At 69.4% G+C, this 55346-nt stretch carries 53 protein-coding genes (1 of these 53 only partly in view); 36 read left to right on the forward strand and 17 right to left on the reverse strand.

Annotation, left to right across the window (positions count from 1 at the left end):
• The first annotated feature begins 177 nt into the window (after positions 1-177).
• The 9 genes from ABMA10_RS10365 (at position 178) to ABMA10_RS10405 (ending at position 10771) form a co-directional block, all read left to right on the forward strand.
• Positions 178-1461: a CaiB/BaiF CoA transferase family protein gene (locus tag ABMA10_RS10365; protein WP_347866721.1), complete on the forward strand. Its 1284-nt coding sequence runs from the start codon at positions 178-180 to the stop codon at positions 1459-1461.
• Positions 1461-2240 (forward strand): enoyl-CoA hydratase/isomerase family protein, encoded by a 780-nt coding sequence (locus tag ABMA10_RS10370; RefSeq protein WP_347866720.1) that lies wholly within the window; start codon positions 1461-1463, stop codon positions 2238-2240. The genes ABMA10_RS10365 and ABMA10_RS10370 overlap by 1 nt, the downstream gene beginning before the upstream one ends.
• A 57-nt stretch (positions 2241-2297) precedes the next feature.
• The gene (locus ABMA10_RS10375) at positions 2298-4172 is read left to right on the forward strand and encodes a helix-turn-helix domain-containing protein (protein ID WP_347866719.1); all 1875 of its coding nucleotides are present in this window, start codon (positions 2298-2300) and stop codon (positions 4170-4172) included.
• A 145-nt stretch (positions 4173-4317) separates the two neighbouring features.
• Positions 4318-5478: an N-methyl-L-tryptophan oxidase gene (gene solA / locus ABMA10_RS10380; protein ID WP_347866718.1), complete on the forward strand. Its 1161-nt coding sequence runs from the start codon at positions 4318-4320 to the stop codon at positions 5476-5478.
• Between the two features lie 6 nt (positions 5479-5484).
• The gene (locus ABMA10_RS10385) at positions 5485-6435 is read left to right on the forward strand and encodes an ABC transporter permease (RefSeq protein WP_347866717.1); all 951 of its coding nucleotides are present in this window, start codon (positions 5485-5487) and stop codon (positions 6433-6435) included.
• On the forward strand, positions 6432-7409 hold the full coding sequence (locus ABMA10_RS10390; protein ID WP_347866716.1) for an ABC transporter permease: 978 nt from the start codon (positions 6432-6434) through the stop codon (positions 7407-7409). The genes ABMA10_RS10385 and ABMA10_RS10390 overlap by 4 nt, the downstream gene beginning before the upstream one ends.
• Positions 7409-8980 carry an ABC transporter substrate-binding protein gene (locus ABMA10_RS10395; RefSeq protein WP_347866715.1) on the forward strand — a complete coding sequence of 524 codons (1572 nt, stop codon included), beginning with the start codon at positions 7409-7411 and terminating at the stop codon, positions 8978-8980. The genes ABMA10_RS10390 and ABMA10_RS10395 overlap by 1 nt, the downstream gene beginning before the upstream one ends.
• A 100-nt stretch (positions 8981-9080) precedes the next feature.
• On the forward strand, positions 9081-9950 hold the full coding sequence (locus tag ABMA10_RS10400) for an ABC transporter ATP-binding protein (protein WP_347866714.1): 870 nt from the start codon (positions 9081-9083) through the stop codon (positions 9948-9950).
• Positions 9947-10771 carry an ATP-binding cassette domain-containing protein gene (locus ABMA10_RS10405; RefSeq protein WP_347866713.1) on the forward strand — a complete coding sequence of 275 codons (825 nt, stop codon included), beginning with the start codon at positions 9947-9949 and terminating at the stop codon, positions 10769-10771. Before ABMA10_RS10400 ends, ABMA10_RS10405 begins: the two co-directional genes overlap by 4 nt.
• A 206-nt stretch (positions 10772-10977) precedes the next feature.
• Here ABMA10_RS10405 and ABMA10_RS10410 read toward each other — a convergent pair whose 3' ends face one another.
• Positions 10978-12903, reverse strand: a complete 1926-nt coding sequence (locus ABMA10_RS10410) for a helix-turn-helix domain-containing protein (RefSeq protein WP_347866712.1) — start codon at positions 12901-12903, stop codon at positions 10978-10980.
• A gap of 185 nt (positions 12904-13088) precedes the next feature.
• Here ABMA10_RS10410 and ABMA10_RS10415 point away from each other — a divergent pair, with 185 nt between their 5' ends.
• From ABMA10_RS10415 to ABMA10_RS10445, 7 genes are all read left to right on the forward strand, one after another.
• On the forward strand, positions 13089-14363 hold the full coding sequence (locus ABMA10_RS10415; protein WP_347866711.1) for a hydroxymethylglutaryl-CoA reductase, degradative: 1275 nt from the start codon (positions 13089-13091) through the stop codon (positions 14361-14363).
• Positions 14360-15346 (forward strand): hydroxymethylglutaryl-CoA lyase, encoded by a 987-nt coding sequence (locus tag ABMA10_RS10420; RefSeq protein WP_431031477.1) that lies wholly within the window; start codon positions 14360-14362, stop codon positions 15344-15346. Before ABMA10_RS10415 ends, ABMA10_RS10420 begins: the two co-directional genes overlap by 4 nt.
• A complete protein-coding gene (locus tag ABMA10_RS10425) occupies positions 15343-15981 on the forward strand; it encodes an FMN-binding negative transcriptional regulator (RefSeq protein ID WP_347866710.1) in 639 nt (212 codons plus the stop codon). The genes ABMA10_RS10420 and ABMA10_RS10425 overlap by 4 nt, the downstream gene beginning before the upstream one ends.
• A gap of 87 nt (positions 15982-16068) precedes the next feature.
• Positions 16069-17535, forward strand: coding sequence for an amidohydrolase (locus ABMA10_RS10430; protein WP_347866709.1), 1467 nt, complete (start codon positions 16069-16071; stop codon positions 17533-17535).
• Complete coding sequence (locus tag ABMA10_RS10435; protein WP_431031478.1) at positions 17535-19172, forward strand: amidohydrolase; 1638 nt, start codon at positions 17535-17537, stop codon at positions 19170-19172. Before ABMA10_RS10430 ends, ABMA10_RS10435 begins: the two co-directional genes overlap by 1 nt.
• Positions 19169-20350: a M20 metallopeptidase family protein gene (locus ABMA10_RS10440; RefSeq protein ID WP_347866707.1), complete on the forward strand. Its 1182-nt coding sequence runs from the start codon at positions 19169-19171 to the stop codon at positions 20348-20350. Before ABMA10_RS10435 ends, ABMA10_RS10440 begins: the two co-directional genes overlap by 4 nt.
• A 99-nt stretch (positions 20351-20449) precedes the next feature.
• Positions 20450-21634: a sensor histidine kinase gene (locus ABMA10_RS10445; RefSeq protein WP_431031479.1), complete on the forward strand. Its 1185-nt coding sequence runs from the start codon at positions 20450-20452 to the stop codon at positions 21632-21634.
• On the opposite strand, the gene ABMA10_RS10450 is transcribed toward ABMA10_RS10445, so the two are convergent.
• On the reverse strand, positions 21623-22168 hold the full coding sequence (locus tag ABMA10_RS10450) for a CGNR zinc finger domain-containing protein (protein ID WP_347866705.1): 546 nt from the start codon (positions 22166-22168) through the stop codon (positions 21623-21625). The genes ABMA10_RS10445 and ABMA10_RS10450 overlap by 12 nt on opposite strands.
• Before the next feature lie 314 nt (positions 22169-22482).
• On the opposite strand from ABMA10_RS10450, the gene ABMA10_RS10455 reads away from it, so the two are divergent.
• Positions 22483-22947 (forward strand): carboxymuconolactone decarboxylase family protein, encoded by a 465-nt coding sequence (locus ABMA10_RS10455; protein WP_347866704.1) that lies wholly within the window; start codon positions 22483-22485, stop codon positions 22945-22947.
• Positions 22948-23014: 67 nt separating this feature from the next.
• On the opposite strand, the gene ABMA10_RS10460 is transcribed toward ABMA10_RS10455, so the two are convergent.
• Positions 23015-23953: an SDR family NAD(P)-dependent oxidoreductase gene (locus ABMA10_RS10460; RefSeq protein WP_431031480.1), complete on the reverse strand. Its 939-nt coding sequence runs from the start codon at positions 23951-23953 to the stop codon at positions 23015-23017.
• Positions 23954-24034: 81 nt separating this feature from the next.
• Here ABMA10_RS10460 and ABMA10_RS10465 point away from each other — a divergent pair, with 81 nt between their 5' ends.
• Together ABMA10_RS10465 and ABMA10_RS10470 are read left to right on the forward strand one after the other, a co-directional pair.
• Complete coding sequence (locus ABMA10_RS10465) at positions 24035-24577, forward strand: TetR/AcrR family transcriptional regulator (RefSeq protein WP_347866702.1); 543 nt, start codon at positions 24035-24037, stop codon at positions 24575-24577.
• 24 nt (positions 24578-24601) lie between these two features.
• On the forward strand, positions 24602-24991 hold the full coding sequence (locus tag ABMA10_RS10470; RefSeq protein ID WP_347866701.1) for a hypothetical protein: 390 nt from the start codon (positions 24602-24604) through the stop codon (positions 24989-24991).
• On the opposite strand, the gene ABMA10_RS10475 is transcribed toward ABMA10_RS10470, so the two are convergent.
• The 6 genes from ABMA10_RS10475 to ABMA10_RS10500 all read right to left on the reverse strand — a co-directional run bounded on the left by ABMA10_RS10475 (position 24988) and on the right by ABMA10_RS10500 (position 30215).
• The gene (locus tag ABMA10_RS10475; protein WP_347866700.1) at positions 24988-25173 is read right to left on the reverse strand and encodes a hypothetical protein; all 186 of its coding nucleotides are present in this window, start codon (positions 25171-25173) and stop codon (positions 24988-24990) included. The two genes, ABMA10_RS10470 and ABMA10_RS10475, sit on opposite strands and share 4 nt — an antisense overlap.
• The gene (locus ABMA10_RS10480) at positions 25166-26011 is read right to left on the reverse strand and encodes an ABC transporter ATP-binding protein (RefSeq protein ID WP_347866699.1); all 846 of its coding nucleotides are present in this window, start codon (positions 26009-26011) and stop codon (positions 25166-25168) included. The genes ABMA10_RS10475 and ABMA10_RS10480 overlap by 8 nt, the downstream gene beginning before the upstream one ends.
• Positions 26008-27087 (reverse strand): FecCD family ABC transporter permease, encoded by a 1080-nt coding sequence (locus ABMA10_RS10485; protein ID WP_414693588.1) that lies wholly within the window; start codon positions 27085-27087, stop codon positions 26008-26010. Before ABMA10_RS10485 ends, ABMA10_RS10480 begins: the two co-directional genes overlap by 4 nt.
• Positions 27084-28130 (reverse strand): FecCD family ABC transporter permease, encoded by a 1047-nt coding sequence (locus tag ABMA10_RS10490; RefSeq protein WP_347866698.1) that lies wholly within the window; start codon positions 28128-28130, stop codon positions 27084-27086. The genes ABMA10_RS10485 and ABMA10_RS10490 overlap by 4 nt, the downstream gene beginning before the upstream one ends.
• On the reverse strand, positions 28127-29152 hold the full coding sequence (locus tag ABMA10_RS10495; RefSeq protein ID WP_347866697.1) for an iron-siderophore ABC transporter substrate-binding protein: 1026 nt from the start codon (positions 29150-29152) through the stop codon (positions 28127-28129). Before ABMA10_RS10495 ends, ABMA10_RS10490 begins: the two co-directional genes overlap by 4 nt.
• A gap of 223 nt (positions 29153-29375) precedes the next feature.
• Positions 29376-30215 carry a helix-turn-helix domain-containing protein gene (locus tag ABMA10_RS10500; protein WP_347866696.1) on the reverse strand — a complete coding sequence of 280 codons (840 nt, stop codon included), beginning with the start codon at positions 30213-30215 and terminating at the stop codon, positions 29376-29378.
• A gap of 111 nt (positions 30216-30326) precedes the next feature.
• On the opposite strand from ABMA10_RS10500, the gene ABMA10_RS10505 reads away from it, so the two are divergent.
• From ABMA10_RS10505 to ABMA10_RS10515, 3 genes are read left to right on the forward strand one after another with little or no spacing between them, the layout of a single operon-like run.
• On the forward strand, positions 30327-31004 hold the full coding sequence (locus ABMA10_RS10505) for a response regulator transcription factor (protein WP_347866695.1): 678 nt from the start codon (positions 30327-30329) through the stop codon (positions 31002-31004).
• 4 nt (positions 31005-31008) lie between these two features.
• Positions 31009-32349, forward strand: coding sequence for a sensor histidine kinase (locus ABMA10_RS10510; protein ID WP_431031481.1), 1341 nt, complete (start codon positions 31009-31011; stop codon positions 32347-32349).
• A gap of 57 nt (positions 32350-32406) precedes the next feature.
• Positions 32407-32892 carry a hypothetical protein gene (locus ABMA10_RS10515; RefSeq protein WP_347866693.1) on the forward strand — a complete coding sequence of 162 codons (486 nt, stop codon included), beginning with the start codon at positions 32407-32409 and terminating at the stop codon, positions 32890-32892.
• A 100-nt stretch (positions 32893-32992) separates the two neighbouring features.
• Here ABMA10_RS10515 and ABMA10_RS10520 read toward each other — a convergent pair whose 3' ends face one another.
• Both ABMA10_RS10520 and ABMA10_RS10525 read right to left on the reverse strand, forming a co-directional pair.
• Positions 32993-34837 (reverse strand): DEAD/DEAH box helicase, encoded by a 1845-nt coding sequence (locus ABMA10_RS10520; RefSeq protein WP_347866692.1) that lies wholly within the window; start codon positions 34835-34837, stop codon positions 32993-32995.
• A gap of 123 nt (positions 34838-34960) precedes the next feature.
• Positions 34961-36343: a 2-isopropylmalate synthase gene (locus ABMA10_RS10525; RefSeq protein ID WP_347866691.1), complete on the reverse strand. Its 1383-nt coding sequence runs from the start codon at positions 36341-36343 to the stop codon at positions 34961-34963.
• Positions 36344-36511: 168 nt separating this feature from the next.
• Here ABMA10_RS10525 and ABMA10_RS10530 point away from each other — a divergent pair, with 168 nt between their 5' ends.
• Positions 36512-37213 (forward strand): FadR/GntR family transcriptional regulator, encoded by a 702-nt coding sequence (locus ABMA10_RS10530; RefSeq protein ID WP_347866690.1) that lies wholly within the window; start codon positions 36512-36514, stop codon positions 37211-37213.
• 12 nt (positions 37214-37225) lie between these two features.
• On the opposite strand, the gene ABMA10_RS10535 is transcribed toward ABMA10_RS10530, so the two are convergent.
• Positions 37226-38068 carry a DUF1206 domain-containing protein gene (locus tag ABMA10_RS10535; protein ID WP_431031482.1) on the reverse strand — a complete coding sequence of 281 codons (843 nt, stop codon included), beginning with the start codon at positions 38066-38068 and terminating at the stop codon, positions 37226-37228.
• Between the two features lie 99 nt (positions 38069-38167).
• Here ABMA10_RS10535 and ABMA10_RS10540 point away from each other — a divergent pair, with 99 nt between their 5' ends.
• Together ABMA10_RS10540 and ABMA10_RS10545 are read left to right on the forward strand one after the other, a co-directional pair.
• Positions 38168-39103, forward strand: a complete 936-nt coding sequence (locus tag ABMA10_RS10540; protein WP_347866688.1) for an alpha/beta fold hydrolase — start codon at positions 38168-38170, stop codon at positions 39101-39103.
• A gap of 271 nt (positions 39104-39374) precedes the next feature.
• Positions 39375-40784, forward strand: coding sequence for an MFS transporter (locus ABMA10_RS10545; RefSeq protein WP_347866687.1), 1410 nt, complete (start codon positions 39375-39377; stop codon positions 40782-40784).
• A 110-nt stretch (positions 40785-40894) separates the two neighbouring features.
• On the opposite strand, the gene ABMA10_RS10550 is transcribed toward ABMA10_RS10545, so the two are convergent.
• On the reverse strand, positions 40895-41443 hold the full coding sequence (locus ABMA10_RS10550) for a dihydrofolate reductase family protein (protein WP_431031483.1): 549 nt from the start codon (positions 41441-41443) through the stop codon (positions 40895-40897).
• 122 nt (positions 41444-41565) lie between these two features.
• On the opposite strand from ABMA10_RS10550, the gene ligD reads away from it, so the two are divergent.
• Complete coding sequence (ligD, locus tag ABMA10_RS10555; RefSeq protein WP_347866685.1) at positions 41566-42591, forward strand: non-homologous end-joining DNA ligase; 1026 nt, start codon at positions 41566-41568, stop codon at positions 42589-42591.
• Between the two features lie 97 nt (positions 42592-42688).
• Here the strand turns inward: ligD and ABMA10_RS10560 are convergent, their stop codons facing one another.
• Complete coding sequence (locus tag ABMA10_RS10560; RefSeq protein ID WP_347866684.1) at positions 42689-43006, reverse strand: Fe-S cluster assembly protein HesB; 318 nt, start codon at positions 43004-43006, stop codon at positions 42689-42691.
• A 188-nt stretch (positions 43007-43194) separates the two neighbouring features.
• On the opposite strand from ABMA10_RS10560, the gene ABMA10_RS10565 reads away from it, so the two are divergent.
• The 4 genes from ABMA10_RS10565 (at position 43195) to ABMA10_RS10580 (ending at position 47165) form a co-directional block, all read left to right on the forward strand.
• Positions 43195-43851, forward strand: coding sequence for a TMEM175 family protein (locus ABMA10_RS10565; RefSeq protein WP_347866683.1), 657 nt, complete (start codon positions 43195-43197; stop codon positions 43849-43851).
• Positions 43852-43944: 93 nt separating this feature from the next.
• Positions 43945-44979 carry an iron-siderophore ABC transporter substrate-binding protein gene (locus ABMA10_RS10570; RefSeq protein ID WP_347866682.1) on the forward strand — a complete coding sequence of 345 codons (1035 nt, stop codon included), beginning with the start codon at positions 43945-43947 and terminating at the stop codon, positions 44977-44979.
• A 33-nt stretch (positions 44980-45012) separates the two neighbouring features.
• The gene (locus ABMA10_RS10575) at positions 45013-46086 is read left to right on the forward strand and encodes a FecCD family ABC transporter permease (RefSeq protein WP_347866681.1); all 1074 of its coding nucleotides are present in this window, start codon (positions 45013-45015) and stop codon (positions 46084-46086) included.
• Entirely contained in the window at positions 46083-47165 is a 1083-nt protein-coding gene (locus ABMA10_RS10580) for a FecCD family ABC transporter permease (RefSeq protein WP_347866680.1), read from the forward strand. Before ABMA10_RS10575 ends, ABMA10_RS10580 begins: the two co-directional genes overlap by 4 nt.
• 7 nt (positions 47166-47172) lie before the next feature.
• On the opposite strand, the gene ABMA10_RS10585 is transcribed toward ABMA10_RS10580, so the two are convergent.
• Positions 47173-47664 carry a GbsR/MarR family transcriptional regulator gene (locus ABMA10_RS10585; protein WP_347866679.1) on the reverse strand — a complete coding sequence of 164 codons (492 nt, stop codon included), beginning with the start codon at positions 47662-47664 and terminating at the stop codon, positions 47173-47175.
• 165 nt (positions 47665-47829) lie between these two features.
• Between ABMA10_RS10585 and ABMA10_RS10590 the strand changes: the two genes are divergently transcribed.
• Both ABMA10_RS10590 and ABMA10_RS10595 read left to right on the forward strand, forming a co-directional pair.
• A complete protein-coding gene (locus ABMA10_RS10590) occupies positions 47830-48873 on the forward strand; it encodes an NAD(P)-dependent alcohol dehydrogenase (RefSeq protein WP_347866678.1) in 1044 nt (347 codons plus the stop codon).
• Between the two features lie 23 nt (positions 48874-48896).
• Complete coding sequence (locus ABMA10_RS10595) at positions 48897-50132, forward strand: MFS transporter (protein ID WP_347866677.1); 1236 nt, start codon at positions 48897-48899, stop codon at positions 50130-50132.
• Here ABMA10_RS10595 and ABMA10_RS10600 read toward each other — a convergent pair.
• Together ABMA10_RS10600 and ABMA10_RS10605 are read right to left on the reverse strand one after the other, a co-directional pair.
• The gene (locus ABMA10_RS10600; RefSeq protein WP_347866676.1) at positions 50129-50926 is read right to left on the reverse strand and encodes a PIG-L family deacetylase; all 798 of its coding nucleotides are present in this window, start codon (positions 50924-50926) and stop codon (positions 50129-50131) included. The two genes, ABMA10_RS10595 and ABMA10_RS10600, sit on opposite strands and share 4 nt — an antisense overlap.
• Positions 50923-52167, reverse strand: coding sequence for a glycosyltransferase (locus tag ABMA10_RS10605; RefSeq protein WP_347866675.1), 1245 nt, complete (start codon positions 52165-52167; stop codon positions 50923-50925). Before ABMA10_RS10605 ends, ABMA10_RS10600 begins: the two co-directional genes overlap by 4 nt.
• An 88-nt stretch (positions 52168-52255) precedes the next feature.
• Here ABMA10_RS10605 and ABMA10_RS10610 point away from each other — a divergent pair, with 88 nt between their 5' ends.
• The 4 genes from ABMA10_RS10610 to ABMA10_RS10625 all read left to right on the forward strand — a co-directional run.
• Positions 52256-52732 (forward strand): VOC family protein, encoded by a 477-nt coding sequence (locus ABMA10_RS10610; protein ID WP_347866674.1) that lies wholly within the window; start codon positions 52256-52258, stop codon positions 52730-52732.
• 88 nt (positions 52733-52820) lie between these two features.
• The gene (locus ABMA10_RS10615) at positions 52821-53681 is read left to right on the forward strand and encodes a helix-turn-helix domain-containing protein (RefSeq protein WP_347866673.1); all 861 of its coding nucleotides are present in this window, start codon (positions 52821-52823) and stop codon (positions 53679-53681) included.
• A gap of 132 nt (positions 53682-53813) precedes the next feature.
• Entirely contained in the window at positions 53814-54782 is a 969-nt protein-coding gene (locus ABMA10_RS10620; RefSeq protein WP_347866672.1) for an ABC transporter substrate-binding protein, read from the forward strand.
• Positions 54783-54877: 95 nt separating this feature from the next.
• Positions 54878-55346 carry the 5' portion of a siderophore-interacting protein gene (locus ABMA10_RS10625; RefSeq protein WP_431031484.1) on the forward strand. It continues 422 nt past the right edge of the window, so the window shows 469 of its 891 coding nt (coding positions 1-469); the start codon lies at positions 54878-54880; the stop codon falls past the right edge of the window.

Consider the following 55346-nt stretch of genomic DNA (forward strand, 5'->3'; position numbering starts at 1 on the left):
CAGCGCGCATGTGCCTCCGCCATCCCGCACGCGCTGAATATGTCTCCAGAGGACATGTCCGGGGCGTGAATCCGCTGCGAGGATCGCTGGCGCACGGTCGGGATCCCTCCGGCCAGCGGAGTGGAGCGACATGCGCAGCAGCACGACCGGTTCGACGTCCAGGCAGGGCGGTACCCGATGATCGATGACGACTTCCGCGCGCAACTCGCCGCGCTCGGCGGCTTCGACACGACGCGGGGATCGCTCGCGGGGGTCGTGGTGATCGACGTGACGCGGGTCGTGGCCGGACCGTATTGCTCGATGGTGCTCGCCGATCTCGGGGCCACCGTCATCAAGGTCGAGCACCCCGATGATCCCGACTACACGAGGACCTTCCCGCCGATGCTGCCGAACGACGACAGCGCGAGCACCGACGCCGACGAGCAGCTCAGCGGATTCTTCGCCCAGTACAACCGCAACAAGCTCGGCCTCACCGTCAACATGCGACACCTGGGCGGTGCGGCGCTCCTCGAACGACTGGTCGAACGCGCCGACGTCCTCGTGGAGAACTTCCGGCCGGGGACGATGGAACGCCTCGGCCTGGGGCCGGACCGGCTGCGTGCGGTGAACCCGCGTCTCGTGTACGCCGCGTTGAGCGGCTACGGCCAGACGGGCCCGTACCGAAGCCGTCCGGCCTACGACAACAGTGCCCAGGCGACGGGCGGGCTCTGGTCGATGAACGGTGCGGCGGACGGCCCTCCGACGCGCGTCGGCACGATCATCGGCGACCTCGCCGCGAGCCTCTACGGGGTCATCGGCATCCTGGCGGCGCTCCGGCACGCGGAGGCGACCGGCGAGGGCCAGCTGGTCGACATCTCGCAGCAGGACTCCGTCCTCACGCTCACCGAGAACGCGGTCGTGTCCTACACGTCCGACGGCACCGTCGCCGCTCCGCTCGGGAATGCGCACCCCTTCGTGCGCCCGTACGAGGCGTTCCCCTGCGCCGACGGCTTCGTGTTCTTCGGCGGGTACACCGACAAGTTCTGGAGGATCTCCTGCGAGCTGTTCGGTCGGCCGGGGGAACACGAGGCGTACCCCGAGCTGCATGCGATGGCCGACCGCTTCGACGAGGCGGTGTACGAGCAGCGGGTGCGCCCGCTCGTCGAGGGTTGGTTCCGCGACCGCACGAAGGCCGAGCTGGAAGCGCTGGCCGGTGACCTCGTCCCGTTGAGCGCGGTGAAGGACATCGCAGAGGTCGTCGCCGACCCGCAGATCGCCGCCCGCGACATGGTCGTCGACACCGATTACCCGGGATTCGGCACGCTCCGCAGCTTCGGTTCGCCGATCAAGCTCGAAGCGACCCCGGCGCGGACCCGGGGTCGTGCGCCGGCCACGGGCGCGCACTCGACGGCGATCCTCCGCGACTTCCTGGGTTACGCCGACGAGGACATCAGCGCGCTCCGCGAGGCTGGGACCATCTGATGGGGGGGATCCGTCTGGAGCGCTCCGGGGCGACCGCCGTGATCACGATCGACCGCCCGGAGAAGTTGAACGCGTTGACCCTCACGATGTACGACGAACTCGGTGCGGCGTTCGCCGAGGTGCGAGACGACGCGCGCATCGGCGTCGCGATCCTCACCGGTGCCGGAGACCGGGCCTTCTGCGTCGGCGCCGACCTGGGGGAGTCGATCCCGGCGCTCGCCGAGGGGCGGTTCGACATCAGTGAGTGGGACCCGGCGCATCAGAAGCACTCGCGTCTCGACAAACCGGTGATCGGTGCCGTCAACGGCCTCTGTCTCGGCGGTGGATTCGAGATCCTGCTGTCCACCGACATCCGGGTCGCCGCGGACACCGCGGGATTCGCGCTGCCGGAGACAGGCGTCGGCGTCGTTCCGGCGGGCGGCACCCTCGCGCGGCTCGTGCGTCAGATCCCGTATGCCTTCGCGATGGACCTCATGCTCCGCGGCGGTCGGATCGATGCGGAGACGGCCGCGCGCTACGGCATCCTCAACCGTGTGGTCCCGGCCGCCGAGCTCCTGGAGACCGCGTACGGGATCGCCGACGAACTGCTGTCGAAGAGCTGGACGGCGCTCGCGACGGTCAAGCATGCCATCCGGGCATTGTCCGACCTGCCATTGGAGGAGGCGTTCGTCCTCGAGGCGAAGCTCGGACAACGCGCCTTCGCGAGCGACGACGCGAGAGCCGGGCTGGCCGCGTTCGCCCAGCGGAGAGCGCCGAGCTTCCCTTCGCGCGCGTCCTAGACTGAGGGGATCGTGCTCGAGGCGGATCCGATCCGCCGCCACTTCGACGGAGGTCGCATGGACCAGGCGACCGGTTCCGCAGCGCTGGCGCTCGAACTGCTGGCAGCTGCACGCGACGAACCCGGGCGCCTCGGAGCCGGTGTCGGGGAGATCCTCGACCGCGCAGGCGTCGATCGGGCCGACGCAGACGCGCTGGCCGAGTCCGTGCGCGAATCCCAGCTGCGCGGTGCACGGCTGCGCCGTCGCGCGACCGAACTGGAGGCGTTGTTCTCCACCGCCCGCGAGCTCGTCCGCCTGCAGGACGTCGACGAGGTGCTCGGACGACTCGTCGAACGCGCGCACCATCTGATGGGGACGGACGTCACCTACCTCTCCGAGGTCGAGAACGCCGAGGGCGACCTCCGTGTGCGGCACTCGTTCGGCACGGTCACCCCGGAGTTCCGGGACCTCGAGGTGCCCGCCGGAGTCGGCCTCGCCAGCAAGGTCGCCGAGACCCGAGAACCCGCGTGGGTCGCACGCTACGAGACCATGACCGAGGTCGGGCACGACGACCGCATCGACGCAGCCGTCCGGGCGGAGGGCCTCGTGTCCTTCCTGGGCGTGCCGCTCGCCGTCGGTGGCGAGGTGCTGGGTGCGCTGTTCGCCTGCAACCGGTTCGGCTACGACTACACGCCGGACGACGTCCTGCTGCTGTCCGCATTCGCCGACCACGCCGCGGCCGTCCTGCACACCGCGAGGGCTCTGGCCGACCGTGCAGCGGCGACGGTCCGTGCCGAGGAGGCCTACCGCGAGCTGCAACGGCATCTCGCGGCGACCGAGCTCGCCAGCAGGATCCACGAGGAGCTGACCTCCGCGGCGATGACCGGGGGCACCGTCGTGGACCTCGTCGCGACCCTCTCCCGCCGGCTCGGGCGTCGGGTGCTGGCGCTCGACGCACAGGGACGTCCGCTCGAGGGTGCGGGGGAGCTGCCCGCCCGGAGCGCGATCCGCGACGCGATCGCCAGGAGCCAGCTGAGCGGCCATGCCGAGCCCGTGGACACTCGCGACCGCCGATGGATCGTCGTCGCGATCATGGGCGCAGACCGCGTCCTCGGCGGAATCCTCGCGGAGGACCCGGAGGGACTCGCCGACGACGTCGGGCGGCGGACGCTGGAACGAGCGGCGCAGGTCGCCGCGCTCGTCTCGTTCAAGCGCGACGCCGTCATCGCCCTCCGCGCCGAACGCCGGTCCAGGTGGCTGCTGGCGGTCATCGACGGTGCGGGCGAGACCCTGCCCGTCGACATCGAACCGGTGGTGCTCGTGTCCGGGCTCACCGGATGCGCCGTGATCGACGTCCGGGAGCGGGACGTCGTGGACGCGGCCTTCGTCGCGCACCGCGACCATCGGCTGTTCATCGCCTGGACGGACCTGGACCTCGTCGCGGCCACGGAACGGCTGCGGCGGTTGCTCGCCGATCGGCTGCACGAACCGGGCCTCACCGCAGTGGTGTGCACCGCGGTCGGTTCGCCGGCCGGTCTGGGAGCGGCGGTCGAGCGGGCGACGGCCGACCTGCGGTTCCTGCGGCCGCTCGGCATCGAGGGGTCTACGGTGCCGTCATCGAGTCTCGAGCCGTATCACGCGCTCTCCTCGTCCGAACCGCTCGCGGTGATCCGGTTCGTCGACGAGATGCTGGGGTCCGTGCTCGACTGGGACGAGCGCCGAGGCACCGCGCTGTTCGACACCCTCGCGTCCTACTTCGCCGGCGGCGAGAGCCGTCATGCGGTCGCAAAGCATCTGCACATCCACCCGAACACCGTGCAGCAACGGCTCGATCGCATCCGCGCGCTCCTCGACGGAGCGTGGGACGACGCAGAGTTCCGGTTCCGGGTCCAAGCGGCCGCGCGACTCGAACGCCTCCGTCGAGCGCTGCAGGGCGCATCGCCCTCCGCCTGACGCCAGGTGCGCCGGGTTCGTCGTCCGATGGTTGTTCCAACACATTCCGAGGCCCGAAACATGGGTTCCCGGTCCATAGGCCGCTCCTCGGTGCTCCAGCACACTTGCCTGAATCAACCGACTCAGTCAGAGGGAGCACCACCGGATGGAATCGTTCGAAGTCGCGGTCGTCGGCATGGGAGCACTGGGCAGCGCTGCGGCCTACCACCTGGCGCGCCGCGGCGCGAAGGTCGTGGCGTTCGAGCAGTTCGAACTCGGCCACGTCCGCGGTGCCTCGCACGACACGTCTCGGATCGTGCGCACCTCGTACGGGGCGCCACAGTACGTCCGTCTCGCCCAGTCCGCGTACCGTGACTGGGCGGACCTCGAGGAGGAATCGGGCGAGCGCCTCCTGACCATCACCGGCGGTGTGATCTTCATCCCGACCGACGGTCCGTACTCGGCGTCGGACTTCACGGCGGCACTCGACGAGTGCGACGCGCCGTTCGAGCTGTTGTCGCCGGACGAGGTGCACGAGCGCTGGCCGCAGTTCACCATCCCCGAGAACGTGGAGACCGTCTACACGGCCGACACCGGTATCGCCCATGCGGCCCGGACGGTCGCGACGTTGCAGCTGCGCGCTCGTGCGCTGGGGGCCGACATCCGCGATCGGACGCATGTCGAGGCGCTGACCCCGGACGGTTCGGGGCTCGTCGTGCAGACCTCGAACGGTCCGGTCCGCGCCGACAAGGTGATCCTGGCGACCGACGCGTGGGCGAACGAGCTGCTCGAACCACTCGGTGCGGCGATCCCGCTCGACGTCATGCAGGAGCAGGTCACCTACTTCCGTCCGGCGGAGCCCGAGCAGCTCGGCCGCGAGAGCTTCCCAGTGTGGATCTGGCAGGACGAGGAGTGCTACTACGGTTTCCCGACCTTCGGTGAGCCGACGGTGAAGGCTGCCCGCGACGTCTCGGACAACCGGATGACGCCGGACGAGCGGTCCTTCATCCCTTCGGCCGAGCTCACCGCTCAGCTGGCATCGTTCGTGGGCGGGCTCATCCCGGCGGCAGGACCGGTGCTCCGCACGGTCACCTGCCAGTATGCGCTCACCCCTGACCGCAACTTCGTGCTCGGACCCTTGGAGGAGCACCCGGACGTCATCGTCGCACTCGCGGCCGGCCACGGGTTCAAGTTCACCCCCGCGTTCGGACGCATCCTCGCGGAGCTGGTGCTCGACGGCGAGACGACCGACGACATCTCGGGCTTCGCGCCGTCCCTCGCGCGTTCGGCCGAGCGCGTCGCCCCGATGCCGACGAGCGTGGGCTGATCCACCATGACGCGGTACATCATCTCGCGGGTGCTGTCCTCGCTGTTCGTCCTGTTCGTGCTGTCCGTGCTCGTCTTCTCGATGGTGCGCATCATCCCGGGCGACCCGCTGTCGGCGTTCGCCGATCCCTCGAACCCCGATCCGGCGGCGCTCGACGCGCTCCGTGCCGAACTCGGCCTCGACCAGCCCTGGCTCACGCAGTACTTCGTCTGGCTCATGGGGGTGCTCCAGGGTGACTTCGGCCGGGCGATCACGGTGCCGAGCGAGGTGTCGACCCTCATCGCTGCCCGTCTGCCGCTGAGCCTCACGCTCGCCATCATGGCGACGTTGTTCGGCACCGTCATCGGCATCCCGGCCGGCGTGCTCGCGGCGACCCGCTGGCGTCGCGCGCCGGACAACACGGTCCGCGGGATGTCGTTCGTGCTCCTCGCGACGCCGCCGTTCGTGCTCGGGACCGTGCTCATCCTCGTGAACTCGCTCACCCTGCGGCTGCCGCTGGTCGGTCTGGCCGGAGCAAGCGGAGACCCGTTCAAGATGCTCGGCGTGCTCGTCCTCCCTGCGCTGCTCATAGGCCTCGTCCTCGCGGCGATCGTCGCCAGGTACACGCGGGGCACGCTCCTGGACACGCTCGGTCAGGACTTCGTCCGCACTGCTCGGGCGAAGGGCGCATCGCCATCGCGACTCGTCGGACGGCACGCCCTCCGCAACGCGCTCATCCCGGTCACGACGGTGATCGGCATCGAGCTCGCTGCGCTCGTCGGGGGCACGGTCGTCATCGAGACGGTCTTCGCGTTGCCGGGCATGGGCTCGTTGCTGCTGACCGGGATCCGCTCCTCGGACTACCCGATCATCCAGGCGACCGTCCTGCTCATCGGCGCGGTCTACGTGCTCATCAACTTCATCGTCGATCTCGTCTACCCGCTGATCGACCCACGAGTGAGGGTTCACACGTCATGACGGTCACTCGCGCGCTGGCGCTCGCCAAAGTCGACGGTCGCCGTCGTCGCAACCACTTCGGACCCGCGTTCTGGAGCGGCTCAGGCATCCTCGTCGGCATCCTGCTGCTGGCCGCGTGGGTGACCCTCGCGCCACCCTTCGACCCCTTCGCGGCGTCTGGCCCCGCTCTCGCCGCGCCGAGCCTCGAGCACCTGCTCGGCACCGACAACCTCGGCCGGGACAACGCCACCCGACTCGTGCTGGCTGCACGGACGAGCCTCTTCATCTCCGGAGCGGCCGCGCTCCTCGGAGCCGTCATCGGAACGGTCCTCGGTCTGGTCGCGGGGTACGTGGGCGGCTGGGTCGACGCCGTCATCATGCGGTTCGTCGACGCTGCGCTCGCGTTGCCGGCGATCCTCGTCGCCCTCGTGGTCGGCGTCGTCATCGGGACCGGCCCGGTACCGCTGATCGTCGCCCTCGGCCTCGTGTTCGCTCCAGGGTTCGCCAGGGTCATGCGGGCCCCGGTCATCGCGCTGCGCGAACGCGACTTCGTGCTCGCTGCGACGCTCAGCGGTGTCCGCGGTCATCGTGTGATCGCCGAACACCTGCTGCCGAACGTGCTCACGCCGCTGTTCGTGCAGTTCGCGTCCGTGGCATCGCAGGTCGTGCTCATCGAGGCGGCGCTCAGTTACCTCGGCCAGGGCGTCCAGGCGCCGGAACCGTCGGCGGGTCGCATGATCAGTGAGTTCACGCGGTTCATGCAGGTCCAGCCCCTGCTCATCATCCTTCCTTCGCTCGTGATCATCCTGCTCTCGGCGGCCTGGAACCTCCTCGCCGACGGCCTGCAGGACTACTTCGCGCCGCGCCGGGAACCGGCCTTCTCCCTCGGTCGCCGCCACAAGCGGCGTCCGAGAGCGAAGCAGCACCTTCGCACCTCGACCAGCAACGACACCCCCTCGGCGGACCCGTCCGCCGATCCAGAGAAGAGGCAGTAATGAACAAGCGCATCATGGTGGGGACGGTGGCCTTCGTAGCCGCGTCCCTGGCCCTCAGCGGCTGTGCACCCAGCAGCAGCTCGAGCGGCGACGCCGGAGACCCGGTCGCCGGTGGCACCCTGCACTGGGGCGTCCCGGCAGAACCCTCCGCCGGCGGTCTCGACCCGATGGCCGCCAGCGCCGTCGCCGCCGAGGTCATCAACTCCGTCGCCTACGACACCCTCCTCGCCAAGGACGACGACGGAGTGGTCATCCCCGCCCTCGCCACCGAATGGTCGCAGCCCGACGACGTCACCTGGGTCTTCCAGGTGCGCGACGATGTGACGTTCGCCGACGGGAGCCCGTTCAGTGCAGACGACGTCGTCTACTCCTTCCAGCAGCAGCAGGCTGCGACGACATCGGCGGCCACCTACCTCGCGAACGTCGAGAGCGTCGAGAAGACCGGTGACAGTGAGGTCACCTTCCACTTCAGCGCTCCCGACGGCACCTTCCTCGACGCCGTCTCCGCACGCCAGACCTTCTTCATCGTGAGCGAGGAAGGCTACGGTGCGGCGACCCCTGAGGAACGCCAGCGCACCACCTTCGGCACCGGAGCCTTCCAGGTCACCGACTGGCAGGACGGCGTCAGCGTGACGATGGAGAAGAACGACGAGGCGTGGCAGGACACGAAGCCGTACATCGACGAGATCGTGTTCGACTTCATCCCCGACGAGTCGGCTCGCCTCGCAGCCCTGCAGCAGGGCAGTATCCAGGCCGCCTACTTCATCGACGGCAGCCTCGCCGACCAGGCCGTCCAGGCCGGGTTCACCCTCGGCGACGTCTCCTACCGCCAGAACCTCGCGGTCTACATCAACCCGGAGACCGGCCCGCTCGCCGACATCGACGTGCGACGTGCCGTCGCCCTGTCGCTTGACCGCCAAGCCCTCGTCGACACGGCGATGCTCGGGTACGCGGCGCTGTCCTTCGTCCCGCCCGCCGGAGACCCCGGCGCACTCGACCCCGAGGGCCTGCCGTACTACGAGCGCGACGTCGACGCTGCGAAGAAACTGCTCGCGGATGCCGGCCAGCCGAACCCGACCCTCACCCTGAGCTACATGGGCGACGTCGCGCAGGCGCACCACCCGGTCTACGAGATGATGCAGCAGCAGCTCGCCGAGGCGGGCATCACGCTGAACCTCCAGGCGAAGCCGCTCTCCGAGATCGCGCCCATCTTCACCACCGGTGAGACCTGGACGGACCTCGTCGCGATCCCCGGCAGCCCGCGCGCGGCATCGCTGTTCTACTACGACCCGGTGCTCGTCGACGGCGGCGTGTACAACCACTGGGAGGGCAATCCCGAGGCGGACAAGGCTCGGGAACTCTTCCAGCAGGCGAAGAGCGAGTCCGACCCCGCGGCATACGCCGACCTGGTCGACCAGCTGGCCGAGGAGGCAGCGGAGCAGGTCCTCGAGATCGTACCCGTCGCAGTCCCCGTCTACTTCGAGGTCTGGGACGGCAACAAGCTCCACGACTACCAGAGCGACGCGTACTACTCGCGCTACCGCCTCGACGAGGCCTGGTTGTCGCAGTAGGCCGGGCGTGCAGCATGCAGCCTGAGGTCGGGTGCGGCGATCCCTCGCCGCACCCGGCACCACTCTCCTCGAACCACCCGACCGAAAGCTGGCTGGACAGATGAACCGAGACGTCGACGCCCTCCGCGTGGAGGGGCTGAGCATCGCCTACGGAGGTGCGGCACCGTCGGTCTCCGACGTGTCACTCCGGGTACGCGCCGGGGAGATCGTCGGGGTGATCGGGGAGTCCGGGAGCGGGAAGTCGAGCATCGCCCTCGCGATGATGGGCCTGCTGCCCGATTCGGCGAAGGTGACCTCGTCGAGCATGACCGTCGCCGGCGCGGACATGCAGGATGCCGAGGAGTCCGACTGGGCGGCGGTCCGTGGTGTCCGAGCCTCGATGGTGTTCCAGGAGCCCATGAGTGCTCTCAACCCCTGCATGCGGATCGGCGCGCAGATCGCGGAGGTGCTGCGCATCCATGGCGTCGCCGACAAGAAGCAGGCGTCGGCTCGAGCTCTCGAGATCCTGCACCTCGTGCGCATGCCCGACGCTGAACGGCGCATGCGCTACTACCCCCACCAGCTGTCCGGCGGCCAGCGGCAGCGAGTCGTGATCGCGATCGCCGTGGCCGCCGGACCGTCCTTGCTCGTCGCCGATGAGCCGACGACCGCACTCGATGTGACGGTGCAGGCCCAGATCCTCGACCTCCTCCGTACCCTGCGCGACGAGACCGGCATGGGCGTGCTGTTCATCAGCCACGACCTCGGCGTCATCGGGCAGCTGTGCGAGCGGGTCGCCGTGATGTACCGCGGCCGGGTCGTCGAGTCGGGCCGTGCGGCCGACGTGCTCGCCGACCCTCGGCACCCGTACACGCAGGCGCTGCTCGAGAGCATCCCGAGGCCTTCGGTGCCGGTCCGCTCCACACTGGCGGTCATCCCCGCCGACAACCACTTCGCCGAGGTCCCGGCCGTGCTCGAGGAGGCAAGATGAGCGACAGGACGCTCGACCAGGCCCGGGATCCCGCGACGCCGGCGGTCTCGGTCGATTCAATGCTCCGCGTCAACCACGTCAGTCAGCGCTTCGGGCACGGGGAGCACGCGATGAACGCGCTCGACGACGTCAGCCTCGAGGTGCGACGAGGTGAGACACTGGGGCTCGTCGGCGAATCGGGGTCCGGCAAGAGCACGCTCGCTCGGGCGATCCTGCTCATGCGGCGTCCGACGTCCGGCAGCATCGAATTCGACGGCACCGACGTGACGGGGCTGCGCGGAGCGGCGCTCAGGAAGCATCGCCGTCGCGTGCAGATGGTGTTCCAGGATCCGAACGACTCCCTCGACCCGCGGTTCACGGTTGCTCGCTCGGTCGCCGAGCCGCTTGTCGCTGCTGGGCTCGGGGCTGCCGCTCGCCGCGGACGGGTGCGCGAGTGTCTCGAGCAGGTCGGGCTCCCAGGTGACGCGGCCGAGCGCTTCCCGCACGAGTTCTCCGGCGGTCAGCGTCAGCGCATCGCGATCGCACGTGCGATGGCGGCGAAGCCGGAGTTCATCGTCCTCGACGAGCCGACCTCCGCTCTCGACGTCTCCGTGCAGGCGCAGGTCCTCAACCTCCTCGTCCGGCTCCAGCAGGAGACCGGCGTGACCTACCTCTTCATCACCCACAACCTCGCGGTCGTCCACCATGTCGCGCACCGAGTGGCCGTCATGCGCGGTGGCAAGGTCGTGGAGGAGGGCACAGGGGAGCAGGTCATGCAGTCGCCGCAGCACCCCTACACCCAGGAGCTTCTGGCCTCGATGCCGGCGTTGTACCGCACCTGACCCTGACCTCAGCTCTCGTCATTGCACCGTCCTCCTGGTCGGTGAGACGCGGTGATTCGATCGGCGTGCTGTCACCGTCGGAATGGAGGTCGACGCCGATCTCGGAGCACTGACGGGCGATGGAGTCCCGGCCGTTGATCCACGGTCGGTGAGAGGTGTTCCGGTCGGACGGTGAGCTCGCGATCCATGGGCGGCGAGGGCGTGCTTCAGCTCGGTTCGCTGCCGGCGGCACGGAGCTGTTCGCGGAGCTCGTCGAGGCGGACGGCGATACCGAGCCGGAACATCCGCTCGTCGTCGCGCCAGGATGCACCGAGGATCTGGTCGAGTCGGTCGAGGCGCTGGAGGATCGTGTTCGTGTGGAAGTTCAGCGCACGGGCGGTGCGTGTGGGGCTCGCGTTGTTGCGCACGAACGCCCGCAGGGTGCCGAGGAGGTCGGCGTTGCGTTCTTCGTCGTAGCGGCGGACCAGTCCGATCGTCTCGCGGAGGAAATCGGTCAGTGCTCGGGCATCCGTGTCGAAGATCGCGGAGTACGGCAGGAAGTCGTCGGTCGACGCGGTGATGTCGGTGATCTCGAGTGCTGCGACGAGCCTGGCGGTTCTCATCGCGCTCGTGAAGGAGGTCGAGAGGGCGTCGCGGGCGACTCGCGGGACGACGGCGACGACCGGCTGCTGGATGGAGTGGGAGACGTGTCGTCGGAGGAGCTCCGGCTCGAGCTGGCGTCGGTCGGACGAGTGCGCTGCGACGACGTAGCCGCGGTACTCGCCGACGAGCGCCCGGTCGTCGAGCTGGCGGCCGAGCGCTCTGGCCGCTGCGGTCTGCTGATCGCCGGGCACCGCGAGCAGGAGGAGCGAGTCGAGTGTCTGGAGGTCCACCCCGAGGCGCCTGGCGCGGCGTTCGACGTCCGAGCGACGTTCCGGGACGTCGTCGAGCAGATCGGCGATGAGCTCGCTCCGGACGCGGTGGTCCGCGCCTGATGCCGCCTCCTGCTGCAATTCGAGCAGCGCCGCGACCTGAGCGGCCCGCTCGACCGTGCGGAGATCGACCGCACCGAGCTCGAAGTCGCCCTCGCCGAGGAGGAGTGCGCCGAAATGCTGGCTGCCGGCGGACAGCGCCGCGACCGCCCGGACACCGGCGCTGTCGACGGGGACGCAGTACCCCGAGCGGCGGCTGTCGGCGATCGCATCCCGCACGGTGTCGTCGAGGTCGAGCATGCCCGGCGACAGTGGGAGACCCGACGCCGCGATGATGCGGTCCTGCGCGTCCATGACGGCGACGGGACGCCCGAGAGCGGACGCGAGCGTCTCGGCGACGGGCGCGAACCCGCCGCCCGCCAGCACGGCCTGTACGAGCTCGCGGTGGACCGTGTTCGCGCGGTCGCGTTCCACGAGGTGCGCGGTCAGGGCGGCGAGGTTGCGACGGCTCGCATCCTCGGAATCCTGGAGGTCGCGGAGCGTCTGTGTCGTCTGCAGGATGACCGAGGCATGGTCCGCCAGCGCCGAGAGGAGGGCGACCTCGTCGGGGGAGAAGTCCTTCGAGTCGCGGTTCCCGACGAACAGGACGCCGATGACGTCGTCGCTCGTGAGCATCGGGACGCCGAGGAGCGAGACGAGTCCCTCGGCCGCGACGGCATCGTCGATCCCGCGTTCGTGCCGCTCGGTCGAGTAGTCCGAGTAGTCTGCGACCCACTGGGCCGTGCGGGATTCGACGACGACGCTCGCGAGGCCGCGACCCGGCGGGACCCGGAGGCCGAGGAAGGTCGGGCTGACGGAGCCGCTCGTCTCGCGGACCCGCAACTCGTGGGTGACGGGGTCGAACTCCGACAGGTAGGCCAGGTCGACGCCCATCATCTCGTGTGCTCGATGCACGAGGCGTGCGAGGACCGCGTCGCTGTCGCGCAGTTCAGCGAGCTCGCGAGCGCTGGAGAACAGCGCGGAGAGTTCGTGCTCGCGCCGACGCAGGCGGGACAGCTCCCGCTGGGAGCGGTGCACCCGCTCGGCGACGTCGGTCGACGAGGCCTCCGGCAGGCCGAGTTCCAGGAGCGCCTTGCTGACGGCGGTCGGTCCGTGCTGTTCACTGTCGTGCGCCGCATCGACGAGGATCGCGATCGCGGTGGCGTCCGCAGGCTCTCGCATCGGGTCTCCTGACTGGTCCCTTGCGAGTCTAGGTGGCAGATCGCGCCAGCGAGGTGTGTCAAACCCACACACGACAGCCCAGGCAATGAGTGATCCGACCATCGTCCGTTCGTGGCCGCGCTCCTAGTGTCGTGCATGACCGCAGTGCCGAGGACCCGGTGACTGCCTGTACCGAAGGGCGGCCCATGCCGAGAAACAGTCGAATCCAGGGGCTGCGGGACCACACACCCGCCGACCGCCTCGACCTCGTCGCGACGGCGACCGGGCTGACGAGCGACGCGCTCGCCGCTCTGCGACCGGAGGACGGGCTGACACTCGCGCAGGCTGATCACATGGTCGAGAACGTCGTCGGAGTGATCTCCATCCCCGTCGGTGTCGCCACGAACTTCACCATCGACGGCGAGGACCGCCTCGTGCCGATGGCCACCGAAGAGCCGAGCGTCGTCGCAGCAGCCTCGAACGCCGCCCGCATCGCGCGGGTGCACGGCGGGTTCCACACCTCCTACTCCGGCGACGTGATGATCGCGCAGATCCAGGTGCTCGACGCCGTCGATCCGCACGCCACCCGACTCCGGATCCTCGAGGCACGCGACGAACTGCTCGCCCTGGCCAACGAGCAGGACCCCATCCTCGTCTCCCTGGGCGGAGGCGCCTTCGACATCGCGGCCCGCGTCCTGCCCACCAGGGCCGGCATCCAGGTCATCGTCCACCTCCACGTGGACGTGCGCGACGCGATGGGCGCGAACGCCGTGAACACGATGGCAGAGGCGATCGCCCCGAGCATCGCCGAGATCGCCCGCGCCCGCACCCTCCTCCGCATCCTCACGAACAAGGCCGAACTGCGCATCACCCGCGCCAGAGCGGTGTTCGACGCCGAGCTTCTCGGTGGACCACAGGTCGTCGCCGACATCGTGGCGGCCAGCGCGTTCGCCGAGGCGGACCCGTACCGGGCGGCCACACACAACAAGGGCATCATGAACGGCATCACCGCCGTCGTCCTCGCCACCGGCAACGACACGAGGGCCGTCGAAGCCGGTTGCCACTCCCACGCCGCGCGCTCCGGTCAGTACGCTGCCCTGTCGCAGTTCGAACAGGACGCCGACGGCAACCTCGTCGGCACCATCGAGGTGCCGCTCGCCGTCGGACTCGTCGGCGGAGCCACAAGGGCGCACCCGACGGCGCAGGCCGGTGTCGCGATGCTCGGTGTCGAGACCGCGAGGGAACTCGCGGGCATCATCGCCTCGGTGGGCCTCGCCCAGAACCTCGCCGCCTGCCGGGCGCTCGCCGCGGAGGGTATCCAGCGTGGTCATATGACGCTGCACGCTCGCACGATCGCGGCGAGCGCCGGGGCGACCGTGGACGAGATCGGCGCGGTCGCCGGCCGGATCGTCGCCGACCGCCGGATCCGTGTCGAATACGCGCAGGAGGTCCTCGCCGAGCTTCGGGCCGGTACCTCGTGAACGCGGGGACGCCGATTCCGCGGCTCGAGTCGGCACCGGGGCTTCCGACGCGCGTCCGCGTCTTCGAGGTCGCACCCCGGGACGGGCTGCAGGCGGAGACGGACATCCTGCCCACCTCGGTCAAGGTCGAACTCTGCCGTCGGCTGTGGGCGGCGGGGTCGCGTGATCTCGAGGTGACGAGCTTCGTGCCGGCGACCTGGATCCCGCAGTTCTCCGATGCTGACGACCTCGTGCCGGCCCTCGTCGTGCCGGCAGGCGCCCGTGCCGTCGCCCTCGTCCCGAACCTGCGTGGGTTGCGACGCGCGCTTGACGCGGGTGTCCGTGAGGTCTCCGTCGTCGTCAGTGCGACCGAGTCGTTCGCGCGCGCCAACCTCAACACCTCGCGTGAGGGTGCGATCGAACGCGCCGAAGCGGTGATCGCCGAGGCCGTCGCTGCGGGTGTCCCCGTCCGCGGGTACGTGTCGATGTCATTCGGCGACCCCTGGGAGGGCGCGGTCGACACCGCGACGGTCACCGAGGCTGCTGCGCGGCTGCACGGGGCCGGCGCATCCACCGTGGCCATCAGCGACACGATCGGTGTCGCGACGCCGGGTCTCACGATGCGCCTGGTGCGGGAGACGGTCGCGGCGGGCGTTCCCACGGATGCGATCGCACTCCACCTGCACGACACCTACGGACAGGCGCTCGCGAACGTGTACGCCGCGCTGACCCTCGGAGTCTCCGAATTCGACTCCTCCGTCGGCGGGCTCGGTCGCTGCCCCTATGCGAAGGGCGCGACCGGTAACCTCGCCACCGAGGACCTCGTGTGGATGCTGCACGGTCTCGGCATCGAGACGGGGCTGGATCTCTCGGCCCTCAGCCAGACGACGGCGTGGCTGTCGCGGATCCGTGGCGTCCGCGCTCCGTCGAACGTCGCGACGGCCATGGCGGCCGCATCGGCATCCGCCCTCGAACCACCGATCACTGCAGGAGACGCCAGATGAGGCACACCACCGAATACGTCCTCGACGATGTCGACGGCGTCCGAGCACTCGTGGCGGACAACCCGTGGGCGACGATCGTCAGCTACGTCCCGGGCCGCGGCCTCGTCTCCTCGCACTACCCGATCCTCCTCGACGAGGACGAGGAGGGCATCGTGCTGCTCAGCCACGTCGGCCGACCGGACGAGCGGCTGCACGAACTCGGCGCGCACGAGGCGATGGTCATCATCTACGGCCCGCAGGGGTACGTGTCACCGAGCTGGTACCAGACCTCGCCGGCCGTCCCGACCTGGAACTTCGCTGTGGCGCACCTCTACGGGGTGCCCGAGATCCTCTCCGACGAGGAGAATCTGCAGGTCCTCGACCGTCTGGTCGAGCACTTCGAACGGCCGTTGCCGGAGCCGTATCTGATGAACGGCAGTATCGCCAACACCGCCTACGCCGAACGGATCGTGCACGGCACCGTCGGCTTCCGGCTGCGGGTCACTCGGTTCGAGGCGAAGGAGAAGATGAGTCAGGACAAGCCGGCCGAGGTCGTCGAGCGTGTCATCACGGCACTCGGCGAACCGGGGCCGTACCAGAACGCCGCGCTCGCCGCTCGCATGTCCGTCGTGCACGGTCGGAGCGAGCCGAACTGAACCGAACCGCACCGACGGCGGCCCGCCGGGTGCCGTCGAGCGCCACGAACACCAGAACAGCATCACGAGCCTGAGAACCGGAGCACCATGACAGCGTCCACGACCCTCACCCTGCGCAACGCCCGCCCGTACGGCGGCGAACCCGTCGACATCGTGGTCCGGGACGGCCTGATCGAGGCGATCGGCGCAGTCGAGTCCGTGGAGACCGCTGGTGAGGTCGTCGACGTCGCCGGACGCAGTGTCGGACCCGGACTCTGGGATGCCCACGTGCATTTCACGCAGTGGGTGATCCAGCGCCGTCGGATCGACCTCGCCGAGACGCGGAGCGCGGAGGACGTCCTCTCCACCGTGCGTCGGGCGATCGACGACGGCGCACCGATGACCGATGGTCTCCTCATCGGCTACGGCTTCCGTGACGGTCTGTGGGAGCGGCCCGCGACCCTCGCCGCACTCGAGGCGACGGTCTCGCACGTGCCCGTCGTCCTCATCAGCGGAGACCTGCACTGCGCCTGGATGAACACACTCGCGGCCGCCCGGCTCGGGCTCACGCTCGACGCGAGCGGCATCGTGGCAGAGGTGCCTTGGATCGGCGCCCTGCAACAGATCGATCAGAGCATGCCGCTGCATGCGTACCGGGACGCCGCCGAGGGTGCGGCCAGGCGCGGCGTCGTCGGCATCGTCGAGTTCGAGAACACCGACAACATCGGCGAGTGGACGGAACGCATCGCCGGCGGAGTGACGAGTCTCCGCGTCGATGCCGCGGCGTGGCCCGACCGCCTCGAGGGCGTCATCGCCGCAGGCCTCCGCACCGGCGATGCGATCGAACCGTCCGGTCTGCTCACGATGGGGCGTCTGAAGGTCGTGGTCGACGGATCCTTGAACACCAGGACCGCCTGGTGCTGGGACCCGTACCCGGGCGTCGACCCGACGAGTGCGCACGCCTGCGGTGTCGAGAGCGTTCCGATCCCGGAGCTGCGACGCCTGCTCGAGCGCGCACGGAGCGCCGGGGTCGAGGCGGCCGTCCACGCCATCGGCGACCGTGCGAACACGGAGGTGCTCGACACCTTCGAGCAGCTCGGCATGCGCGGCGTCATCGAGCATGCGCAGCTCGTGCGCGAGGAGGATTTCGAGCGCTTTGCACGGATCGGTCTCATCGCGAGCGTGCAGCCGGAGCACGCGATGGACGACCGCGACGTCGCCGACCGTCACTGGTCTGGTCGGACGGGGCGGGCGTTCGCCTTCGGTTCGCTCCACCGCTCGGGCGCGCAGCTGCGCCTCGGTTCGGATGCTCCCGTCTCACCGCTCGACCCCTGGCACGCCATCGCATCGGCCACATCGCGCAGCCGGGGTGACCGGGATGTGTGGCATCCCGAGCAGCAGCTGCCGCTCGATGTCGCACTCGCATCGAGCACCAGGACATCCCTGGCGGTCGGGCAGCCGGCCGACCTCGTGATCACCGATGCCGATCCGTCGGGCGCCGGCAGGGACGCACTGCGGAACATGCCCGTCGCCGCGACACTGCTCGGCGGTCGCTTCACCTGGCGAGCGCTCTGATGGCCGCAGGATCCCCGGCCGTGGTCAGCTCGCAGCTCTTCACGAACGCGGCGGTGTTCACCGGTGAAGGGGCCGACGCCTTCGCCTCGGCGTTCCGCATCGTCGACGGTCGCTTCGTGTGGGTCGGTGACGAGGCGGACGTGCAGGGCGAGGGCTCGATCGACCTCGGCGGACGCACTGTGGTCCCAGGTCTCATCGACAGTCACACGCACCCGGCGCTCATCGCTGCGACTGCTGCTGCCGCAGAGTGCTTCCCGCCTTCCGTCGTGTCGATCGACGGACTCGTCGAACGGTTGCGCGAGCACGCCATGACCCTGACGGGGCCGACGGCATGGGTGCTCGGGCGAGGTTTCGACGACACCAAGTTCCCCGGCAAGCAGATGCCGACCGCCACGGACCTCGACCGGGTGTCGACCGACCGACCGGTGCTCGTCTGGCGTTGCGACGCCCACTCGGCCGTGTGCAACACGCTCGCACTGCAGCTCGCCGGGATCACCGCCGACACTCCGGATCCCGACGGCGCGCGCTTCGAACGCGGCGCGGACGGCACGCCGAACGGCGTGCTGACGGAGATCGCCGCAGTGCAGGCGGTCGCGCAGTCCATCCCGGTTCCCGAACGCTCGGAGCAGATCGGTGCGCTCGTGGCGATCGGTGAGGAGCTCGCCTCCCGCGGGATCGTCGCCGTGTGCGACCTGCTCTCGACGCGGCTCGACGATCCGCTCGCGGCCTTCCGTGCTGCGGCCGAACAAGGGCTCCGTACGCGCGTCGCGCTGTACCCGGGCTGGGACCCTGCGGCTCCCCTCGCCGACCTCGCGGACGGGGACCGCGAGGGTCGGATCCGCATCGGCGGGGTCAAGGTCGTGCTCGATGGCGCCTACTCGAATCGGACGGCGTGGGTGGTCGAACCGTACCCGGACTCCTGCGACCACGGGCTGCGGCTCGTCGCCGACGAGGATGTGCTCGCCGCCGGTGACTGGGCGAGACGGAACGGCGTCCAGCTGGCCGTGCACGCCATGGGTGACCGCGCGCTGGACCGCGTCGCGACGCTGTTCGAGAACGAGGAGCCCTGGCTCGACGGCATCCCGTCGGTCCGGATCGAACACGCGACCATCATCAGCGAGGAGTTCGCCGAACGGTTGCGTACCGCACGGATGGCCTTCGGCATCGCGACGCACACCGTGTTCTTCTTCGCGGAGTACGACGGCTACGAACTGGCATTGCGCACCGAGCAGGTGCCCGACGCCTACCCGATCGGGCGCCTGTTCCGGAGCATCGAACCGCTCGCGTTGTCGTCCGACCGCCCGGCGACCGCGTGGAGCGACGCAGACGACGTCATGATCTCGATCCAGGCGGCCGTGCGTCGCCAGGCGTACAACGGTGCCGAGTTCGTGCCGGAGGAGGCGATCACGGTTCCCGAGGCGATGCTGCTCTACACCGGACGGGCGCGGCTGCTCTCCCCACTCGAGCGCGTCGGCCTCATCGCCGAGGGGTTCGACGGCAGCTTCGCCGTTCTGGAACGCGACGTGTTCCGGGTGCCGAGCGAGGAGATCACCGACGTCCGGGTCGCCGAGACCTGGATCCGTGGCGAACGGGTCTACCGTCGGACACCACAGGGACAGGAGCAGAAGAGCGCATGAGCGGTTTCGACACGGAGGCCGCTGCGATCCGCGACGACCTCATCACCGTCCGGCGGGAGCTGCATCGCGCCGTGGAGACAGGACTCGAGCTGCCGCAGACGCAGGCGATCATCCTGCGCGAACTGGCCGGACTCGACCTCGAGGTCACCACGGGGACGAGCCTGTCGTCCGTCACCGCCGTGCTGCGGGGTGGGCGACCCGGCCCGACGGTCCTGCTCCGCGGCGACATGGACGGCCTCCCGATCGTCGAGGCGAGCGGACTCGACTTCGCATCGACGACCGGTGCCATGCACGCGTGCGGGCACGACCTCCACATGGCCGGCCTGCTCGGCGCGATCCGTCTGCTCGTCGCCCGCCGTGACGAGCTCCAGGGGACCGTGGTCTTCATGTTCCAACCGGGGGAGGAGGGCCAGGCCGGTGGCCGCGTGATGATCGACGAGGGCGTCCTCGACGCGTCCGGTGAGCGCCCGGTCGCCGCGTACGCCATCCATGTCGACTGCAGCACCCCACGCGGCCAGCTCGTGACCCGCGAGGGCGCGATGATGGCCAGCGCGAACGCCCTCCGGCTGACGCTCCGCGGGACGGGCGGACACGCCGCGTTCCCGCAGCTCGCTGTGGACCCTGTACCCGTCGCTGCGCAGCTCATCCTCGCCGTGCAGACCTTCGCGGCCCGCCGCCTGCCGGCGACCGACCAAGCGGTCATCTCCATCACCCGGCTCAGCAGCGACTCGGAGGCCAGCAACGTGCTCGCCTCCGAGGTGCAGATGGAGGCGAACATCCGCACACTGTCGAAGGAGACGCTCAGGACCGTACGCGACGAGTTGCCGAAGCTCCTGACAGCGCTCGCCGAGGCGCACGGCTGCACGCTCGAGTCGACGTTCATCGAGTCGTACCCGGTCACCTACAACGATCCGTCCGAGACCCGTTCCGTGCTCGAGATCCTCGACGGACTCGTCGGGCCGGAGCGTGTGACGCGACTCGACGCGCCGTCGATGGCCTCCGAGGACTTCGCGTACGTGCTCGACGCGGTGCCGGGCGTCCTCGTGTTCGTCGGAGCGGCTCCCGACGGCGGCTCGGTCGGGCTGCACTCCGAGCGGGCGGTCTTCGACGACAGTGTGCTCGATCTGCAGGCCTCGGTCCTCGCAGAGCTCGCCTGGCGGCGTCTCCGGGCGAGCTGAGCGCCGGAACCGGCCTGGTGGATCCTGGTGGTACCAGTCCGCGGCGACCCCCGGATGGGTAGCATTGACCCGTTCCGGTTAGCCGACGAGAGGACGCATGTGATCACCGCGGAGGACATCACGAGACGCGCGGCGATCGCCGAGTACCAGGTGGTCGGACGACCACCGGAGACCGATCTCGAGAGCCTCGTGCAGCTCGCCGCGACGATGTGCGGTGTCCCGACCGCCGTCATCAACATCATCGACGACCGCTACCAGCACCAAGTGGCCGCCGTCGGCTTCGAGCCGTCGAGCTGCTCGCGTGAGGACTCGATGTGCGCCATCGTGTTCCAGCAGCCGGGCCAGGTCATGGTCCCGGACGCGACCCGTGACGACCGGTTCGCGTCGAATCCGTTCGTCACGGGTGAGATCGCGGCCGTCCGCTTCTACGCGTCGAGCCCGCTGGTGACGCCGGAGGGTGTGCCGATCGGGACCCTCTGCATCTTCGACGACCGCGTGCGCGATCTCCTGCCCGAGCACGCGCGGGCGCTGGACCTCCTCGCCCGACAGGTCGTCGACGTCCTCGAACTGCTCCGGATGACACACGAGCTCGGGCAGTCGAACGAGCAGCTCGCGCAATTCGCGGGCCAGGTCAGCCACGATCTGCGGAACCCGCTGATGGCGGTGTCCGGTTTCCTGGAGCTCGCGACGGACAGCCCGGAGATGGCCAACGCGCCGCATGCCGCGAAGGCGCTCGCCCGTGCGGAGTCCGCGGCCGGGCGCATGGCGGTCATGATCACCGACCTGCTGGAGTTCGCGAGGATCGGAGGAGCGAGGCCACGCAGGGCACCGATCGAACTCGATGCTCTCGTGCGGTCGGTCGTCGAGGATCTCGACGCCGCGATCGAGGAGACCGGTGCGACGGTCGTGCTCGACGTGTCGACCGAGGTCCAGGGCGATGCGACGCTCCTGCGGGCGTTGCTGCAGAACCTCATCGCGAACGCGCTCAAGTTCAGCGCCGCCGCCGGCGTCCGTCCGGTCGTCGAGGTCCTGGCGCAGCGTGTCTCTGCCGGTGTCCGGGTGTCCGTGGAGGACAACGGGCCCGGTGTGCCGCCGGATCAGCGGGAGCGGGTGTTCGACCTCATGGAGCGTGGGGTCGTCCGGGATGTCGCCGGCCTCGGTATCGGACTGTCGACCTGCCGTCGCATCATCGAGGCGCACGGCGGGCGTATCGAGATCGACGATGCTGCTTCTGGCGGTGCGAGCGTCTGGTTCATCCTGCCGGATGGGCGCTCAGCCGCCTGAGCCACCGATCCGGGCGCGGTGTCTCCTGACGCCCGACCGGTTCGCGCACCGGACCGAGCAGTAGCGCTGGCGTCCGTTGCGTGTCACATCGACGACGACGTTTCGACAGGAGTCGCCGGGCTCCAACCCGGCGGCGCATCTCCCGAGCCGCTGCATGCCTCGGGTCGTCAAGTGCAGCGCGGTCCCCACGCTGATGACGGCCGCGAGCACCTCAGGAAGGGTCTGGTGTCCGTCCCGATAGTGCAGGTGCCAGCCTTCGCCGTCGTGGTCGGTCAGTCGCGGGAAAGCCGCTGCCGTCGCCATCTGTCGGTTGAGTGCTGTGGCACGAGCCTGATCGTCAGGAGCGTCGATGACGGCGAGCCACTCGTCGATGGCGAGACGGACGCGGCCATGGTCGTCCGCGGCCTCGGTGAAGGGCATCGTCATGCCGAACTCCCTCGTGCGCTCGACGATGCCGTCGCGATCCGCGGGCCAGTCGTCCGCGAGTGACGCGGCGAGGAGCACCGCGTATGATCCGTAAGGGTTGAGATGCATAACACCATTACATCATGGTGGAGGCATGACCCTCCTCGATCTCCCGCCAGCGCTCGAACCCCACGATGAACAAGCAGACCCGACGCACGTCCATGCCTGGAGCACGGAGTCGGTGCACGCGACATCCGAGGGCCGTGTGCGGTATCGCCGCTGCAGGGACTGCGACATGCGGCGTGTCGAGATGCAGCCGCACGCGTCCTCGACGAACGGCGTCATCAGCCGGGATGTACCACCCCGGTGACGACACCCACTCACTCGCGTTAGCGTTGGGGGAGCAGCCCGCGGATCCGCGCGCGCTGCCCGAGGAGAGGAACATGATGAGCGGCGACGTCTGGCTCGACAAGGAATCACCCGAGGTCTACAGTGCCCTGGTGGAGACCGGGCGAGCGGCTGCCGAAGCCGCTCTCGCCGCGGGGATCGACAAGCGGCTCATCGAACTCATCCGCATCCGCGCCTCGCAGATCAACGGATGCGCGTACTGCCTGCGACTGCACGTGGGTGATGCGATCGCCCTGGGTGAGACCGCCGACCGCCTCGCGCTCCTGCCGGCCTGGCGCGACAGCGAGTACTTCACCCCGGTGGAGCAGGCCGCGCTCGCCGTCACGGAGGACGTGACGCTGATCGCGGATGTGCAGCAACGCCGTCGCCTGCCCGACGACGACCTCTCCACGCTCACCACTTCGCAGATCGCGGCCGTCCGCTGGCTCGCCATCGTCATCAACGCGTTCAACCGCGTCGCCATCACGAGCCACTACCCGGTACATCCCGAGCGCGGCTGACGCCTTCAGCCTGCGATCGGTCGTGCGCTGCCACCGTCCGGTCCGCCCGCGTTCAGGATCGCGGAGGTCACGCTCCAGGGAGGATCGGCGCACCCGTCAGCTCCTCGAGCTCATCCCAGATCCGGTTCGCGACCTCGGGCGCCGGAGCGGCCGTGCGGGCGGTCGGATCGACCCGCTCCGGGAGGCCACGGAGGCGCCCGCTCGGCGCGTAGTACTCGCCGCCGGTGGCGGCGGGGTCGGTCATGGCACGCACGGCAGACCATGCCGCGGTGTCCTTCCCCTGCGCCCACGGCGTGTAGGGATTGCGCTGATACGGGGTTGTCGCATCGCGGATACCGGCGCGGGTCGGCGTCTTCGCGTCCACGCCCACCCCGGGCCTCGTCACGATGGAATGGACCGGCAAGCCGGCCGCGCGGAGCCGTCGATCCAGCTCGAAGGCGAACACCTCGGTGATCGTCTTCGCTTTCGTGTAGGCGGCGATCGAGACGCGGGGGGTCAGGAGAGCGCCCCCCGGCCGCATGGCGAACTGCGCGACGAAGCCGGTCGAGGTGTGGACGATCCTGGCGGGGCGCCCGTCTGACGCGGACCCGCTGCGGCGCAGTGCGGGGAGGATCCCAGCGACGAGGGCGGTGTTGGCGATGACATGGGTGCCCACGATCATCGGGAGGCCGTCGCGGGTCCGATCGGTTCTCCGCATCGTCATCGACCCTCCGTTGAGGAGCACGCTGTCGAGCCGCGGGAGCGAGACGAGCTGTTCGGAGGCTGCGCGGACCGACGAGAGGGAGGCGAGGTCGAGGAGCGCGGTGCTGAGTGACGCTTTCGGGACGTGCTCCCTGATCGCCCGGAGGGCCACCGCGAGCTTGTCGGCGGATCGGGATGCGAGCACGACGTGAGCTCCCGTGGCGGCGAGTTGTTCTGCGGCGAAATACCCGATCCCGGCAGTTGCTCCCGTGACGACGAACGTCCTGCCCTCGTGGGTCGGCAGGTGGGCGGGGTCCCAGGTCATGTGGTTCCTTCGATTAGAGTGGATGATGTATCCGGTTCACTGTACATGAAACGGATGAACTATCCGATTAGGAGTCGCATCATGACGACGCTTCGTGCCGACGCGGCTCGCAGCCGCGAGCGCATCCTCGCCGCTGCGCGGGGGCAGGGCTCCGTCGAGCTCCGCCTGAACGATCTCGCCAAGGACGCCGGCGTCGGCGTCGGGACCGTGTACCGGCATTTCCCGACCGTGCACGCGGTCGTCGAGGCGTTGGCCCTCGACGCGTTGCAGGAACTCGATGCCCGGATTCGTTCGGCCGCCGACGCCCCGGATCCGGCGGCCGCGTTGCGGTCGACGCTCGATACGGCGCTCGAGTTGCAGCTCCGCGAGGGTGGGCTGCAGTCCGTGCTGCTCGCGGACGACAGTGAGAGCGATGAGGTGCGTGCTCTGAAACGGTCGGTGTACGGCGTGTTCCTCGGGGTCCTCGATCGTGCACGGTCTGCGGGTGCCGTGCGTGCGGACCTCACCATCGAGCAGTTGCAACACCTCGTCTGCGGCGTGGAGCATGCAGTGCGTCTGGGATCGCCCGAGGAACGACCCCTGTTCCTCGACGTCCTCGTCGTCGGCCTCCGCGCGGCGGCCTGAACCGTCGACCGCTAGGGTTCCAGCATGCCTGCACCTGCCGAGTGGATCGAACACCGTCGCGGAGACGGCGAGCGCATTGGTTGGATGCGTCCCGAGGGTGACGGCTTCGTCGTCATCGACCTGCTCGGTCGCCAGCGCACCGATGTACTCGATTGGCTCGATGCAGAGGAGGCGCTCGACGCGCTCGGGATCGGCTACCTCGCCGATCCCTACGAGCTCCTGCTCGACGACGGCCGGTGGTTGCGCGTGCGACTCACCGAGGTGTCTGCAGACGGCATCCGGATGAAGACGGAGGACTGGGGTGCGATCGACGTCCCGCTCCGAGAACACCGTGTCGGGTTTCCGCTCCCGGACACCCTGCGTCCGCATGCGCCGTCGGGCGAGTTCTCCTGGGACGCGGAGGATCCGGACTAGCGCTTCCGGCGCTTCACTCCGTGTATCCAGGCGCGGAAGCGAGCTCCGACCCGGTCCGAGTACTCGTTCGACAGATCGAGCGTCTCCCTGCCGAGGTCGCCGCCCTGCTCGATGGACTCGATCGCCCGCAGCGCACGAGCCTCCTGTTCGGCGGCACGCTTCCGGCGTTCCTCGTCACTCATGGGGCAAGCCTACGCGTGGCGCCGGCTGCCCGTCTCGCACCGTGACGTGGTGACGACCGATCGGGAGCATGAGCGGCTTGCCGGAGGTCGGGTCGGTGATGACCTGGTTCTCGAGGCCGAAGACCGCTCTCACCGTGTCCTCGGTGAGGACCTCGCTCGGTGTGCCTGCGGCGTGGAGGCGTCCGTCGGCGAGGGCGATGAGGTGGTCGGCGTACCGGGCGGCGAGGTTGAGGTCGTGCAGGACCATCACGATCGTGGTGCCGCGCGAGCGGTTGAGGTCGGTGAGGAGGTCGAGCACCTCGACCTGATGGCTCACGTCCAGGAACGTCGTCGGCTCGTCGAGGAGCAGGAGATCGGTCTGCTGCGCGAGGGCCATCGCGATCCACACCCGCTGACGCTGGCCACCGGAGAGTTCGTCGACGTGGCGCTGGGCCAGCGCGGCGGTCTCCGTCGCATCGAGGGCTGCGGCGACCGCGACGTCGTCCTCGACGCTCCACCGCGAGAGGAAACCCTGGTGAGGGTGTCGGCCGCGACCCACGAGGTCGGCGACGGTGATGCCCTCCGGTGCGATCGGGGACTGAGGGAGGAGCCCCAGTGTGCGGGCGAGCTGCTTCGCGGGCAGCCTGTGCACCTCCTTGCCGTCGAGGATGACTCGACCGCCTCGAGGCGCGAGCAACCGCGACATCGAGCGCAGGAGTGTCGACTTGCCGCAGGCGTTCGCACCGACGATCGCGGTCACCTTGCCCGGCGGAACGAGGAGGTCGAGATCGTCGATGACGGTGCGGTCGCCGTAGCCGAGGGTGAGGCGCTCGACGACGAGGTGGTGTGCGGTGGTCACAGGGAGCCTCCAGCGCGGTTGGTGCGGATGATGAGCCAGATGAGGAACGGTGCCCCGAGCACGCCGGTGACGACGCCGACGGGGTACCGGGCGCCGAGCAGGAACTGGCCGGCGAAGTCTGCGGCGAGGACCAGGAGTGCGCCGACGAGTGCTGCGGGCACCAGCATGTGCCCGCCGCGACCGACGACGCGTGACGCGATCGGGCCGGAGAGGAATGCGACGAACGCGATCGGCCCTGAGGCCGCGGTCGCGAAGGCGATGAGGCCCACGGCGGCGACGACGATGATGAGACGCGTGCGGTTGACGCGGACTCCGAGGGCGGCGGCGGTGTCGTCTCCCAGCTGCGTCGCAGCAAGGTTCTTCGACTGCCCGAGGAGTACCGGTCCGAGCACGAGCAGCGCCACGACGACGGGGGCGACCTGCGGCCAGCTCGTCCCGTTCAGACTGCCGGTCAACCATCGGGTCGCCTCCTGCAGGTCCCACTGCGCCGCACGCGACAGGACGTAGGCGGTCAGGCTGTCGAGCATGGCTGCGATCCCGATGCCGATGAGGATGAGTCTCGTGCCTGCGACGCCACCGCGGTACGACAGGAGGTAGACGAGGATCGCGACGGCGAGACCGACGACGATCGCGAAGACGGAGACGGCTGTCGCGCCGAGCGAGAGGGTGACGATGGCGAAGGCTGCCGCCGCGCTCGATCCGGCACTGATGCCGATGATGTCCGGGCTCGCGAGCGGATTGCGCAGCATCGTCTGGAACGTGACGCCGGCCAGCCCGAACGATGCCCCGGCGATGACCGCGAGCACGGCGCGTGGCAGCCGCAGTCGGCCGACCGTGAACGTCGCGCCGGCGACGTCCTCGCCGGCGATGACCCGCAGTACGTCGGAAGGTGGATAGAAGCTCTTGCCGACCATGAGTGAGACGGCGAACACGACGACGATGAGGACCGTGAGGACGACCATGACGACAGCTCGCCGTCGGGCACGGATCCGCCGCCCGCCGGTCACGCGGTCGATCGTCGAGCGGGCTTCGGACACCAGGTCCAGGGGTGATCCCGTCTGCTGGCCGGTGCTCACAGGGCGCTCACCTTCTGCCGACGGACGATGGCGATGAAGATCGGGGCGCCGATGAGGGCCGTGATGATGCCGACGTCGATTTCGGCAGGTCGGGCGACGACGCGCCCGAGGATGTCCGCGCTGGTGAGCAGGACCGCACCCACGATCGCCGAGAACGGCAGCAGCCAACGGTGGTCGACGCCGACGACGAGCCGGCAGGCGTGCGGGACGACGAGCCCGACGAAGCCGATCGGCCCGGTGACGGCCGTCGCGGCCCCGCAGAGGATGACCGAACCGAGTGCGGCAGCGCCGCGGGCAACGGCGACGCGCTCGCCGAGTCCGGCCGCGAGGTCGTCACCCAGTGCGAGGGAGTTCAGACCGCGCGCGGACAGGAGACAGATGAGGAGGCCCGCGATGAGGAACGGCAGCACCTGGTTGATCAGGACGAAGGTGCCGCCGCCCACGCCGCCGATCTGCCAGGAGCGGACGCTGCTCGCGATGTCACCGCGGGGGAGGACGACCGCAGTGATGAACGAGGCGAGCGCGGCGGACGTGGCCGCGCCGGCGAGTGCGAGCTTCAACGGTGTCGCACCGCCGCGGCCGAGCGAGCCGATCGTGTAGACGAAGACGGCGGTGACGGCTGCGCCGATGATCGCGATCCAGATGGTGGTGCTCGCTGCTGCGAGACCGAAGTAGGCGAGACCCGCGACGACGGCGAGGGATGCGCCGAGGTTGATGCCGAGGATGCCGGGGTCGGCGAGGGGGTTCCGTGTGACACCCTGCATGACTGCGCCGGACACGCCGAGTGCCGCTCCGGCGAGCACGGCGAGGATCGTTCGGGGGATCCGCTTGGCGACGGCCGCCTGATCGAAACCGTCGACCGCGCCACTGAAGGCTCCGACGACGGCGGACCAACCGACATCGCGGGAGCCGACCATCACGGAGGCGATCATGAGGACGAGCAGGACGCTGGCTGCGACGAGGAGCCAGAGCCCGCGAACCCGCCTCGGACGCTGCACGAGTGCGAGGCCCGAGGCGGGTGGGGTGGCCGTGTCGGTGGTCACTCCGCCTTGTCGGCTGCCTGGGCGAGCAGCTCGAGGTAGTCGCCGAGGATCCAGGAGATCGAGAGCGGCGTCGGGTTCGCGGCGGTGCCCAGGGGGCTCGTCCCGGGGAGCGCGACGATGGCGCCGTTCGCGACGGCGGGCATCTGGGCGAGCAGCGGGTCGGCTTCGAGCGCCGTGATGAGCTCGTCGCCGCCGTAGGTCACGATGATGTCGACGTCACTGAAGGCGTCAGCCTGCTCCGCACTCTGCGTGAGCGAGAACAACTCGGTCTCCGCGGACGCCGTCGCGATGCTCTCGGGGAAGGCGAGGCCGAGGTCCTCGAAGAACGCGGTGCGCGTGTCGTGAGTCGTGTAGAAGCTGACCTCGCTGAGGTCGGTGGTGTCGACGTGGGTGAGGAACATCGCCGTCTTGCCCTCGAGCTGCGGATACTCGGCTGCTGCGTCGCTGATCTCACCCTCGAGCTCGGTGATGAGCGCTGCACCCTCGTCGGCCATGCCCATGGCTTCGCTGTTGAAGGTGATGGTGTCGCGCCAGGACGTGCCCCAGGCGGTCTCCGGATACGCGACGACCGGGGCGATCTCGCTGAGCGTGTCGTAGTCCTCCTGCGTGAGTCCGGAGTAGGCGGCGAGGATCACGTCCGGGTTCGTGTCGGCGACGGCCTCGAAGTCGATGCCGTCGGTCTCGTCGAAGAGCACGGGCGGCTCGGCGTCGAGCGCTTCGAGCTTGTCCTCGACCCAGGGGAGCATGCCGTTGCCGTCGTCGTCGCCGAAGTTCGCGGCGGCCATCCCGACGGGCACCACGCCGAGGGCGAGCGGGACCTCGTGGTTGGCCCAGTTGACGGTCGCGACCCGTTCTGGCTTCGTATCGATCGTCGTGGTGCCGAGGGCGTGCTCGATCGTGATGGGCGTGAACTCGCCGTCTGCGCTCGATCCCTCGTCTGCCGAGGAGGAGGAGCAGGCCGCGAGGCCGACGGTGAGGAACGCTGCCGCTGAGAGTGCGACGAGACGGGAAGCGTGCTGCATGGTGTCCTTTCGGAGAAGCCTGGGTGCTGTGTCGGCATGCTGCGGGCGCGACGGACGGCGGCGTCGGAGGACGTCGTCGAGGGGTCGTGGAGGAGGGCCGTCAGACGGCCGGCATCCGGCGCAGCGAAGCCGTGATGAAGGATTGCCTAACCAAAGCTACTGGCCCCTGCTGATGATTGCAATCGAGTGGATCCGACACGATCCTTCGCGATTCAGACAGTTCTCAGAGCGACCGGAACCGTCCCGGGCTGACACCGGTGACGCGGCGGAACGCCGTGCCGAACGCCGTCGACGAACGGTAGCCGACCGACGCGGCCACCTCGTCGATGCTGTCCCCGGCAGACAGGCGCAGCATCGCGTGTTGTGCACGGGCCGTGGCCGTCCATCGGCTGAACCCGAGCCCGGTCTCAGCCTCGAAGGCGCGGGTGATCGTGCGCGTGCTCACACCCGACCGCTCGGCCCACTCGGCGAGCGAGGTCGTGTCGGACGGATCCTTGCGGAGTCGCTCGGCGATCACGGCGAGCAGAGGCGAGTGGGGGACTCGGAGCAGGATCTCGTGGGGTGCCGGCGCGAGGATGTCGAGGATCGTCGCCTCTGTCGTCGCTCGTGAGGTGTCGTCGAGTCCGTCCTCGCTCAACCGGTCGAGCAGGAGCCTCAGCAACACGGTGACCTCGACGGCGGCGGGACGCTCGGAGATCGATGGGACGCTGTCGATGCCGAAGAGGGCGGCGCGTTGCCACGTGCCGGCGGGCGTCCAGCCGGAGTGCCTGACGCCGGCCGGGATCCAGAGACCATTGTTCGGCGTGACCGTCCAGACGCGGTCGCCGACGGTGGCCGTCGAGGTGCCGCGCGCGTTCCAGAGCAGTTCGTGGGTCGGGTGGGAGTGCTCCTCCCAGTGCGTGTCGCGCTCGATGACCTCGGTGTTGTCCCGGATCACGAACGGCACCTCGACCGCGCCGGCCTCGTACAGAGGGAGTCGGCGTCGGGCGGGTCCGACGGGGTCCGTCACGGCCAGGTCGACGGACTGCTCCCAGATCTCAGCTGGGGACGCAGAGCCGGGCATCGCTCCAGCGTACGGGTGCGAAGCCGACTTCAGCACCGATTCAGCTTCAGCACGCCAGACTGGTGTCCACCGGTCGGGCGTCGTCCGGCGGCCGACCCGAAAGTGGGAGCGATGCGGATCCTCGTCGTCGACGATGAAGTGCGTCTGGCCGACGGTGTCCGACGCGGGCTCGAAGCAGAGGGATTCGCCGTGGACCTCGCCTCCAACGGGGTCGACGGACTCTGGATGGCGGGCGAGCACCACTACGACGCGATCATCCTGGACATCATGATGCCCGGCATGAGCGGCTATCGGGTGTGCCAGCAGCTCAGGGCCGCCGGGGACTGGACCCCGATCCTCATGCTCACCGCGAAGGACGGCGACTGGGATCAGGTGGAGGCCTTGGACACCGGCGCGGACGACTTCCTCAGCAAGCCGTTCTCCTTCGCCGTCCTCGTCGCGCGCATCCGCTCCCTGGTCCGCCGCGGATCGCGGGAGCGGCCGGCGGTGCTGGAGGTCGGGGGGTTGCGGCTCGACCCCGCGGCGAAACGCCTGAACCGCGGGCAGACGCCGATCGAGCTCACCTCCCGCGAGTTCGCGGTCCTCGAGTTCCTCATGCGGCGTGCAGGGGAGGTCGTCTCGAAGCGCGACGTCCTGCAGAACGTCTGGGACGACGACTTCGAGGGTGATCCGAACATCGTCGAGGTCTACATCGGACACTTGCGGAACAAGGTCGACCGGCCGTTCGGACTGGGGTCGATCGAGACCGTCCGAGGCTTCGGATACCGGTTGGTGGGCGATCGTGGCTGAGGGTATGTCGACTGCGACGACCCGGAGCAGCCGGTGGCGCTCGGTCCGTGGTCGTGCGACGCTCGGGGCGGTCGTGGCGGTGGCGGTGTTCCTCGGCTTCGGATCGCTCGCGTTCGTCGGATTGTTCTCCGCGACCCTCCGGTCGGGCGTCGAGCAGGGCGCGGTCGCCGATGCAGAGAGTGCGGCGTCACAACTTGAATCCGCCGGCACCCGGACGCTCCCGGACGACGACGGTAGGCTCCTCGTCCTCATCCTCGACGGCCGCGTCGTCGACCGCACCGACGACGACATCGAGCTCCCGGACCCGGTGCCGGGTGGCGACTCCTTCGTCAGTGTCGTCGACGACGAGTCGGTCGTCTTCGCACGCGAGGATGTCGAACTCGGAGACCAGGAGTACGTCCTGCTGGCGGGGCGATCGCTCGACGACGTGGACGACGCCGTCGGACTCGTCTCGATCCTGCTGGCCGTGGCCGTACCCGTCCTCGTGCTGCTCGTCGGCGCCCTCACCTGGGTGCTCGTCGGTCGATCGCTCACGCCAGTGGAACGGATCCGCCGGGAGGTCGCCGCGCTGAGCGCCGCCGATCTGCATCGACGGGTCGCGGTGCCTGCGACCGGGGACGAGATCAGCCGCCTCGCCAGCACGATGAACGACATGCTGGCGCGACTCGAGGACGCGCAGACCGCTCAGCGAAGGTTCGTGTCCGACGCCTCGCACGAGCTCCGATCCCCGCTCGCCGTCATGCGGCAGTATGCGGAGGTCGCCGTCGCGCACCCCGACCGGGTCGACGGCTCGGAGCTCGCTTCGACCGTGCTCGAGGAGGGGCTGCGGATGCAGGGGCTCGTCGAGTCGCTGCTGCTGCTGGCGAAGCTCGACGAACGTGCGACGGTCGTGTCCGGGCGGGCGGTGGACCTCGACGACCTGCTGCTCACGGAGGCAGCACGGGTGCGTGGGGCCGGGTCGCTCACCGTCGATGCCGGTGGGATCGCTGCAGCCCGGGTCGAAGGCGACGAGCAGCTGCTCGCACGTGTGGTGAGGAACCTCGTCGACAATGCGGCGAGGCACGCGCGATCGACGATCCGGCTGGCGTGTTGGACGGACGGTCCGGTCGTGCGGGTCAGGGTCGACGACGACGGCGCCGGTGTGCCGATCGGCGACCGGTCGAGCGTGTTCGAGCGGTTCGTCCGGCTCGACGAGAGTCGGTCACGCGATGCGGGCGGTTCCGGGCTCGGGCTGTCCATCGTCGCCGACGTGGTGCGCCTGCACGACGGATCGGTCGAGATCGTCGACGGCGCACTCGGTGGTGCGGGATTCGTCGTCATGCTTCCCGCCGCGAACCGTTCCTGAATCGGCCTTCAGCTTGCTTCAGGTCCGCTTCAGCGCTGCTCGGACAGTCTGGTGCACATGAACGAGACCGAAGCCACCCAGCCCATCGAACCCACCCAGCAGTCCAACGTTCGCGACGCGAAGCCCGCGTTCTGGCGTCGGAAGCCCGTGTGGATCACGGCGATCGTCGTCGGAAGTCTCGCGCTCGGCGGCGCCGGCGCGGCGTTCGCGATCGACGAGTTCGACGACGACGACCGAGCCACGGCAGCCGCCGCAGACGCGGCGACGACCGACGACGGAGCGACCGACCGTGACGTCGCAGGCGCGGAGGGACGTGACGCCCGCGATGCCGACGACATCGCGCTGACCGACACCGAGTACGCCGATGCGTCGACAGCCGCCCTCGCGGAAGCCGGCGGAGGCACCGTCACCGACGTCGACCGGAGCGACGACCCGGGCGTCGCGTTCGAGGTCGACGTGCTCCTCGCGAACGGCGACGAACTCGAGATCGACCTCGACGCCGACTTCGCCGTCGTCGCGAGCGTGCTCGACCCGCGCGACTGACGCCGCACCGAAAGCGCAGCACCGGCGTGCTGCATGCGCGAGGGCCGGACGGAATCAGCGATTCCGTCCGGCCCTCCTGGTGTGGCTGCTGGCGCCGTGCTTAGCTGCGCGGCTTGCGGTCGTAGCTGCCGCCGGAGGAGGAACCCTCGTCGTCACGACGACGCGCCGGGCCGCCCCGGTCCGGACGAAGTTCGATGAGCTTGCCGCTGATGCGGGTGTTCTCGAGGCGGTCGAAGACGTCGTTGCCGAGACCGGCCGGCAGCTCGACGATCGAGAAGTCCGGCTTGATCTGGATCGCGCCGAAGTCCTCGCGCTTCAGACCGCCCTCGTTCGCGAGCGCACCGACGATCTGTCGTGGGTCGACCTTCTGGCGGCGTCCGACGGCGATCCTGTAGGGCGCCATCGGGCCGCTGGAGGGTCGGCTGCGACGCTCGGGGCGGTCGGCACCACCGTCGCGGTCTCCGCGATCGTTCCGGTCGTAGCGAGAACCACGGTCGCCGGAGTCGCGGCGGTCGTTGCCGCGGCCGGCGCGGTCGTTGCCGCGGCCCACGTTGTCGAACTCCTGGCGCCGGGCGCGCTCCTCCTCGGCCGACAGCAGCAGCGGGGTCTCGCCCTGCGAGACAACGGCGAGGGCGGCTGCGACGTCGGCTTCCGGGACGTCGTGGTGCTCGACGTAGTGGGCGATGATGTCGCGGAACCGCTCGATGCGGTCCGTGTGCGCGAGGGCGGAGGTGATCGCGTCGTCGAAGCGTGTGAGGCGCGTCGCGTTGACGTCGTCGACGCTCGGGAGCTGCATCTGGGTGAGCGGCTGACGCGTGGCGCGCTCGATCGCCTTCAGCAGGTGACGCTCACGAGGCGTGACGAAGCTGATCGCGTCTCCCGTGCGGCCGGCTCGACCGGTGCGGCCGATGCGGTGCACGTACGACTCGGTGTCGACCGGGATGTCGTAGTTGACGACGTGGCTGATGCGCTCCACGTCGAGACCACGCGCGGCGACGTCGGTCGCGACGAGGATGTCGAGCTTGCCGGCCTTCAGCTGGTTGACGGTGCGCTCGCGCTGCACCTGGGCGACGTCGCCGTTGATCGCCGCAGCGGAGTAGCCGCGTGCGCGGAGCTTCTCGGCGAGCGTCTCGGTCTCGTTCTTCGTGCGCGTGAAGATGATCATCGCGCTGAAGTTCTCGGTCTCGAGGATGCGGGTGAGCGCATCGACCTTCTGCGGATACGACACCGTGAGGTAGCGCTGCGTGATGCTCGCCGAGGTCGTGGTCTTCGTCTTGACCGTGATCTCTTCTGGGTTGTTCAGGTACTTCGCCGAGATGCGACGGATCGACGACGGCATCGTCGCGGAGAAGAGCGCGACCTGCTTGTCCTTGGGGGTGTCGGCGAGGATCGTCTCGACGTCCTCCGCGAAGCCCATCTTGAGCATCTCATCGGCCTCGTCGAGCACGAGGTACTTCAGCTCGGTGAGGTCGAGTGTGCCCTTCTCGAGGTGGTCCATGATGCGGCCGGGCGTACCGACGACGATGTGCACGCCGCGACGGAGCGCGGAGAGCTGGACGCCGTAGCCCTGGCCACCGTAGACGGGGAGGACGTGCACGCCGCGCAGGTGCGTCGCGTACTTCTCGAACGCCTCGCAGACCTGGAGGGCGAGCTCGCGCGTCGGTGCGAGGACCAACGCCTGGGGGGACTTCTGTGAGAGGTCGAGGCGGGACAGGATCGGCAGTGCGAAGGCGGCCGTCTTGCCGGTGCCGGTCTGCGCGAGGCCGACGACGTCGCGCCCGGCGAGCAGCGGGGGGATCGTGGCGGCCTGGATGGCCGACGGCGTCTCGTAGCCGACGTCCTTCAGGACCTTGAGGACCGCGTCGTCGAGCCCGAGCTCGGAGAATGTCTGCGTAGCGCCGGCGGTGTCCGCCTCGGGCTGCGTCGTGGAATCAGGTGACGTCACACTCCTAACGGTAGCCGGTGCGCAAGCGTTTCCAGGACATGAACATGTCGCAGAGGCCTCCGAGGTCGCCGGAGGCCCGGCGAGCGGGTCGAGGCCGCCGCGCACCGAGCCCGTCGGGGACGACTACCGTCGCCACTCCTCGTACAGCGCGACGAGCGCCGGGCCGTCGAGTTCGCCCCCGCTGCGTTCGGTCTGCGCCTGCACGATGCGGGCGAACGCGATGCGCTCCTCGCGCTGCAGCACGATCCCGCCGGAGCGTTCCAGCAGGTAGCCGATGCCGCCCTTGCCGGACTGGCTGTTGACGCGGATCACCCCGTCGTAGCTTCGTCCGACGTCGGCGGGATCGATGGGGAGGTATGGCACGCGCCAGTCCAGCTCGGACGCGTCGGTTCCTGCGGCCTCGGCGCGCGAGCGATGCTCGACGAAGCCTTTGTCGATCGCGTCCTGGTGCGTGCCGGAGAACGCCGTGTACACCAGTTCTCCGACGTACGGGTGACGTTCGTGGACGCGGATGCCGGTGCACTCCTCGACGACGCGACGGATGCCGTCGATGTCGGAGAAGTCGATCATCGGGTCGACGCCCTGGGCATGCAGGTTGAGGGCGAGTGTGGCGATGTCGACGTTGCCGGTCCGTTCGCCGTTGCCGAAGATGCAGCCTTCCACCCGTTGAGCGCCGGCCAGGACGGCGAGTTCGGCGCACGCGATCCCGGTGCCGCGATCATTGTGCGGGTGTACCGACAGGATGATGCTGTCCCGCCGTTCGAGGTTCCGGTGCATGTACTCGATCTGATCGGCGTAGACGTTCGGGCTCGCGATCTCGACCGTGGCAGGCAGGTTGAGGATGACGGGGCGGTCGGGCGATGCCTCCCATCGACTCGTCACACGGTTGCAGAGTTCGAGGGCGAAGTCGGGTTCGGTGAGGTTGAAGACCTCGGGGGAGAACTCGAAGCGCACGTTCGGCAGCGCACCGGCGAGTTCGAGGATGTCGTCCGCGGCGCCGAGGACCAGATCGGTGAGGGCGTCCCGACTGCTCCGTAGCACGATGTCGCGCCAGATCGGCGCGGTCGCCGTGTACACGTGGATGACGACTGGGTTCCGCATGCCGGCGATGGAGGCGACGGTGCGCTCGATGAGGTCGCGACGTGCGGCTGTGAACACGACGATCGTCGTGTCTTCCGGAGCGATGCGCTCCGTCGCGAGCAGGCGGACGAAGTCGAAATCCGTCTGCGATGCTGAGGGGTAGCCGACCTCGATCTCGCGATAGCCCATGCCCACCATCAGTTCGAAGAACCGTCGCTTGGCGGCCGGGGACATGGGTTCGGGCAGTGCCTGGTTGCCGTCGCGCAGGTCGACGGGCACCCAGAGCGGTGCCGCGGTGAAGCGGGCTGTCGGCCAGTCGCGCTCGGCGAGGGGGATCTCGACGCGATCGTGGGCGGATCGGTAGCGGTGCGACGGCATCCCGGACGGGCGTTGCGTGTTCCAAGTGGTGGGGCTCGTGGTGGTCATGGTGCTGCTTCCTGCTCGGATCGGTCCGACCGGCGCATCGACGACCACCACGGCGGGGAGCCGATCGGATCAAGCCCCGCCGTGGCGACCGAGAAGCAGTGCGTTCCACAACATGATGGATACACTATGACACCTGAACTCCTCAGACAAGCTGAGGTGTGAGAGGACATGATGACCACGTTGCGCAGACACCCCCTGGCGGATCAGGCGGCCGACGCGTTGCTCGGACGCATCGGTGCGGGGGAGTGGCCGCTGGGGCATCGGCTCCCCGGCGAGACGACGCTCGCAGCGCAGTTGGGTGTCGGCCGGTCGACCGTGCGCGAGGCGATCCGTCAGCTCGCGGGGCGCGGCATCCTCGAGAGTCGGCAAGGATCAGGCGTCTTCGTCATCTCGCTCGACGACGTCGAGGACTGGGACGCGGTGCTGCGCCGGGCCGGCATCGTGTCGATCATCGAGACCCGCATCGCCATCGAGACCGAGGCCGCCGCCCTCGCCGCTGCACGCCGGACGGCTACCGACGTGCGGGCGATGCGCCGAGCGCTCGGCGAACGCGCTGCCCTGCTCGATGCGTCCGTCGACGACCAGGTCGACGCCGACACCGCCTTCCATCACTCGGTCGTCGTGAGTGCGCACAACGACGTGCTCATCGAGCTGTTCGACAGCCTCGTCCCCCGGCTGCGGCCGGCGATGATCGAGACGCTGCGCATCGCCCCTGCACCGTCGACACCGGTCGACCACGCCTCTCACGAGGCGCTGTTCGAAGCGATCAGAGGCGCCGATCCAGAGCAGGCGAGGGCGGCTAGTCGCTCACACCTCGAACAGCTGCTGGCACGAGTGTCGGCGACGCACGGGAGCGTGTTCCGCGGCTGATCGTGCGCCGGCTCACATCCGGCCCCAGCGCGCACGGGCGCCGCAGAACAGTCCGTAGGCGATGAGGCCGACGCCGATGACGAACAGGATGAACACCCCGAACGGCAGCGCCGCGAGGGCGGTGAGTGCACCGTCCATGCCGGAGGCCTTGTCGGGGTCGTGGGTCGCGGCCGCGACGATGAACAGGATGCCGACGACGACGAGCGCGACGCCCTTCGCGACCCACCCGACGACGCCGACGGCCACGACGGTGCGCTTTGCCCCTCCAGAGGGAGGAGCGATGTCCTCCAGGAACTTCTGCGTGACACCCTTGAAGACGAAGAAGCCTCCGACCCCGATGATGACGAGGCCGATCGCGATGACGACGAACACGCCTCCGGGCGACGACAGCAGCGTCGCGGTGACGCCCTGGCTCGCCTGGGAGGAGTCGGTGCTGCCGCCGAGCGCGAACACCAGCGCGGTGCTGCCGACGGTGATGTAGGCGACGGCGATGCTGACCTTCGTGAACCGTTGGCTCCAACGCTTCCGCGTCTCCGAGTTGCGGACGAGGAACGCGGCGATGAGGTTCCAGATGGCGAGCGCGAAGAGACCGACGGCGACGACCCAGATCACGACGATGCCGCCTGGCGTGCCGGCGAGGGTCTGGAGCGCACCCGACTGGTCGGCGTCGTTCGAACCACCGCCCGTCGATCCGCCGCCGAGTGCCGAGACGGCGATGGAGATCGCGATGCCGCCGATGAGGATGTGGAGCAGGCCGTTCACGGCATGGCCGGTGCGGGCGAGGAATCGGAGGGTCGTGCTGTCTCGAGCGGTTCCGGCGGCTTCGTCGGCTGCGTCTCGTGCATTGTCGGGCATTAGACCACGGTAGTTGCACCGCGGTGAGACTGCTGGGGGTTGCATCGGGCGAGCAACGTCCGACCGATCCGAGCGGGCCGTCTCCTCCGAACGTCCGGTATGGGTCACACCGCTCCGGACCACGAACCGCACGCCGCCGCGTCCTCGACGATCTCCGTCGACGGGACGGCGCTCGGTCTGCGACGCGAGGTCGTCGACACCGCGCTCGGGCCGATCGTCGTGCGTGCGGGTCGTGAATCCGGCGGGCCGGCGACGATCCTGCTCCACGGCGCAGCCGGATCCTGGTCGACCTGGTCGCCACTGCTCCGGGCCGATGATGCGGGCGGCGGTGTCGTCGACGACGTCATCGCCGTGGATCTCCCGGGTTGGGGCGAATCGCCCGTCCCCTCCCGCCGAAGCATCTCGGTGAGCGACCTGTCCGAGGCGGTGGCCGCGGCCGCTCGGGCACTCGGCTATCGCTCGTGGCGCGTCGTGGGCCACTCCCTCGGTGGGTTCGTGGCCCTCGACCTCGCCGTGCGGGAGCCGGAGGCGACGATCCGGGTGGACCTCGTCTCGGCGACAGGCGCGGCCGTCGTCGACGCGATCCGTCAGCCGGTGAGCGGCGGACTCCGGCTGCCCTGGTTCGCGGGCATGCTCCTCGGCATGCGCGGCCTCGCAGCGATGGGCCGAGGTGCGCACACGCTCCTGCGGGGGTTGAACCGCGTCGGAGCCCTCGCTCCGTTGCTGTCACCGCTGTTCGGCCGGCGCCGCGAGCTGTCCCAATCCGTCGTGGATGCGCTCGCGGACGAGGTCCGTCCCGCGTCGTTCCTCGCGGCGACCCGAGCGGCCGGCACGTACGACCTGCATGCCTGGCGCTCGATCGCGTGTCCGGTGCGATCCATCAGCGGCGACCGCGACGTGTTCGTGGGTCGCGACGACGGAGTCATCCTCGCCGCGCTCATCCCTGACCTGCAGGTGCGTGTGTTGCCCGGGGCAGGACACTTCGCCGCCGTGGAGCGACCCGATGCCGTGCTGGAGATGGTCGCAGCGGCATGAGCCGCCCGAAACGTCATCGCGGAAGGATGTTCGTCTCGAAGGCGACCGGAACCAGATCCCGCTCGGCTAGACTGGCCCTCTGTCCGACTTCGTGGTTGGAGTGGTCGAAGCGTCCGCATCATGATGCACCTGCATGAGCGTCGAGCATCGATCCGGGGCTGGAAACCCCTGGCACCCGCACCCCTCACGGAGGTCTCCTGTGTCTGCGTCCGCAGCTACTGCATCAGTTCCCACCTCATCCTCATCGACGCCGTCCGGCCGGAGATGGTGGGTGCTCGTCGTCCTCGCGATGACGCAGCTCATCGTCGTGCTCGACGGCACCATCGTCAACATCGCGCTCCCGGCGGCCCAGACCGAGCTCGATCTCTCCGACACGCAGCGGCAGTGGGTCGTCACGGCCTACGCCCTCGCCTTCGGCGCACTCCTGCTGCTCGGTGGACGCATCGCCGACTACTGGGGTCGTAAGCGCACGTACCTCGTCGGCATGGTCGGCTTCGGCGCAGCGTCCGCATTCGGTGGTTTCGCGCAGAGCGGCACCGAGCTCATCCTCGCGCGGGGTCTGCAGGGTGTGTTCGCGGCGCTCATGGCTCCGGCGGCGCTCGCGCTGCTGACCGTGACCTTCACGCATGGTCGGGACCGCAACACGGCGTTCGCCGTGTTCGGCACGGTCGCCGGCGCCGGTGCAGCAGTCGGCTTGATCCTCGGCGGGGTACTCACCGAGTTCGTCGACTGGCGCTGGTGCCTGCTCGTCAACGTGCCGTTCGTGATCGTCGGCCTCATCGCGGGCCTCATCCTCGTGACCGAGAGCAAGTCCGAAGGAGACAACCGCTACGACTGGCTCGGAGCGATCACCGTCATCCTCGGACTCGGCTCGCTCGTGTACGGCTTCACGCTCGCGGAAGGCGGCTGGGGCTCGCCGGACACCATCGGGTTCCTCGCCCTCGGTGCCGGGCTCCTGTCACTGTTCGTGTTCATCGAGATGCGCGTCGCCCAGCCGTTGCTGCCGCTCCGGATCGTCGCGAACCGCGTCCGCGGCGGTGCGTTCCTCATGCAGATGATCGTCGGCAGCGTCATGATCGGCGCCCTGTTGTACCTGACCTTCCACCTCCAGATCGTGCTCGGATTCCCGCCGCTCGAGGCTGGGATCGCGACGCTCCCGATGACGGTCGCGATCATGATCGTCGCTCCGATCGCCACGAAGCTGCTCCCGGCCATCGGGCCGCGGCCGCTGCTCATCGTCGGACCGCTCATCGCTGCAGCGGCTCTCGTCTACCTCAGCCGCATCACGCCGGACGGTGACTACTTCGTCCAGGTCCTCCCGGCGCTGCTCGTGCTCGGCGTCGGCATGGCCATGATCTTCGTACCGATGCAGAACCTCGCGCTGACCGGCGTCGCACCCCACGATGCCGGCGCGGCCTCTGCGACCGCCAACGCGGCCATGCAGATCGGTGGCTCCATCGGCCTCTCAGTGTTCACGACCGTCTACGCCGGGGTCGCCGGCGCGGCCACCGTGACCGACAAGGCATCGCAGCTGACGGCGTTCACCGACGGCTATTCGGCGGCGTTCATGGCCGCTGCGATCGGCCTCGTCCTCGCGAGCGTCATCGCCGTCGTGTTCATCCGCGGTCGCAAGGAAGACCTGCTTCCCACAGGCGACCACCAGGCCGTGCACCTCGGGTAGCTGCCGACGGACACGAAGCGCCCGCCGTCCCGATCATCGGGAAGGCGGGCGCTTCGGCGTGGTGGCCGTACTCGGCCGATCTCGCCGGCGGCGCAGTGCGCACGGCGTCGTCAGCCGTGTTTGGCGTAGGTGGAGAGCACGTTACCCGAACTCGTGCGGACGCTGTCCACGAGCTCGAGGCGGGTGACCGGGTCGCCCGGTTCGAAGAGGTGCTTACCGGCACCTGCGACGACGGGGTGGATCATGAGCGTGAGACGGTTGAGGAGACCTGCGAACAGCAGCTGCCGCACGACGGAGATGCTGCCCTGCACGGCGATGCGACCGCCCTCCTGCCGCTTGAGGTCGTCGACGAAGGTCTCCAGCTCGCCGACGATGATCGTCGAGTTCTGCCAGGCGAGCGCACCCGTGAGCGAGCGCGACGCGACATGCTTCCGGACCGGATTGATGAAGGATCCGAACGGATCGTCGGCTGCGGCGGTCGGCCAGTACCCGCTCCACTCCTCGTAGCTCACCCGCCCGAGGAGGACGTCGTCGATCGGGGCGATGGCCTCGGTCATCATCGCGCCCATCTCAGGGTCGAAGTTGTCGAACTGCCAGAGGTTCGGCGATTCGACGACGCCGTCGACGGACTGGAAGAGGGAGGCGTGGACGTCGCGCATGGGGGCTCCTGACGGATGGACGGGCGGCGAGCCCGTGGAACGGATCGAGTCCTGTCTACTCGTCGTCGAGCCCGCCCGCCACCCTCCTGACAGGCGTGCCCAAGGCGCGTACCGTTCCCGCCATGGCCAGTACTGCGATCATCCTCACGATTCCCGGACCAGACGGCGATCGTGAGGTGCGACTCTCGAGCCCCGAACGCGTGCTCTGGTCGGAATCCGGCATCACCAAGCGGGAGCTCGCCGAGTACTTCATCGAGGTCGCTCCCGCCTTCCTCGCCGCCAACGGGGGCCGCCCGGTGTCGCTGCAGCGCTTCCCCGGGGGAATCGACGGCGAGCAGTTCTTCTCGAAAAACCCGCCGAAGGGAGCCCCCGACTACGTCAGGGCCGTCGACGTCGTCTATCCGAGTGGTCGGACGCATCCGCAGCTCGTGCTCGACGAGGCCGCCGCCGCCGTCGTCTGGGCGGCGCAGATGAACACCGTCGTGTTCCACCCCTGGCCGTCGCTCGCGTCCGACACCGACCGGCCTGACGAGCTCCGCATCGACCTCGACCCGCAACCGGGGACCGGGTTCGCCGACGCAGTGCGGGTGGCCGGTGCGCTGCGCGAGCTGTTGACGGAAGTCGGCCTGACGGGGTTCGTGAAGACCTCGGGCAACCGCGGTGTCCACGTGTTCGCGCCGATCCTGCCCGAGCACGAGTTCCTCGACGTCCGGCACGCGGTGATCGCTGCTGCTCGAGAACTGGAACGTCGCGATCCCGAGCGGGTGACGACCTCCTGGTGGAAGGAGGAACGTGGTGAGCGCATCTTCGTCGATTACAACCAGGCGAACCGCGATCGGACGATGGCCGGAGCCTACAGCCCTCGTGCGTTGGCCGCCGCGACGGTGTCGTGCCCCGTCACCTGGGAGGAACTGCCGGAGCTCGACCCGGGAGCATTCACCGTGCGGAGCGTGCCCGAGCGGCTGCGGAGGGTCGGCGACCCCTGGGCGAGGATGCACGAGGAGCCAGGTCGTATCGACACACTGCTCGACTGGTGGGCTCGAGACCTCGAGGGCGGGCTCGGTGAGCTGCCGTTCCCGCCGGACTTCCCGAAGATGCCGGGCGAGCCACCACGGGTGCAGCCGAGCCGGGCGAAGCAGCAGGAGTAGGCCGCACGCGCGAGGCCGCCCGGCGATCGTCGATCACCGGGCGGCCCGTCGTGCTGATGTCGCTGCGCCGCGAGGGCGCGATCATGCTGTGGCTCGGCTATTCAGCCTTGCCGAGGGCGAAGCGGACTCCGCCCTGCTCGTCGATCTGCGCGTCGAGGACCGCGTCGCTCAGCGCGACCGCTGCGGACTCCTCGAGGAACACGGTGGCCCCTGCGCTCTCGATCACCTGGTCCGCCTCGTGAGGCGTCGCGGTCATGGTCACCTCGAACCCGTTCTCGTCGGAGCTGCTGATGCGCAGCCCGGCGCCCTGGGTGAGGGAGGAGGCGTCATCCGGGACGACGAGCCCAGGAGTCAGCGGTGCGTTCTCGGCGAGGGTCTTGACGACACGGCCGGCGTTCTCGGTCAGGGTGAGCATGGTGTTCTCCATTCCGTTCGCGAATACGAGTTCCCCACCTTGCTCGCCTTCGCCGCCGGATGCCACCCGAGAGGCGATCCTCTGCGGGAACTGCCAAGGAACTCTGCAGGGATTCACACCTTGCCCGGGCGCGTCGGAGCGCCGTCGGGTCCTGTCGCCGGAGCGTCGCCGGTCGCTAGGCTGCGGACATGACGAACGACGATCAGCCGTCCTCGAGCGCCGGTATGCCGTTCCGCAGGGTGGGTCGCGGAACGGTCTCCACGAGGCGGCTGGAGGCCTTCACCGACGGGGTCTTCGCGATCGCCGCGACGCTGCTGGTCCTCGATCTGACGGTCAACGACATCGGGAAGGTCGCATCGAGCGGGGACCTGTGGGCGTCGTTGTCGGGCATGAGCAGCTCCTTCCTCAGCTTCGCGGTGAGCTTCCTGTTGCTCTGCCTGCTGTGGTCGATCCATGTGACCCAGTTCGAGCACATCGTGCGGGTCGACGGGGTGCTCACGATCCTCAACACGCTGCGGCTCCTCGGGATCGTGGTGATCCCGTTCACCACGACGATCAACGCCGACTACTCCGATGTGTGGCTCGGGCGGGTCGTGCTGCCGATCAACTTCCTCTTCGTCGTCCTGATCGGCTACCTGCAGTGGCTCTGGGCCTCGCGGCGGGGGAGCGCGCTGCTCGACGACATGTCGGACGAGGAGCGGCGGCTGTCCCGGGCGGGATCGCTGAGCGCGGTCGTCCTGGGAGTCGTCACCCTCGCCGTCGCCCCCTGGCTCGGATCGATCGCATTCGTCGCGTACGCCCTCGATGCGCCGATGACCAGACTGCTGCAGCGCATCGGACGGTGACCCGATCGTGCGGGGTCAACTTTCAAGGCATTTGAAAGTTGGGTAAGGTGAGGCTGCGCTAAGTTCTGCACCCCTCCCACGAAAGGCACCGTCATGGTCCATGCCCTGTTCCGCACGCCCAGCCGCCGTCGCGCACCGATCATCGGCCTCGTCGCCGCCGGCCTCGTCCTCAGCGGGTGCAGCGCCAGCGCGGACTCCGCCGGTGCAGGCTCCGGTGATTTCGCGCCCGTCACGATCGAGCACGCGCTCGGCGAAGCCGTCATCACCGAGCAGCCGGAGCGCATCGTGACGCTCGGCATGGGCTCAGCGGAGACGGTCATCGCGCTCGGCACCATCCCGGTGGGTGTCGAGGAATACCCCTGGGGCAGCGACGACACCGGTTACCTGCCGTGGATCCACGACGCCGTGACGGAGGAGGGTGCGGAACTGCCCGAGCAGTTCACGGGCGGGACTGAACTCGACATCGAGGCCATCATCGAGCTCGAGCCCGATCTGATCCTCGCTCCGTGGTCCGGTGTCAGCCAGGAGCAGTACGACGTCCTCACCGACATCGCCCCGACGGTCGCCTACGAGGAGTCGCCCTGGACGATCACGTGGAAGGACCAGATGAGCGTCATCGGTGAGGCGATGGGCAAGTCCGATGAGGTGGACGGCCTCATCGACGGCATCGAGGACCAGTTCGCCGAGGCCACTGCGGCCCACCCGGCGTACCAGGACGTCTCGTTCTCCTTCATCTACAACACCGGACCCGGCACCCTCGGCGTCTTCTTCCCCGAGGAGCAGCGCGTCGCCATGGTGCGCGCACTCGGCCTGCAGGTCGATCCGGTCGCGAACACGCTCGAGGAGACCGAGGGCACCGACTCCGCCGTCGTCGGCCTCGAGAACGGCGACCTCCTGAAGGACTCCGACCTCATCTTCACCTTCTACTCCGATGAGGCCAACCGCACGGAGATCGAGGCACAGCCGTTGTACAACGCGATCCCGGCGATCGGCCGCGGCTCGGTCGTCGCTCCCACCGACCAGCCTTTCGTGACCGGATCCTCGATCATCAACCCGCTCACCGTGCCGTGGTCGCTCGAGCGCTACGCGCCGCTGATCGATGACGCGATCGCCAAGCTGGACCGGTAGGACGAGGACGACCAGGGCAGGACGGGGCCGGCGATGACACGCGACGGCGGGCGCGGAGCCCGAGAGGCGACGGGTGCCACGGCGTCCGACGCCCGGCGTGCGCTGCCCGCCGTCGCGAAGCCCGGCCGGACGACGCTCGTCATCCTCGGCTCGGCGGCCGTGTTCGTCCTGGTCGCAGCGGTCGGCCTGGTCGCCGGGAGCAAGGCGACCGGAATCGGCGATGTCTGGCAGGTGCTCACCGGCGGGGGAGACGACTACCTGCGGACCGTCGTCGACAGCCGGATCCCGCGCACCGTCCTCGGCGCGCTCGTCGGAGCGGCACTCGCCGTCGCCGGCGTCATCATCCAGGGCATCACCCGGAACCCGCTCGGTGACCCCGGCCTCCTCGGCGTCACCGTGGGCGCCTCCGCAGCGGTCGTCACCGCGACCGCGTTCTTCGGGTTCACCGGTGGCGCTGCAACCGTCTGGGTCGCGTTGCCCGGCGCGCTGGTGACCGTCATCGCCGTCTACGCGATCGGCGGACGCGGCGCCGGCGGCAGCGCCGTGCCGCTCGTCCTGACCGGGGCGGTCGTCGCGGCCGTCCTCGGCGCATACATCCAGGCGATGACGCTCACGATGCCGACGGTGTTCGATTCGTACCGGCACTGGGTCATCGGTGCGCTCGCCGGACGCGGCTTCAACACGATCGTCTCGATCCTGCCCGTCCTCGCCGTCGGCATGATCCTCGCAGTCGTGCTCGCCGGCGGCCTCAACACCCTTGCACTCGGCGACGAGGTGGCAGCGTCGCTCGGCGTCCGGGTCCAGCTCGTCCGAGCCACCGGCATCCTCGCGGCCGGCCTCCTCAGCGCCGCCGCCACGGCGGCCGTCGGGCCCATCGCGTTCGTCGGTCTCGCCGTTCCGCACCTCGTTCGCTCGCTCGTCGGAGCCGACCACCGGGCAGCGCTCCCCGTCGCGGTCCTGCTCGGTGCGACCCTGCTCATCGCCGCCGACATCGTCGGACGGGTGATCGCGCGACCGGAGGAACTCATGGTCGGCGTGGTCACGGCGTTCGTCGGCGCGCCCGTGCTGCTCTACGCCGTTCGTCGCGGCTGGGCGACGCGCTCATGACCGGCGTCGGGATCCGAGAGCGGACGGAGCCGACGGCGACGCAGCTGCCCCACACGCGGGTGCTGCGGCTCGGCGGCCTCATCGCGCTGCCCGTGCGTCGCCGCTCGGTCGTCGTCTGTCTCCTCGTCGTCGCGCTCATCATCGTGGCGGGCGCGGCCACCCTCACGATGGGCCGCCTCGGCATCGCCTTCGGTGAGCTGTTGACCGCGATCATCGTTCCGCCGGACGGCACCACCGCGTTCGTCCTCGAACGGCTCCGCGGACCTCGGCTGCTCACCGCCATCGGCGTCGGAGCCGCGCTCGGTATCGCGGGGACGCTGTTCCAGACGGTGACGCGCAACCCGCTCGGCAGCCCGGACGTCATCGGGCTCGGAGCCGGAGCCGGAGCCGGTGTCGCGGTCACCACCCTGCTCTGGAACGGACTCGTCCCGACGCCGCTCGGTGCGCTCGGCGGCGCGGTGATCGCAATCGCCCTGGTGCATCTGGCGACCGGCCGGGGCTTCGCCTCACCGTCCAGGGTCATCATCGCCGGTATCGGCGTCGCCGCCATGGCCGCGGCGGTCACGCAGTACGTCGTCAGCATCGGGCTCCGGGACCAGGCCTCTCAGCTCGCCGCGGCGCTCGCAGGCTCCTTGAACGCGACCGACTGGAACGACGTCGCCGTGCTCGCCGTCACGATCGCCGTCGTGCTCCCCGTCGCGGGCGCGCTGGGCGGCGAGCTGCGTCTCATCGAACTCGGCGACGACGCGACCGACGCGCTCGGCGCCCGCGCGATCCGGACACGGACGATCGCCATCCTGCTGTCGGTCGTCGCGGCAGCCGGTGCTGTCACGGCAGCGGGCCCGATCGCCTTCGTCGCGCTCACCGCGCCGCAGATCGCCCGTCGAGCGACGCGGACGGCCGGGCCGAACCTCGTCGCCTCAGCGCTCGTCGGTGCGGCGATCATGGTCACGGCCGATCTCGTCGTCCAGCAGAGCCCGTGGGCGGACGGCCTGCCGGTGGGCGTGCTCACGGCGGGAGTCGGCGGCATCTACCTCGGGTTCCTGCTCATCCGCGAATGGCGCCTCGGGCGGGTCTGATCCGCCGTCAGGGGGTCTCGGGGCTCTGCGCGGCGTCACGCTCCCGCTTGAACCGCTCCCACTCGCTGCTGAGACTGCGGTTGTCGATGATCCATGCCATGTAGTCACGCATGTTGCGTACGCGTTCATGCGACGGCGTCCCGGGCGTCGTCTGGGTCAGCGCGTCCTCCGCGAGCCGGCGCTGCTGCTCCAGGTAGTCGTGCTCATTCGCAAGGAACCCGCCCCAGACGTCTGCAGCCATGACGAAGTAGTGGGCTCGGTCGCCGACATGACGGATGCGCCGCACGAACCCCCGTTCGACCAGGCGTCGCGTGTAGGTGGACACCGAGCCGCGGCTCGCGCCCAGCGTCTCGGCGAGTTCATCAGCGGTGACACCGGTGGTGTCGCTCACGAGGAGATACCCCGCGATCCTGCCCTCGATGCGCGAGGCTCCGCTCGTCTGCCAGTAGTCCGCGAACCGTTCGACGAACCACTCGGGGAAGGGTGCCTCCGCGCTCACTGCCGTGTTCCTCCCTCGTGGCCGGCGGTCCCACACTCGCCGACGGATGTCCAGCTTGGCACGCTCGGGGACCGAACGGCGTGTGCGGCTGCTAGCGTCGTTCGTGCCGATGTCGCGGGTACCCGCCCGGCACCGCACCCTCCAACCCACACCTCGAGGAGCACTGTGACCACTGTCGCCGCCATCATCAAGCCCACTGCCGACGCCCCCTTCGAGGTCGGCACCATCGAGCGTCGTGCACCGCGCACGAACGACGTCGTCATCGACGTGCAGTTCGCCGGCATCTGCCACAGCGACATCCACCAGGCCCGCGAGGAATGGGGCAAGGCCATCTTCCCGATGGTCCCCGGTCACGAGATCGCCGGCATCGTCACCGAGGTCGGCGATGGTGTCACGAAGCACCGCGTCGGTGACCGGGTCGGCATCGGCTGTTTCGTGGACTCCTGTCGCGAGTGCGAGAACTGTCTCGCCGGTGAGGAGCAGTTCTGTCTGAAGGGCAACGTCGCGACCTACAACGGCCGCGAATACGACGGTGAGCCCACCTTCGGCGGATACAGCAAGCAGATCGTCGCCGATGAGAACTACGTCCTCAGCATCCCGGAGGGCATCGAGCTCGATGTCGCCGCGCCGCTGCTCTGCGCAGGCATCACCACCTACTCGCCGCTCAAGCACTGGGGGGCGGGCCCCGGCAAACAGGTCGCCATCGTCGGCATGGGCGGCCTCGGCCACATGGGTGTGAAGATCGCGCACGCGCTGGGCGCCGAGGTCACCGTGCTCAGCCAGACGACGTCGAAGCAGGCCGACGGTGAGCGTTTCGGTGCGGACCACTACTACGCCACCGGCGAGGAGGGCACGCTGAAGTCGCTCCGCGGCCGCTTCGACCTCATCATCAACACGGTCTCCGCCGACCTCGACATCGACGCCTATCTCGCGACCCTGAAGCTGAACGGCTCGATGGTGTTCGTCGGTCTGCCCGAGAACAAGCAGGACTTCCGGGTCTTCTCGCTCGTCGGCGGCCGTCGTTCGCTCGCCGGCTCGAACATCGGCGGCATCCGCGAGACGCAGGAGATGCTCGACTTCTGTGCCGAGCACGGCATCGGCTCCGAGATCGAGCTCATCGGCGCGGACGAGGTCGAGGGTGCGTACGACCGTGTCGTCCGCAGCGACGTGCGCTACCGCTTCGTCATCGACACTGCGACGATCGGCTAGTCCCAGCGGGATATCCTGAACAGATGAATCGGCTCCCCTTCCGTCGCCACGACGGGAGGGGAGCCGTTGTTCGTGAGCCGCTCGGCCGCGAGGTGCTCGTGCTCGGTGGCGTCGCGTTCTTCGTGATGCTCGGGTTCGGCGTCGTCATCCCCGTGTTGCCCGTGTACGTCCGGAGCTTCGGGGTCGGGTACCTCGAAGTCGGCGCAGTGGTATCGGTGTTCGCACTCATGCGCCTCATCGCGAATCCGTTCGTCGGCATGCTTGTCGACCGCCTCGGTGAACGCGTGGTGCTCGCCAGCGGGATCGGCATCGTCGCGGTCTCCAGCGCCTTCGTCGGTCTCGCCGCGGACTATCCGCAGCTGCTCCTGCTCCGCGGTGTCGGCGGGATCGGTTCGGCGATGTTCTCGGTCGCCGCCATGACGCTGCTCCTGCGGACGACGATGCCGCATCGCAGAGGGCGGGCGGTCGGCTTCTACCAGGGCGGGTTCCTCGTCGGCGGCATGGCGGGCCCGGCGATCGGCGGACTCCTCGCGACGATCTCGCTCACCGCGCCGTTCTTCTTCTACGCCGGAACCCTCGCGGTGGCGGGCACCCTCGGGCTCGTGATGCTGCGGAGGAGCCTCGTCGCCTCACCGGACGACGAGCCGCGAGCGCCCGAGCTGTTCCGCGTCGTGCTGCGCGACCGTCGGTACCAGGCGGCGCTGCTCGCGAACTTCGCGACGGGGTGGGCGTCCATGGGGGTGCGCGGGGCGCTCGTCCCCGTGCTCGTCGTGGAGTCGTTGCATCGGGAGGCGAGCTGGACCGGCATCGCCTTCGCGATCGCCGCCGTCGCGCAGACGCTCGCACTCGTGCCGGCGGGGCGGTTCGTCGACACCGTCGGGCGACGCCCCGCGATGCTGGTGGCCTTCCCGATCGCGGCACTTGCGCTGTTGGCCATGCCGTTCGTCGGCGAGCTGTGGATGCTGATCATCGTGCTGTGCGTCTACGGGGTGGCTGCGGCGTTCCTCGGCACCGCTCCTGCGGCCGCGGTGGGCGATGCCGCGGGCGGGCGGGGAGGTCGGGCGGTCGCCGTCTTCCAGGCGACGGCCGATCTCGGCGCGATCGTCGGTCCACTCGTCGCGGGCGCGCTCCTCGACGCGTTCTCGTTCCCGGCGGCCTTCGGCTCGGCTGTCGTCCTCATGCTGCTCGTCCCGGTGCTCGCAGCGCGGATGCCGAAGGAGCCGCGTGCGAGGACGGTTGCACCCTCCGCCGCGGTCTAGGGGTGCTGCGCATCGGGGCCGGTGAGGCGCAGACCCACCGAGGTGGTGATGTCCTCGCGCTGACCACCGGAATGGACGAGTTGTGCGCCGTCGACCGTCAGCTGGCTCCGGTGCGCAGCGAGCGCGGACGCGACCTGCGGTAGCCGGTGCTCCAGGGCGAACCACTCGTCGGTCGTCGGGTGCTCGGCTGTCGCTTCGAGCGCAGAACGGTCGTGCACCAGCTCTGCGAACGGCACGCCGGTGAGCCGGGCCGCCGCATGGGCGGCCTCGTGCATGCGAAGGTGGTCGGGGTGCCCGTACCCGCCGCCGTGGTCGTAGCTCACCAGGAGGTCGGGCCGCACCGCCCCGATGAGTGCGGCGAGGTCGGCCGCGACGTCGTCGAGGGGTGCGAGCGAGAACGCGCCGGGGGACACGTCGTCGGCGGGACCGGCGAGGCCGTCGTGGATCCAGCGCATGCCGGAATCGACATATCTCGTGGCCGTGCCCGGCCGCGCGGCGGGCGCCACACCGAGCCAGTGTTGCTCCGCGACGCCGAGGACCCGGCACGCGGCGGCGAGTTCCACCTCACGATGTGCCGCGAGTGCATCGGTTCCCACCAGGCCGCTGAGTGGACCCGGGACGACTTCGCCGCGTTCGCCACGGGTCGCAGTCACCAGGATGATCCGGATGCCGCGAGCGGCGAGTTCGGCGATGAGCGCTCCGGACGCCAGTGTCTCGTCGTCGGGATGCGCGTGCGCGAACAGGATGGTCCGGGTGCCGTCGGTGATCGGGCCCGCGTCCGTGGCTTCGGTCACGATGCCGGCGTCGCCGTCGCGGGATGCTGCGCCGGCGCGGACGGCCCGAGCAGGGAGTGGTAGACGGCCACGAGCGACTCGCCGGAACGCTGCCAGTCGAAGTGTTCGGCGCGTGCGCGAGCGGCCTGTGCGAACCGGTCGATCCGCTCGGGGTCGGCGAGGAGCCCGGCGACGGCCTCGCCCCAGACCGCAGGATCCCGGGAGTCGAGGACGATGCCGGTCTCGCCGTCGGCGACGGCCTCGCGGAGTCCACCCGAAGCGGCGACCACCGTCGGTGTGCCGCTGGCTGCCGCTTCGAGCGCGACCAGTCCGTAGGTCTCCGAGTGCGAGGGTACGAGTACGAGGACGCTTTCGCGGAACAGTGCGGCGAGGTCTGCTCGAGACTGCGGACCGACGAACCGGACGTCGTCCGCGACACCCAGCTCTCGGGCATGGGCAGCAAGCTCCTCCGCGTACCGGTCGTAGTCCACCGAGACGTCGCCGGCGATCACCAGTTCCGGTCGCAGCCGGGCCGGCACTGCGGCGATCGTCTCGATGGCGAGGTCGAACCCTTTGAGCGGGTGGAGTCGTCCTGCCACGACCGCGCTGGCGCGTCCGGAGCGAACGCTCCTGGCACCCGTCATCGGGTGGAAGAGGTCGCCGTCGACGCCGGGCGGCACGATCGAGACGCGGTCCGGGCTGCCTCCGAGGCGCGTGATCGTGGTGTCCGCCTCGGCCGCGCTGATCGCGACGACAGCGTCGGATTCGCGTGCAAGGAACGCCTCGCCCGCGAGACGACCGGGGGACTCGGCGCGTTCACCGTGGGACAGGGGCGTGCTCGACTCCGCGGCGATGCTGTGGAAGCTCTGCACGTGCGGTACCCGCTGATCGCGGGCGAGCGGGAGGGCGGCCATGCCGGAGAACCAATGGTGCGAGTGCAGGACGTCGTACCGGCCGAGGGTGGCGAGCTCGGCGCGGAACGCGTCGACGAACTCCTCATGACGGCCCTTCGCGACCGGCTCGGCCGGGCCGGCGTCCAGGAAGCGCAGCGTAACGCCCGGTGCGAGTGCCATCGAGGCGGGCTGGCTGGGCGAGGAGCGCCTCGTGATGATGTCGACCTCGTGGCCTGCGGCACCCATCGCGATGGCCTGGTGGCGCACCACGACGTTCATCCCGCCGGCGTCGCCCGAGCCGGGCTCGTCGCCGGGGGAGGTGTGGAGCGAGATCATGGCGATCCGCAGGGGTCGGGGTTCCAGAGGCACCAGACGAGCCTAGTCGGAGGGGGTGGTCTCCGACGCCGCAGCGAGCCTCACGATTGGGTCTCGCGCGCGGAAGTGCAGCGGGTCGACAATGGTCGAGGCACGCGTGCACACGGGCGCGGCGACGACGAAAGGGATCATCATGACGACGCTCAACCCCTACCTCGGCTTCCGTGGCAATGCCCGCGAGGCGATGGAGTTCTACCAGGGCGTCTTCGGCGGTGAGCTCACGATATCGACCTTCGGCGACTTCCAGGCGAGCGTCGAGCCTGACGAGGTCGACCTCGTGATGCACGCGCAGCTGACGGGCGACGCCGGAGTCGTCTTCATGGGTTCCGACACCCCGAAGCACATGGATTACGCCGAAGGCAGCAACTTCTCCATGTCGCTCAGCGGCTCGAACGACGACGAGGCGCAGCTGACCGGGTATTTCGGCGAGCTGTCCGCCGGTGGCACGGTGCTCCAACCGCTGATGGTGGCGCCATGGGGCGACTCCTTCGGCATGCTCAAGGACCCGTTCGGGATCACCTGGTTGGTGAACATCGCGGGACCCGGCGCGTCGGCCTGACCGCCGTCGACGGCCTGGATCGTCTGAGGGCAGCGGCCGACTGCTAAGGTAAGGGTGTCCTTACTTGCTGACGGAAGGTGTCCTCGCGATGTCGATCGCCCCGACCCTCGATGCGCCCGCGCGCGATGCGTCCGATCCGGAGGGGTACACCTCCTCCGAGCCACGAGTCAGCACCGGGCGTTTCCACCTGGCCGAGGCCGGTTCGTGGTCGCCGCACTCGCACACGCACCACGAGCTCCTGTGGGGTACGGACGGTGCGGTGTCGGTCGAGACCTCCGAAGGCTTGTTCGCCGTACCGTCGCTCATGGGACTCTGGATCCCCGCCGGAACCGTGCACGCCGTCCGGTCGGCCGCCCGGACGCGGTTCTCGTGCACCTTCGTCGACGCAGCTGTCGGCCATGGACTCGACCGCACGAGCGCCGTCGGGATCAGCCCGCTCGTGCGCGAACTGCTGCACCACATGCATGACCAGGCGATGGAGCCGCCGCTTCGCCGTGCGGCCGAAGAGCTCGTGATCGGCATGCTGGAACCCGCCGAGGAGCAGGCTGTCGGCCTCCCCGTACCGGATGACGAACGCCTCGCGACCATCTGTCGGCATCTCGTCGACCATCCGGCGGACACCCGTTCCCTGGAGGACTGGGGGCGGGTCGTCGGCAGCAGCGTGAGGAACCTCTCGCGGTTGTTCGGGCGCGAGACGGGGATGACCTTCGAGCAGTGGCGGATCCACGCGCGCATGCGTGTCGCCGTCGGGCTGCTCTCCTCGGGAACGCCGGTCGGTACTGTCGCCCGGACTGTCGGCTACCGCACGCCGAGTGCCTTCGTGCAGGCGTTCCGCCGCATCATGGGACACACGCCGGGGCGCTACCTCGAATCGTCCTGGCCGTCCGGCGACACGAGGCGTCCGGTCCGCGGCATCGGGTATCTCGACTCCGGGCGCGACCTTACTTAGGCTAGGCAAAGCTCACTTTGAGCGGCCTCGCCGCCGGACGATACCGGGACGCATACCGCCCCGAACCCCCGGTCCGCACAGCGCCGCCGGCCCCACCATGAATCGCGCCACCTGTGGCGCCGAGGGAGAACCATGCCCCGAACCGCCCCCAGCCCCCGTCGTCGTCTCATCGCGGGCCTGGCGCTCAGTGTCAGTGCAGCGCTCGCGCTCACCGGGTGTTCCAGCGCGAGCGCCGGAAGCTCGACCGGGACGGCGATGCGCACTGTCGACAGCCAGTTCGGTGAGGTCGCGATCCCGGTCGACCCGCACAAGGCCCTCGGCTTTTACACCACCGACGTCGACATCCTCGTGACACTCGACATCCCGCTCGCCGACTCGCAGCCCATCCGAGGTGAGGGCTACGACGGGTTCCCGGCGTTCTTCCCGGCCGAGGTCGACGACGTCGAGACCTTCGCGAACTTCCCCGACTACAACTACGAGGCCGTCCTGAACGCGCAGCCCGACTTCATCCTCAACGGGCTCGGGTACGACGCCGAAGCCGTCGAGCGGCTGCCGGCGATCGCTCCGACGTACAGCATCGACGCATTCGCGGACCCCGACTGGCGTGTCACGTTCAAGACGGTCGCCGAAGCGCTCGACCGCATGGACGAGCACGACGCGTGGACGGAGCGCTATCAGGCCCGCATCGACGAGGTCAAGGCAGAGCTCGCCGCTGCGGAGCTGTCACCGGTGGTCGCACCCATCGGAGAAGTCGACGGCGAGATCAACGTCAGCTGCTACGGCGTCCCCTGCCTCGTGTTCCGCGACCTCGGACTCACCATCCTGCCGATCGCCGACAGTCACGACGGCACCACCCTGAGCCTCGAGCAACTCGACCAGCTGAGCGACCTCGACGTCGTCTTCACGACCGGCACGCCGGAAGACGTCGCGGCAGGCAGCGACCCCTTCGCTGCGCTCGCCGCCAACACGGTGTGGAATCAGCTCCCGTTCATCCAGAACGAACAGGTCTTCACCCACGACCTGGAGATGATCTACGGCTCGCCGAGCGGCCAGATGGCGTTCCTCGACGTCGTCGAGCAGGCGCTCGTCCCACAGCACTGATCGTTCCGCATCCCTGATCTGTGCGGGCGAGGTCCCGCCAGCGCATTCGCCCAACACAGCCACAGCCCTCCTTCCACCCCGACGACAGGTTCCTCATGGTCTTCAGCATCCACCGCGCGGTCGTCACCGCCGTGCGCCCCCTCACCCCAGGCATGGTCCGGGTCACCTTCGGGGGCGACGGCGTCTCCCGGTATCCGACGAGCGGGATCGGCGACGAGTACGTGCGCCTGTTCTTCCCGGTGGAGCAGGATGCCGAACCGGTACTGCCGTATTCGACGGGGGAGAGCTGGGCGTTCAAAGAAGGCGTGACACCCGCGCAGATGCGCACCTACACGGTCCGTTCGGTCGACCACGGCGCTGGGACGGTCGACATCGACTTCGTCGTGCACGAGGGTGGAGTGGCGGCGAGCTGGGCGCTGGCCGCCGCGGTCGGCAACGTGATCGGCATCAGCTCGCCGACCGGCCTGTACGCGCCGCCGGCCGACCTCGAGTGGCAGATCCTGTTGGCCGACGCCACGGGTCTCCCCGCTGCTTTCCGGATTGCGGAGCAGACGCCCGCCGGTG

This window comes from Plantibacter sp. RU18 (assembly GCF_050613355.1).
GTDB lineage: Bacteria > Actinomycetota > Actinomycetes > Actinomycetales > Microbacteriaceae > Plantibacter.

Excerpts from the sequence above, each read along its gene's own strand:
- ABMA10_RS10385 (WP_347866717.1), top strand. The coding sequence starts at position 5,485 with ATGACGCGGTACATCATCTCGCGGGTGCTGTCCTCGCTGTTCGTCCTG.
- ABMA10_RS10560 (WP_347866684.1), bottom strand. The coding sequence starts at position 43,006 with ATGCTCACCCTGACCGAGAACGCCGGCCGTGTCGTCAAGACCCTCGCC.
- ABMA10_RS10440 (WP_347866707.1), top strand. The coding sequence starts at position 19,169 with ATGAGCGGTTTCGACACGGAGGCCGCTGCGATCCGCGACGACCTCATC.
- ABMA10_RS10530 (WP_347866690.1), top strand. The coding sequence starts at position 36,512 with ATGATGACCACGTTGCGCAGACACCCCCTGGCGGATCAGGCGGCCGAC.
- ABMA10_RS10435 (WP_431031478.1), top strand. The coding sequence starts at position 17,535 with ATGGCCGCAGGATCCCCGGCCGTGGTCAGCTCGCAGCTCTTCACGAAC.
- ABMA10_RS10525 (WP_347866691.1), bottom strand. The coding sequence starts at position 36,343 with ATGACCACCACGAGCCCCACCACTTGGAACACGCAACGCCCGTCCGGG.
- ABMA10_RS10460 (WP_431031480.1), bottom strand. The coding sequence starts at position 23,953 with ATGACCTGGGACCCCGCCCACCTGCCGACCCACGAGGGCAGGACGTTC.
- ligD (WP_347866685.1), top strand. The coding sequence starts at position 41,566 with ATGGCCAGTACTGCGATCATCCTCACGATTCCCGGACCAGACGGCGAT.
- ABMA10_RS10595 (WP_347866677.1), top strand. The coding sequence starts at position 48,897 with ATGAATCGGCTCCCCTTCCGTCGCCACGACGGGAGGGGAGCCGTTGTT.
- ABMA10_RS10470 (WP_347866701.1), top strand. The coding sequence starts at position 24,602 with ATGCCTGCACCTGCCGAGTGGATCGAACACCGTCGCGGAGACGGCGAG.
- ABMA10_RS10400 (WP_347866714.1), top strand. The coding sequence starts at position 9,081 with ATGAACCGAGACGTCGACGCCCTCCGCGTGGAGGGGCTGAGCATCGCC.
- ABMA10_RS10620 (WP_347866672.1), top strand. The coding sequence starts at position 53,814 with ATGCCCCGAACCGCCCCCAGCCCCCGTCGTCGTCTCATCGCGGGCCTG.
- ABMA10_RS10580 (WP_347866680.1), top strand. The coding sequence starts at position 46,083 with ATGACCGGCGTCGGGATCCGAGAGCGGACGGAGCCGACGGCGACGCAG.
- ABMA10_RS10375 (WP_347866719.1), top strand. The coding sequence starts at position 2,298 with ATGGACCAGGCGACCGGTTCCGCAGCGCTGGCGCTCGAACTGCTGGCA.
- ABMA10_RS10615 (WP_347866673.1), top strand. The coding sequence starts at position 52,821 with ATGTCGATCGCCCCGACCCTCGATGCGCCCGCGCGCGATGCGTCCGAT.
- ABMA10_RS10500 (WP_347866696.1), bottom strand. The coding sequence starts at position 30,215 with ATGCCCGGCTCTGCGTCCCCAGCTGAGATCTGGGAGCAGTCCGTCGAC.
- ABMA10_RS10510 (WP_431031481.1), top strand. The coding sequence starts at position 31,009 with ATGTCGACTGCGACGACCCGGAGCAGCCGGTGGCGCTCGGTCCGTGGT.
- ABMA10_RS10565 (WP_347866683.1), top strand. The coding sequence starts at position 43,195 with ATGACGAACGACGATCAGCCGTCCTCGAGCGCCGGTATGCCGTTCCGC.
- ABMA10_RS10415 (WP_347866711.1), top strand. The coding sequence starts at position 13,089 with ATGCCGAGAAACAGTCGAATCCAGGGGCTGCGGGACCACACACCCGCC.
- ABMA10_RS10535 (WP_431031482.1), bottom strand. The coding sequence starts at position 38,068 with ATGCCCGACAATGCACGAGACGCAGCCGACGAAGCCGCCGGAACCGCT.
- ABMA10_RS10540 (WP_347866688.1), top strand. The coding sequence starts at position 38,168 with ATGGGTCACACCGCTCCGGACCACGAACCGCACGCCGCCGCGTCCTCG.
- ABMA10_RS10410 (WP_347866712.1), bottom strand. The coding sequence starts at position 12,903 with ATGCGAGAGCCTGCGGACGCCACCGCGATCGCGATCCTCGTCGATGCG.
- ABMA10_RS10475 (WP_347866700.1), bottom strand. The coding sequence starts at position 25,173 with ATGAGTGACGAGGAACGCCGGAAGCGTGCCGCCGAACAGGAGGCTCGT.
- ABMA10_RS10370 (WP_347866720.1), top strand. The coding sequence starts at position 1,461 with ATGGGGGGGATCCGTCTGGAGCGCTCCGGGGCGACCGCCGTGATCACG.
- ABMA10_RS10390 (WP_347866716.1), top strand. The coding sequence starts at position 6,432 with ATGACGGTCACTCGCGCGCTGGCGCTCGCCAAAGTCGACGGTCGCCGT.
- ABMA10_RS10505 (WP_347866695.1), top strand. The coding sequence starts at position 30,327 with ATGCGGATCCTCGTCGTCGACGATGAAGTGCGTCTGGCCGACGGTGTC.
- ABMA10_RS10405 (WP_347866713.1), top strand. The coding sequence starts at position 9,947 with ATGAGCGACAGGACGCTCGACCAGGCCCGGGATCCCGCGACGCCGGCG.
- ABMA10_RS10450 (WP_347866705.1), bottom strand. The coding sequence starts at position 22,168 with ATGCATCTCAACCCTTACGGATCATACGCGGTGCTCCTCGCCGCGTCA.
- ABMA10_RS10365 (WP_347866721.1), top strand. The coding sequence starts at position 178 with ATGATCGATGACGACTTCCGCGCGCAACTCGCCGCGCTCGGCGGCTTC.
- ABMA10_RS10455 (WP_347866704.1), top strand. The coding sequence starts at position 22,483 with ATGATGAGCGGCGACGTCTGGCTCGACAAGGAATCACCCGAGGTCTAC.
- ABMA10_RS10495 (WP_347866697.1), bottom strand. The coding sequence starts at position 29,152 with ATGCAGCACGCTTCCCGTCTCGTCGCACTCTCAGCGGCAGCGTTCCTC.
- ABMA10_RS10575 (WP_347866681.1), top strand. The coding sequence starts at position 45,013 with ATGACACGCGACGGCGGGCGCGGAGCCCGAGAGGCGACGGGTGCCACG.
- ABMA10_RS10570 (WP_347866682.1), top strand. The coding sequence starts at position 43,945 with ATGGTCCATGCCCTGTTCCGCACGCCCAGCCGCCGTCGCGCACCGATC.
- ABMA10_RS10430 (WP_347866709.1), top strand. The coding sequence starts at position 16,069 with ATGACAGCGTCCACGACCCTCACCCTGCGCAACGCCCGCCCGTACGGC.
- ABMA10_RS10465 (WP_347866702.1), top strand. The coding sequence starts at position 24,035 with ATGACGACGCTTCGTGCCGACGCGGCTCGCAGCCGCGAGCGCATCCTC.
- solA (WP_347866718.1), top strand. The coding sequence starts at position 4,318 with ATGGAATCGTTCGAAGTCGCGGTCGTCGGCATGGGAGCACTGGGCAGC.
- ABMA10_RS10395 (WP_347866715.1), top strand. The coding sequence starts at position 7,409 with ATGAACAAGCGCATCATGGTGGGGACGGTGGCCTTCGTAGCCGCGTCC.
- ABMA10_RS10515 (WP_347866693.1), top strand. The coding sequence starts at position 32,407 with ATGAACGAGACCGAAGCCACCCAGCCCATCGAACCCACCCAGCAGTCC.
- ABMA10_RS10610 (WP_347866674.1), top strand. The coding sequence starts at position 52,256 with ATGGTCGAGGCACGCGTGCACACGGGCGCGGCGACGACGAAAGGGATC.
- ABMA10_RS10550 (WP_431031483.1), bottom strand. The coding sequence starts at position 41,443 with ATGCGCGACGTCCACGCCTCCCTCTTCCAGTCCGTCGACGGCGTCGTC.
- ABMA10_RS10425 (WP_347866710.1), top strand. The coding sequence starts at position 15,343 with ATGAGGCACACCACCGAATACGTCCTCGACGATGTCGACGGCGTCCGA.